The organism is Streptomyces sp. NPDC006309, from assembly GCF_040613095.1.
Taxonomy (GTDB): domain Bacteria; phylum Actinomycetota; class Actinomycetes; order Streptomycetales; family Streptomycetaceae; genus Streptomyces.
The window spans coordinates 1-57,482 of record NZ_JBEXRO010000007.1 but is presented as its reverse complement, the minus strand read 5'-3'; the positions used below and the strand labels follow the sequence as shown (position 1 = coordinate 57,482).

The 57,482-nt window shown below is 72.9% G+C and carries 45 protein-coding genes and 2 tRNA genes (1 of these 47 running past the window's edge); 17 read left to right on the top strand and 30 right to left on the bottom strand.

Features of this window, described 5'->3' with window-relative positions:
• Together ABZ117_RS12445 and ABZ117_RS12440 are read right to left on the bottom strand one after the other, a co-directional pair.
• Positions 1-282, bottom strand: partial view of an AMP-binding protein gene (locus ABZ117_RS12445; protein WP_356819947.1) — the start only. Its footprint begins 1,173 nt before the window's first position; only the first 282 of its 1,455 coding nucleotides appear in the window; it begins with the start codon at positions 280-282; its stop codon lies off the left edge, out of view.
• A 474-nt stretch (positions 283-756) separates the two neighbouring features.
• Positions 757-1,203: a MarR family transcriptional regulator gene (locus ABZ117_RS12440; protein ID WP_356819946.1), complete on the bottom strand. Its 447-nt coding sequence runs from the start codon at positions 1,201-1,203 to the stop codon at positions 757-759.
• Between the two features lie 134 nt (positions 1,204-1,337).
• Between ABZ117_RS12440 and ABZ117_RS12435 the strand changes: the two genes are divergently transcribed.
• From ABZ117_RS12435 to ABZ117_RS12415, 5 genes are all read left to right on the top strand, one after another.
• Positions 1,338-1,622: a hypothetical protein gene (locus tag ABZ117_RS12435; protein WP_356819944.1), complete on the top strand. Its 285-nt coding sequence runs from the start codon at positions 1,338-1,340 to the stop codon at positions 1,620-1,622.
• A 13-nt stretch (positions 1,623-1,635) separates the two neighbouring features.
• Complete coding sequence (locus ABZ117_RS12430; protein WP_356819942.1) at positions 1,636-2,124, top strand: nucleoside deaminase; 489 nt, start codon at positions 1,636-1,638, stop codon at positions 2,122-2,124.
• On the top strand, positions 2,121-2,783 hold the full coding sequence (locus ABZ117_RS12425) for a DsbA family oxidoreductase (RefSeq protein ID WP_356819940.1): 663 nt from the start codon (positions 2,121-2,123) through the stop codon (positions 2,781-2,783). The genes ABZ117_RS12430 and ABZ117_RS12425 overlap by 4 nt, the downstream gene beginning before the upstream one ends.
• 161 nt (positions 2,784-2,944) lie before the next feature.
• Positions 2,945-3,265: an SMR family transporter gene (locus ABZ117_RS12420; protein WP_121790555.1), complete on the top strand. Its 321-nt coding sequence runs from the start codon at positions 2,945-2,947 to the stop codon at positions 3,263-3,265.
• Between the two features lie 49 nt (positions 3,266-3,314).
• Entirely contained in the window at positions 3,315-3,740 is a 426-nt protein-coding gene (locus ABZ117_RS12415) for a multidrug efflux SMR transporter (protein WP_356819938.1), read from the top strand.
• Between the two features lie 969 nt (positions 3,741-4,709).
• Here the strand turns inward: ABZ117_RS12415 and ABZ117_RS12410 are convergent.
• Entirely contained in the window at positions 4,710-5,315 is a 606-nt protein-coding gene (locus tag ABZ117_RS12410; protein WP_356819936.1) for a helix-turn-helix domain-containing protein, read from the bottom strand.
• Between the two features lie 228 nt (positions 5,316-5,543).
• Between ABZ117_RS12410 and hisN the strand changes: the two genes are divergently transcribed.
• Together hisN and ABZ117_RS12400 are read left to right on the top strand one after the other, a co-directional pair.
• Entirely contained in the window at positions 5,544-6,344 is an 801-nt protein-coding gene (gene hisN / locus ABZ117_RS12405; RefSeq protein ID WP_356819934.1) for a histidinol-phosphatase, read from the top strand.
• Between the two features lie 174 nt (positions 6,345-6,518).
• On the top strand, positions 6,519-6,914 hold the full coding sequence (locus ABZ117_RS12400; RefSeq protein WP_356819932.1) for a CBS domain-containing protein: 396 nt from the start codon (positions 6,519-6,521) through the stop codon (positions 6,912-6,914).
• A 67-nt stretch (positions 6,915-6,981) separates the two neighbouring features.
• Here ABZ117_RS12400 and ABZ117_RS12395 read toward each other — a convergent pair whose 3' ends face one another.
• Positions 6,982-8,436, bottom strand: a complete 1,455-nt coding sequence (locus ABZ117_RS12395) for a catalase (RefSeq protein ID WP_356819930.1) — start codon at positions 8,434-8,436, stop codon at positions 6,982-6,984.
• 145 nt (positions 8,437-8,581) lie between these two features.
• On the opposite strand from ABZ117_RS12395, the gene ABZ117_RS12390 reads away from it, so the two are divergent.
• Complete coding sequence (locus tag ABZ117_RS12390) at positions 8,582-8,998, top strand: Fur family transcriptional regulator (protein WP_356819928.1); 417 nt, start codon at positions 8,582-8,584, stop codon at positions 8,996-8,998.
• Positions 8,999-9,130: 132 nt separating this feature from the next.
• Here ABZ117_RS12390 and ABZ117_RS12385 read toward each other — a convergent pair.
• From ABZ117_RS12385 to ABZ117_RS12370, 4 genes are all read right to left on the bottom strand, one after another.
• Positions 9,131-9,204 (bottom strand) — tRNA-Met (locus ABZ117_RS12385).
• 661 nt (positions 9,205-9,865) lie between these two features.
• Positions 9,866-11,677: a tetratricopeptide repeat protein gene (locus ABZ117_RS12380; RefSeq protein ID WP_356819926.1), complete on the bottom strand. Its 1,812-nt coding sequence runs from the start codon at positions 11,675-11,677 to the stop codon at positions 9,866-9,868.
• Positions 11,678-11,883: 206 nt separating this feature from the next.
• A tRNA-Met gene (locus ABZ117_RS12375) sits at positions 11,884-11,957 on the bottom strand.
• Between the two features lie 41 nt (positions 11,958-11,998).
• Complete coding sequence (locus tag ABZ117_RS12370) at positions 11,999-14,893, bottom strand: UPF0182 family protein (protein ID WP_356820222.1); 2,895 nt, start codon at positions 14,891-14,893, stop codon at positions 11,999-12,001.
• Positions 14,894-15,056: 163 nt separating this feature from the next.
• On the opposite strand from ABZ117_RS12370, the gene ABZ117_RS12365 reads away from it, so the two are divergent.
• Positions 15,057-15,599, top strand: a complete 543-nt coding sequence (locus tag ABZ117_RS12365) for a PPA1309 family protein (protein ID WP_356819925.1) — start codon at positions 15,057-15,059, stop codon at positions 15,597-15,599.
• Positions 15,600-15,665: 66 nt separating this feature from the next.
• On the opposite strand, the gene ABZ117_RS12360 is transcribed toward ABZ117_RS12365, so the two are convergent.
• From ABZ117_RS12360 to ABZ117_RS12345, 4 genes are all read right to left on the bottom strand, one after another.
• Positions 15,666-16,763, bottom strand: coding sequence for a PDZ domain-containing protein (locus tag ABZ117_RS12360; RefSeq protein ID WP_356819923.1), 1,098 nt, complete (start codon positions 16,761-16,763; stop codon positions 15,666-15,668).
• A gap of 50 nt (positions 16,764-16,813) precedes the next feature.
• Complete coding sequence (locus ABZ117_RS12355; RefSeq protein WP_356819922.1) at positions 16,814-16,987, bottom strand: hypothetical protein; 174 nt, start codon at positions 16,985-16,987, stop codon at positions 16,814-16,816.
• A gap of 147 nt (positions 16,988-17,134) precedes the next feature.
• Positions 17,135-17,596 (bottom strand): molybdenum cofactor biosynthesis protein MoaE, encoded by a 462-nt coding sequence (locus tag ABZ117_RS12350; RefSeq protein ID WP_356819920.1) that lies wholly within the window; start codon positions 17,594-17,596, stop codon positions 17,135-17,137.
• Positions 17,597-18,430: 834 nt separating this feature from the next.
• Positions 18,431-19,543 (bottom strand): SDR family oxidoreductase, encoded by a 1,113-nt coding sequence (locus tag ABZ117_RS12345; RefSeq protein WP_356819918.1) that lies wholly within the window; start codon positions 19,541-19,543, stop codon positions 18,431-18,433.
• Positions 19,544-19,735: 192 nt separating this feature from the next.
• Between ABZ117_RS12345 and ABZ117_RS12340 the strand changes: the two genes are divergently transcribed.
• Positions 19,736-21,205 carry a zinc-dependent metalloprotease gene (locus ABZ117_RS12340; RefSeq protein ID WP_356819916.1) on the top strand — a complete coding sequence of 490 codons (1,470 nt, stop codon included), beginning with the start codon at positions 19,736-19,738 and terminating at the stop codon, positions 21,203-21,205.
• Complete coding sequence (locus tag ABZ117_RS12335) at positions 21,202-21,723, top strand: NUDIX hydrolase (protein WP_356819914.1); 522 nt, start codon at positions 21,202-21,204, stop codon at positions 21,721-21,723. The genes ABZ117_RS12340 and ABZ117_RS12335 overlap by 4 nt, the downstream gene beginning before the upstream one ends.
• Positions 21,724-21,775: 52 nt before the next feature.
• Here ABZ117_RS12335 and ABZ117_RS12330 read toward each other — a convergent pair whose 3' ends face one another.
• The 4 genes from ABZ117_RS12330 to ABZ117_RS12315 form a co-directional block, all read right to left on the bottom strand.
• Positions 21,776-22,531: an AIM24 family protein gene (locus ABZ117_RS12330; protein ID WP_356819912.1), complete on the bottom strand. Its 756-nt coding sequence runs from the start codon at positions 22,529-22,531 to the stop codon at positions 21,776-21,778.
• Between the two features lie 19 nt (positions 22,532-22,550).
• Positions 22,551-23,231 carry an AIM24 family protein gene (locus tag ABZ117_RS12325; protein ID WP_356819910.1) on the bottom strand — a complete coding sequence of 227 codons (681 nt, stop codon included), beginning with the start codon at positions 23,229-23,231 and terminating at the stop codon, positions 22,551-22,553.
• An 11-nt stretch (positions 23,232-23,242) separates the two neighbouring features.
• Positions 23,243-24,919, bottom strand: a complete 1,677-nt coding sequence (locus tag ABZ117_RS12320; protein WP_356819909.1) for a TerD family protein — start codon at positions 24,917-24,919, stop codon at positions 23,243-23,245.
• Positions 24,920-25,054: 135 nt separating this feature from the next.
• On the bottom strand, positions 25,055-25,660 hold the full coding sequence (locus ABZ117_RS12315) for a M48 family metallopeptidase (RefSeq protein WP_356819907.1): 606 nt from the start codon (positions 25,658-25,660) through the stop codon (positions 25,055-25,057).
• Between the two features lie 322 nt (positions 25,661-25,982).
• On the opposite strand from ABZ117_RS12315, the gene ABZ117_RS12310 reads away from it, so the two are divergent.
• Both ABZ117_RS12310 and ABZ117_RS12305 read left to right on the top strand, forming a co-directional pair.
• On the top strand, positions 25,983-27,197 hold the full coding sequence (locus tag ABZ117_RS12310) for a TOMM precursor leader peptide-binding protein (protein WP_356819905.1): 1,215 nt from the start codon (positions 25,983-25,985) through the stop codon (positions 27,195-27,197).
• The gene (locus ABZ117_RS12305) at positions 27,190-28,560 is read left to right on the top strand and encodes an AarF/ABC1/UbiB kinase family protein (protein ID WP_356819903.1); all 1,371 of its coding nucleotides are present in this window, start codon (positions 27,190-27,192) and stop codon (positions 28,558-28,560) included. The genes ABZ117_RS12310 and ABZ117_RS12305 overlap by 8 nt, the downstream gene beginning before the upstream one ends.
• Positions 28,561-28,709: 149 nt before the next feature.
• On the opposite strand, the gene ABZ117_RS12300 is transcribed toward ABZ117_RS12305, so the two are convergent.
• The 5 genes from ABZ117_RS12300 to ABZ117_RS12280 all read right to left on the bottom strand — a co-directional run bounded on the left by ABZ117_RS12300 (position 28,710) and on the right by ABZ117_RS12280 (position 32,695).
• Positions 28,710-28,922 (bottom strand): hypothetical protein, encoded by a 213-nt coding sequence (locus tag ABZ117_RS12300; protein ID WP_356819902.1) that lies wholly within the window; start codon positions 28,920-28,922, stop codon positions 28,710-28,712.
• A gap of 138 nt (positions 28,923-29,060) precedes the next feature.
• Positions 29,061-29,384: a hypothetical protein gene (locus ABZ117_RS12295; RefSeq protein ID WP_356819900.1), complete on the bottom strand. Its 324-nt coding sequence runs from the start codon at positions 29,382-29,384 to the stop codon at positions 29,061-29,063.
• Complete coding sequence (locus ABZ117_RS12290) at positions 29,381-29,749, bottom strand: WhiB family transcriptional regulator (protein ID WP_250403421.1); 369 nt, start codon at positions 29,747-29,749, stop codon at positions 29,381-29,383. Before ABZ117_RS12290 ends, ABZ117_RS12295 begins: the two co-directional genes overlap by 4 nt.
• A 173-nt stretch (positions 29,750-29,922) precedes the next feature.
• A complete protein-coding gene (locus ABZ117_RS12285) occupies positions 29,923-30,246 on the bottom strand; it encodes a hypothetical protein (RefSeq protein WP_356819898.1) in 324 nt (107 codons plus the stop codon).
• A gap of 166 nt (positions 30,247-30,412) precedes the next feature.
• A complete protein-coding gene (locus ABZ117_RS12280) occupies positions 30,413-32,695 on the bottom strand; it encodes an ATP-dependent DNA helicase UvrD2 (RefSeq protein WP_356819896.1) in 2,283 nt (760 codons plus the stop codon).
• Positions 32,696-32,977: 282 nt separating this feature from the next.
• Between ABZ117_RS12280 and ABZ117_RS12275 the strand changes: the two genes are divergently transcribed.
• The gene (locus ABZ117_RS12275) at positions 32,978-33,220 is read left to right on the top strand and encodes a mycoredoxin (RefSeq protein WP_356819894.1); all 243 of its coding nucleotides are present in this window, start codon (positions 32,978-32,980) and stop codon (positions 33,218-33,220) included.
• A gap of 97 nt (positions 33,221-33,317) precedes the next feature.
• On the opposite strand, the gene nudC is transcribed toward ABZ117_RS12275, so the two are convergent.
• From nudC to ABZ117_RS12250, 5 genes are all read right to left on the bottom strand, one after another.
• Complete coding sequence (nudC, locus tag ABZ117_RS12270) at positions 33,318-34,262, bottom strand: NAD(+) diphosphatase (protein ID WP_356819892.1); 945 nt, start codon at positions 34,260-34,262, stop codon at positions 33,318-33,320.
• 157 nt (positions 34,263-34,419) lie between these two features.
• Positions 34,420-35,823: a dipeptidase gene (locus tag ABZ117_RS12265; protein ID WP_356819890.1), complete on the bottom strand. Its 1,404-nt coding sequence runs from the start codon at positions 35,821-35,823 to the stop codon at positions 34,420-34,422.
• Between the two features lie 52 nt (positions 35,824-35,875).
• Positions 35,876-39,532: an ATP-dependent DNA helicase gene (locus ABZ117_RS12260; protein WP_356819888.1), complete on the bottom strand. Its 3,657-nt coding sequence runs from the start codon at positions 39,530-39,532 to the stop codon at positions 35,876-35,878.
• Positions 39,533-39,644: 112 nt separating this feature from the next.
• Positions 39,645-43,277, bottom strand: a complete 3,633-nt coding sequence (locus tag ABZ117_RS12255) for a UvrD-helicase domain-containing protein (protein ID WP_356819887.1) — start codon at positions 43,275-43,277, stop codon at positions 39,645-39,647.
• Between the two features lie 257 nt (positions 43,278-43,534).
• On the bottom strand, positions 43,535-43,921 hold the full coding sequence (locus tag ABZ117_RS12250) for an MGMT family protein (RefSeq protein ID WP_356819885.1): 387 nt from the start codon (positions 43,919-43,921) through the stop codon (positions 43,535-43,537).
• 186 nt (positions 43,922-44,107) lie between these two features.
• Between ABZ117_RS12250 and ABZ117_RS12245 the strand changes: the two genes are divergently transcribed.
• The 3 genes from ABZ117_RS12245 (at position 44,108) to ABZ117_RS12235 (ending at position 50,605) form a co-directional block, all read left to right on the top strand.
• A complete protein-coding gene (locus tag ABZ117_RS12245; RefSeq protein ID WP_356819883.1) occupies positions 44,108-47,077 on the top strand; it encodes a lysylphosphatidylglycerol synthase domain-containing protein in 2,970 nt (989 codons plus the stop codon).
• 273 nt (positions 47,078-47,350) lie between these two features.
• On the top strand, positions 47,351-48,892 hold the full coding sequence (locus ABZ117_RS12240) for an alpha/beta hydrolase (RefSeq protein WP_356819881.1): 1,542 nt from the start codon (positions 47,351-47,353) through the stop codon (positions 48,890-48,892).
• A 153-nt stretch (positions 48,893-49,045) separates the two neighbouring features.
• Positions 49,046-50,605, top strand: coding sequence for an alpha/beta hydrolase (locus tag ABZ117_RS12235; protein WP_356819879.1), 1,560 nt, complete (start codon positions 49,046-49,048; stop codon positions 50,603-50,605).
• A 593-nt stretch (positions 50,606-51,198) separates the two neighbouring features.
• On the opposite strand, the gene moeZ is transcribed toward ABZ117_RS12235, so the two are convergent.
• The 4 genes from moeZ to ABZ117_RS12215 form a co-directional block, all read right to left on the bottom strand.
• Complete coding sequence (gene moeZ / locus ABZ117_RS12230; protein WP_356819877.1) at positions 51,199-52,377, bottom strand: adenylyltransferase/sulfurtransferase MoeZ; 1,179 nt, start codon at positions 52,375-52,377, stop codon at positions 51,199-51,201.
• Between the two features lie 149 nt (positions 52,378-52,526).
• Positions 52,527-53,489 carry an NAD-dependent epimerase/dehydratase gene (locus ABZ117_RS12225; protein WP_356819875.1) on the bottom strand — a complete coding sequence of 321 codons (963 nt, stop codon included), beginning with the start codon at positions 53,487-53,489 and terminating at the stop codon, positions 52,527-52,529.
• Between the two features lie 187 nt (positions 53,490-53,676).
• Complete coding sequence (locus ABZ117_RS12220) at positions 53,677-54,822, bottom strand: hypothetical protein (protein WP_356820220.1); 1,146 nt, start codon at positions 54,820-54,822, stop codon at positions 53,677-53,679.
• A gap of 701 nt (positions 54,823-55,523) precedes the next feature.
• Positions 55,524-57,281, bottom strand: coding sequence for a DUF3492 domain-containing protein (locus ABZ117_RS12215; protein ID WP_356819873.1), 1,758 nt, complete (start codon positions 57,279-57,281; stop codon positions 55,524-55,526).
• Positions 57,282-57,482 lie beyond the last annotated feature (201 nt).

The following is a 57,482-nucleotide window of genomic DNA, read 5'->3' as shown; positions in this document are numbered from 1 at the left end:
GCAGCGGGCTTGCGCGGCGATGGTCGCCCGGGCTTCGGCGCCCAGTCCGGGCGAGGGCGCCAGGACCGCGTAGCCGGCGCTGAAGGCGCCGATGAGCAGGGCGATCGTGGCGGGCGTCTTGTGGGCCGGTATGCACAGCGGCTGCCGGCGGTCGAGCCCGCCGGCCTCCAGGGCGCCGGAGAGTTCTTCGGCGAGGGCGGCCAGCCGGCGGTAGGTCACCCGCTGCTCGCCGTGGATCAGGGCCACCTGATCGGGTCGGAGCCGGACGTGCGCGGTCAGCACGTCGAGAAAGCTTGAAAGCGGCACAATTCCCCCTGTTCATGCACATGACAATGTGATCATGCTGGGGGAGGGTGATGGCGCATGAGTCGCGCCGACGAAACCGCGGAGCCCGGCATGTGTCTGCCCGGCCGGCCCCGCATCACTCCCCCGTGATCGAGCCGTGACCAACCGTACCGGCGGTGCATGCAGAGTCAAGCATATATCTAGGTCCGTACCCGTGATGCACATCACTCATCGGAAGCGGCCCGTCAGGTCGCCGCTTGCTTGATGAACTATGGGTTTCGAGTTCCTTTCAGGTCTTCCGCGCAAGCGTCGCGGAGCTTAAGGAAGGGCCCGCCGCACGGCGGCGGCCGTTCACTCTCGACCGCCCGGTCGGTGCCCGCGAACACGGAAGGAGCCGCCCCTCTCCGTAGGACGGCTCCCTCTGCCCGCCCCCCCCGGAGAGGGACGGCCGCACGTGCGGGCCGGCAGCGCTCAGAGACCGCTGCGCAGCGACTGGACCGTACCGGCCAGTTCGGGGTCGGCGCCGGCGGTGTTCAGCGCCGCACTGAGGACCTCGGCATAGGTGCCGCGCGCGTCGGCGTAACGCTGCCTGCCGTCGTCGGTGATGACGGCGTACACACCGCGTTTGTCGTCGGGACACAGGTCACGGAAGGCGAACCCGGCGGCGAAGAGCCGGCCCACCAGCCGGGTCACCGAGCTCTGCCCGAGCCCGACCTTCTCGGCGAGCTCCTGCATGCGCAGCTCGCTGTCCTTCGCCTGGACGAGACACTCCAGGGCGCGGTATTCGGAGAGTCCTATTCCGTGCTTGCGCTGCAGGGCCTGGGTCAGCTGGCGTTCCACATGCGCGTGCAGGGTGAGGACCCTGCCCCACATGGCCTGGTCGGACGAGGCGGCCGGCGTATAGGAGATCGTGGTCATGAGGCAGCTCCCTTTCAGGCGGCGCGTTGACAACAAGATACATGTTCATGCAAGCTTTCACCGCCCACCCGACTCTTGCATCGGATCTCCTGAAGTCCAAAAAGATGCACGTACAAACAAGTATTGGGGGCTTCATGCCCGATACCACCGCGCTTGCCGCCGCCGGCTCCCGTCCCGGGGGCCGCGCCCGGCCGCCGGGACCGCCGCCGCCCGGGGCCGCCCTGGAGCCCGCCGCCGGCGGGAACGCCGGTCCGCCGGCCCGCATGGCGGCCCCGCTCGCCGCGGCGGGCACGCCCGTGGCCGCCGCGACGAGCGGGGCCGCCGAGCGGAACATGCGGAAGGGGATCAGCGTTTTCCGGCCGATCTCCACCACCTCGGTCATCGGCGGCGCCGCGGGGCCCCGCCCGGCCACGGTCTGAGTCGGGAGCGACGATGTCCCATTACGAGATCTCACAGAGCGAGCTGACCGAGTACGCCCGCGAGGCGGTCCGCATCAGCCGCGAGCACGTCGCCAAGGGCGGCATCCCGTTCTCCGGCGTGGTGGTCAACGACGGCCGCGTCCTGGGCACCGGCTTCAACCGGGTGCGCGAGGACAACGACCCCACCGCGCACGCCGAGGTGGTGGCGCTGCGGGAGGCCGCCGCCAAGTACGGGCTGCACGCCACCGCCGGGGCCACGCTGTTCGCCTCCGGCGAGCCCTGCGCCCTGTGCTACATGGCCTCGCTGTACTTCAACGTCAGCCACATCGTCCACGTGGTGGACCGCAAGACGGCCGCGCGCTACGGCTTCGACTACTCGGGGTCGTACTCGATCTTCGCCCAGGACCCGGCCCAGTGGCCGGTCAAGGTCACCTCGCTGCCGGTCCCGGAGGGGACGGAGCCGTTCGAAGAATTCCTCGCCCTGAACCGGAGGCGGATGTGAACGACAACGAGACGCGAACCAGCACGGTCGCCATCAAGGTCTGGTCGGACTACGTCTGTCCGTTCTGCATGCTCGCCGAGGGCCCGCTGCACGAGGCCACCCGCGACCTGGACGTCGAGATCGAGTGGATGCCCTTCGAACTGCGGCCCCACCCCACCCCGACCCTGCGGCCGGAGGACGAGTACCTGCCGGCGATCTGGGCCCGCTCGGTCTACCCGATGGCCCGCCGGATGGGCGTGGACATCACCCTGCCCACCGTCTCGCCGCAGCCCTACACCCGGCTGGCGTTCGAGGGCTACCAGTACGCCGCCGAGCACGGCCGTGCCGCCGAGTACACCCCGCGCATGCTGCGCGCGTTCTTCCAGGAGAACCGGGACATCGGCCGGCTGGACGTCCTCACCGACATCGCCCGCGAACTGGGCCTGGACGGGGACGAATTCGCCCAGGCACTGACCGACGGCACCTACACCGCCGCCCACCAGGAGGCGCTGCGCACCGCCGCCGCCTACCGCGTCTCCGTCGCCCCCACCCTCGTCATCGGCGAACGCCACCGCATCGAGGGCGTCCCCTCCACGGCCCAGATCCGCAAGGCCGTGCTCGACATCCAGGCCGAACAGGCCGTCGCCCGCGGTGCCGCCTGCGGCATCGACGGATGCTGAGCACGCCGCCCCGCCCCGCCTCTCCGCCCACCGGCCGGCGTGTGCCCTGACACCCCGGCCCACCCGCTTCCCCGTGCCCGCGACCGCTCACCCGGTACGGCGCACCCCACGGCGCGCCGTCCCCGCCGCGCCGGTTTCGAACACGAACGAAGGGACCCGCCATGCAGTGGCTCTACCTGGCCATCGCCGACATCTTCGAGATCGCCGTCGCCATCGCGGCCGGCAAGGCCGAGGGCTTCAAGAACCGCAAGTGGACCATCGCGACCCTGGTCAGCGGTGCCATCGGAACGTACTTCCTCAGCAAGGCGCTGCTGACCTTCAACGTGGGTGTCGGCTACGCCATCTGGACCTCCGTCGCCGGTATCGGCATCACCCTGCTGGGCGCGCTGCTCTTCGGCCAGCGTCTGACCTGGCGCAAGGCGCTGGGCATCCTCGCGATCATCGTCGGCGTCGTCGGCCTCCAGCTCAGTGGCGCCGCCTGAGCCGCACGCCGCCGTCCGCCCCCTCCACTTCCCGAAAGGACCCACGCACATGTCCGACACCAGCCCCTCCTCCGCCAACTCCTGGCTGATGCTCCTCCTCGCCGGCGGGTTCGAGGTCGGCTACGCCCTCTCCGTGGGAGGCAGCCACGGCTTCACCCGCCTGACGTGGTCGCTGGTCGCCGTCGTGTTCTTCCTCCTGACGCTGTGGGCACTGAGCGCCGCGCTGCGCACCATCGACGTCGCTCTCGGCTACGCCGTCTGGGCCGGCATCGGCTCGGCGGGCGCGGCGCTGCTCGGCCCGGTCTTCTTCGACGAGACCCTCACCGCCACCCAGGCGATGTGGCTGGGCCTGATCATCGTCGGCGTGGTCTGGCTCAAGCTCGCCGACCGGCCGGAGGGCGGTGCCGAGCCCACCGCCGTGCCGCAGGGCGCCCAGGAGGTCCCGGCCGGCCCGCGCGAGACCCAGGGCGCCTGAACCCACCCCGCACCACCCGCGCCGGCGCCGCCGGCCCACGGCCCCGTGAACCCGGGCCGGGGGCCGGCGGCGTCGGCGTCGGCGTCGGCGTGGGGGCCGGGATCAGGTGCTCACGGGCGTGGGGGCCGGGCGGGGTCACGCGCGGGGTAGCGCAGGGGCCGGAGCGGGGTCGCGCAGGGACCGGAGCGGCGTCGCGCAGGGGCCGGCGGCCCAGGGTGCGGGTGGGGCAGCCAGAGTGCGGTCCGGCGTCGGCGGACCTACGAGGCCGCGCCGGGCACGGCGTGGGGGGCCGGCCGGGTGAACATCGCGACCCTTCCACCGGCAGGCGACCGGAGGTGCGGCTTCACGCCGGGGGCCCGTTCCGGCACGGGGCGGGGCGCCGAGCCGGGGAGCCACTCCGGCACGAGCCCCGGCACCACACCGGAAGCCCGTTCCGGCACCAGTTACGGCAACACGCCCGGGAAGCCCAGTCCGGTAAAGGCCCCGGCACGACACCCGCAACCCACTCCGGCACAGGACGGGGCATCGAGCTGGGGAGCAGCTCCGGCAGAAACCCCGGCATCACACCGAGAGTCCGCCCCCGCATCGGCTGCGGCAACACGCCCGGCAGAGTCCGACAAAGGCCCCGGCACCACACCCGCAACCCACTCCGGCACAGGACGCGGCATCGAGCTGAGGAGCAGCTCCGGCAGAAACCCCGGCACCACACCGAGAGCCCGCCCCCGCATCGGCTGCGGCAACACGCCCGGCAGGCCCAGTCCGGCACAGGCTCTGGCAGGCATCACACCCCGAAGCCCACCCCCAGCACCGGCCGGGGTATCACAGGCAGGAGCCAGTCCGGCACCGGCCGGGGCATCACAGCCAGGAGCCAGGTCCGGCACGGGCCGCGGCAACAGGCCCGGGAAGCCGCTCCGGCACGGGCCGCGGCAACGGGCCTGGGAAGCCGCTCCGGCACGGGCGCGACCGGTCTCACGCCAGATGCCGGGGCAGGACCGCCCGGACCAGCCCCGCGACACCGCCCTCCCCGGGCGGGGCCGCCACGCAGGACAGGGCCAGGCGCACCACCAGTTCACAGCAGCGGAGCAGTTCGGCGGTGTCGGCCGGGGAGGCGCCGGGACCGGCCAGCACGGTCACCGCGCGGTCCCGGACCATCCGCACGAAATCGGCGGGCGCCGGCAGCGGCCCGTCCGCCCGGCGCTGCGCCGGCACCGCGCTGGAGGAGGGGACGGGGACGAGCGGCGGGTCGGGCAGCCGCTCCGTCCAGCAGCCGGTGAGCACGGCCCGGACCAGGACGTTCTCCCGCGCCGCGACGGCCGTCCACTCGGCGGTGGCGGTGAGCCGGTCCCGCGGCTCGGCCGCACTGCCGAGCGCCCGCTCCACCCCGGCCAGATATCCGTCGGCCTCCCGCCGCACCAGCGCCCTGGCCAGCCCTTCCTTGCTGCCGAACTCGTTGTACAGGGTCTGCCGGGACACTCCGGCCGCCACGGCGACGTCGACCATCCGCACCGCGGACCACGGCCGGCGCGTGAGCGCCGTGTAAGCGGCGTCCAGCAGGGAATCCCGGGCAGCAGGCATCCTCGCCTCCCTGGGGCACAGCGACTCTGCCCAGATTTGACGCACCCGTACGCACTGTCAAGGGTTCACGACGACGGGGGGCGGGCTTCGGCCGTCGGGGCGCGCGGGCGGACGGCCAGCCGGCCGCCGGCGCGGGCGGGGCGCGCAGCCGGCTGTCACCCGTGCGCCGCACCCGGTCACCCGAGTCCTGGTAGCCCCTGTGCCCACCTGGCGGATACCGTTCCTCACATGCCGGACTACCTCGACGACCTCGGACTCGCCCACGTCCTCGCGGACGCGGCCGACGCCGCCACCACGTCCCGTTTCAAGGCTCTCGACCTCAAGGTGGAGACGAAGCCGGACATGACCCCGGTGAGCGAAGCCGACAAGGAGGCGGAGGAAGTGATCCGCAGCCGGCTCCAGCGCGCCCGCCCGAGAGACTCCGTTCTCGGCGAGGAGTACGGCGTCGAGGGCACCGGCCCCCGCCGCTGGGTGGTGGACCCGATCGACGGGACCAAGAACTACATCCGGGGCGTCCCGGTGTGGGCGACGCTCATCGCCCTGATGGAAGCGGGCGAGGACGGCTACGAGCCGGTCGTCGGCCTCGTCTCCGCCCCCGCCCTCGGCCGCCGCTGGTGGGCCGCGAAGGACCACGGCGCCTTCACCGGCCGCAGCCTCACCTCCGCGTCCCGTATCCACGTCTCCCGCGTCGGCGGGCTCGCGGACGCCTCGTTCGCCTACTCCTCGCTCACCGGCTGGGAGGAGCGGGGCCGCCTGGACGGCTTCCTGGACCTCAGCCGCCAGGTGTGGCGCACACGCGCGTACGGCGACTTCTGGCCGTACATGATGGTCGCCGAGGGCTCCGTCGACATCTGTGCCGAGCCGGAGCTGTCCCTGTGGGACATGGCCGCCACCGCGATCATCGTGACGGAGGCGGGCGGCACCTTCACCGGCCTCGACGGCCGTCCGGGCCCGCACAGCGGCAACGCGGCGGCGTCCAACGGACTGCTCCACGACGAGCTGCTGGGGTATCTCGCCGAGCGCGGCTGACACACGGGAAAAGCGCGCGCACGCCGTCGACAGGCGTCGCGCGCCCCCTTGTTGACCCTCCCTTTGCCTGGCACTCTGGGTCCACCCTCGCTTGTGAACTTGTGCAGCGACGCACGGGCGCCTCCGGCGCCGGGAGTGCACACAGGCAGGACATCCTCAGGAGGTGGCCCCTTCATGCTCGTCCGTGACGCCATGAGCACGGTGGTACTCACCCTCGGCCCCGCCCACACCCTCCGCCAGGCAGCAGCCCTGATGTCGGCGCGCCGCATAGGCGCGGCCGTGGTCCTCGACCCGGACGCCGGCGGCGTCGGCATCCTCACCGAACGCGACATCCTCAACTCCGTCGGCCTCGGCCAGGACCCGGACACCGAACGCATCCACGCCCACACCACCACCGACGTCGTCTTCGCCGCTCCGACCTGGACCCTGGAGGAGGCGGCCCGCGCCATGGCCCACGGCGGCTTCCGGCACCTGGTCGTCCTGGACCGCGGCGAGGTCGCCGGGATCGTCTCGGTCCGCGACATCATCCGCAGCTGGGCGCCGGCCCGCGAGCCCGCACCCGCCCTCTGAGCACGCGAAGCGGGCCGGACCCCGAGCACCGTGGGGTCCGGCCCGCCCGGCCGCGAAGGCGGCCGGCTCAGCCGCGCAGCGCCTGCACCGCGGCCTCCAGCCGCTTGCCGAAGTCGGCGTCGGCGTTGCGGAAGTTGCCGATCGCGCGGTCGGCGATGTCCTGGCGCGAGACCTGGGAGATCGCGCCGGCGAGGTTGGCGATCAGGCGCTCCTTCTCCTCCTCCGTCATCAGCCGGTAGAGGTTGCCGGCCTGCACGAAGTCGTTGTCCTCGGCGTGCACCGGCGTCGGGTGGTCACCGGTGCCGCCGGTGAAGCCGCCGTACGGCTGCCACAGCGCCCGGCCGGTCTGCTGCGGTCCACCGAAGCTGTTCGGCTCGTAGTTCTTCGCACCGCCGTGCCGGCCGTCGTACAGGTGGCCGTCGCGGGAGTTGGTGCGTGCCTCGGTGGCGTGCGGGCGGTTCACCGGCAGGTGGTCGGCGTTGATGCCGACGCGGTAGCGGTGGGCGTCGCCGTACGCGAACAGCCGGCCCTGGAGCATCTTGTCGGGCGAGGGGCCGATGCCCGGCACGAAGTGCGCCGGGGAGAAGACGGACTGCTCGACCTCGGCGAAGACGTTCCGCGGGTTGCGGTTCAGCTCCAGCTTGCCGATCTCGACGACCGGGTAGTCCGCGTGCGGCCACACCTTGGTCAGGTCGAACGGGTTGAAGCGGTAGGCCGCCGCGTCCGCCGCCGGCATGATCTGCACGCCCACGGTCCAGCTCGGGTACTCCCCGCGCTCGATCGCCTCACGCAGGTCGCGCTGATGGGAGTCGGGGTCCTTGCCGGCCAGGACGTCCGCCTCCTCGGCGGTCAGGCACTTGATGCCCTGGTCGGTCTTGAAGTGGTACTTGACCCAGAAGACCTCGCCGGCCTCGTTGTTCCACTGGAAGGTGTGCGAGCCGAAGCCGTCCATGTGACGGTACGACGCCGGGATGCCGCGGTCGCCGAACAGCCAGGTCACCTGGTGCGTGGACTCCGGCGAGAGGCTCCAGAAGTCCCAGACGTTGTCCGGTTCCGTGGAGCCGGTGTACGGGTCGCGCTTCTGGGTGTGGATGAAGTCGGGGAACTTGATCGCGTCCCTGATGAAGAACACCGGGGTGTTGTTGCCGACGAGGTCGTAGTTGCCCTCCTCGGTGTAGAACTTCAGCGAGAAGCCGCGCGGGTCGCGGACCGCGTCCGCCGCGCCGAGGTTGCCTGCCACGGTCGAGAAACGCAGGAAGACCTCGGTCTGCTTGCCGGCCTCGGAGAGGAATGCGGCGCGGGTGTACGGCGTGACGTCGGCGGTCACCGTGAAGGTGCCGTAGGCACCGGCACCGCGGGCGTGCACCACGCGCTCCGGGATGCGCTCCCGGTTGAAGTGCGCCAGCTTCTCCAGCAGCAGCTGGTCCTGGACGAGTACCGGCCCGCCGACGCCCGCCGTCTCGCTGTTCTGGTTGTCGGCGACCGGGGCACCGGCCTCCGTGGTGAGCGGTCCCTGCGTCACGTGCGCCTCCTGCGTCATCACTGACTCGTCCTGTCCTGTAGCCAAAGCCAAGCTCGATCCTACAATAGACTTTGTCTAAGTCAAACGTTGTTCCAAAGTCACACCTATTCCCGACCTGGTCCTGCTTCCTGTTAGGCTGGTAGCTATGAGCGACCTACTGGAACGGCTGCGTGGACGCGGATGGCGGATGACCGCGCAGCGGCGCGTGGTGGCCGAGGTCCTGAACGGCGAGCACGTCCACCTGACGGCCGACGAGGTCCATGCCCGGGCCGTCGCGAAGCTGCCCGAGATCTCCCGGGCGACCGTGTACAACACGCTGGGCGAGCTGGTCACCCTCGGTGAGGTGCTGGAAGTCACGACGGACAAGCGCGCCAAGCGGTACGACCCGAACGCGCACCAGCCGCACCATCACCTGGTCTGCGCCCGGTGCGGCTCGATCCGTGACGTGCATCCGACGGGCAACCCCCTCGCCGACCTCCCCGACTCCGAGCGCTTCGGCTTCACGGTGTCGGACGTAGAGGTGACGTACCGGGGCCTGTGCCCCAACTGCGTGATCGTCTGACGAGACGCCGGCCGAGAGCCCCGATGCCCTGACCCGGCACCGGGGCTCTTTTCCGTTGCCGGCTCTTTCGTTGGAGCCCGGGAAACACCGAGGGCCGGAACTCATCTCTGGATTCCGGCCCTCGGCCTTCAGTAGCGGGGACAGGATTTGAACCTGCGACCTCTGGGTTATGAGCCCAGCGAGCTACCGAGCTGCTCCACCCCGCGTCGGTAAACACGACACTACGCGACCCCACCCGCCCGATGCAAATCCCTTCCCACGCCCACCACACCCCGCTCACCAGCCACTCCCCCGGCAACGGCCCCGCCCATCCGCACGGCGCGGATCGCCTGCGGCGCCATGAGGTACGCCGATGCCGGTCCTCCGCCCCTGAGACGTGGCCCGCGCCTGCCGTACTCCGGCTCCCTCGGCCTCGCCCGTTGCGGCGTGACCGGTGCCGGCACGGCAGGCGACTCACGGCACAGCGGGCACCCGGTGTCGCGGCGCGCGATGCCGCAGGTGTTCGCGCCGCCGCGCCGGCACCCGCGAGCTGGGGATGCGATCGGCACCCGGTGGGAGACGGGCCGGGCGGCCCCACCCCGTAGGGGACCGGCCGGGCGGCGGCCCACGCCACCACCCCAGCACTCCCGCACCCGCCCGCGTGGGAGTGCGCGGCCGGCGCCCGTAGGGGACGGGCCGCCCGGCCCGCGCCACCACCCCGACGCCCGCCACCGGGCACCCGACAGGGGCGCACCAGGCACCCGACGTCCTTGCGCCCGACAACCGGGCACCCGGCACCGGCACCGGCACCGGCACCGGCACCCAGACTCCGCGCCCACCCCGCTGGTGGCCCCGTTCAGCGGCAGAAGGCACAGCCCGCGGTGTCGGTCAGGCGGAGAGTTCTTCCCGTAGCGCGTCCCGCAGTCGGCCCGCTCGTTCGGCGACCTCCGTCGGGCCCAGGGCCACGGCCCTGTCGGCCCACTTCTGGCCCTCCGCCAGCTCACCGCGACGCGCGTAGACAAGGGCCAGCCGAAGGGCCGCCCGTCCGTGCCCGGCGTTCGCGGCGCGGGCCCACCAGACCGCGGCCTCCGGCTCGCTGCCCTCCCGTGCCAGCAGCAGCCCCAGGTTGAACGCGCCGTTGCGCGACCCGGCCTCGGCCGCCGCCCGGTACCACCGCGCCGCCTCCACCACGTCGCCCCGCGCCGAGGCGAGCATGCCGACCCGCACCTGCGCCCGCCGGTGCCCCTGGGACGCGGCGCGCTCGTACCACTCCTCGCACTCGGTCTTCTCGTGCACGATCTCCCCCAGCTCGTGCGCGGGCTCCAGCGGCCGGCGCGCGTCGAGCAGAGCGGCCAGCCGGTACGCGCCCTCCGCGCTGCCGCCGCCCGCCGCGCAGCGCAGGTGCCGTTCGGCCTCCCGCTCGTCCCCCTCGCGCAGCCGGGCGATCCCGACCTGGAGCGCGGCCTCGGCGTGCCCGGCGGCTGCCGCCCGCTCGTACCAGCGCAGCGCCATCGCGTCCTCGTCGCGCCCGGCGTAGAGGATGCCGAGGTTGAACGCGGCGTCGACGCTGCCGGCCTCGGCGGCCTTGGAGAACCACGGCTCGGCACCGGTCGTGTCGCCGCCCCGCAGCAGCAGGATGGCGAGGGCGTTCGCGGCCTCCCGGTGCCCGGCGTAGGCGGCCCGCCGGTACCACTGCTCGGCCTGCGCGGTGCGCCCCTGCTCGGCGCAGAGCAGCCCCAGGTTGTACGCGCCGTTGTCGTCGCCGGCGTCCAGCGCGGCCCGGTACCAGCGCTCCGCGGTCTGGGTCTCGCCGCGCTCGGCGTGCAGCGCGCCGAGCGCGTTGGCGGCGTTGCCGTCGCCGTCCTGGGCGGCGCGCAGCCACCACACGGCCGCGCTCTCGGTGTCCCCCGCGTCGCGCAGCAGGAATCCGAGCGCGCAGGCGGCCTGCGGCTCGCCGTCCTTGGCGGAGGTCAGGTACCAGCGCCCGGCCTCCCTGAGTTCCCCGCGCTTCTCCAGGATGGCCCCGAGGTGCAGCGCGGCCCGCCGGTGGCCGCGCGCGGCGGCCTGCCGGTACCACTGCTCGGCCTCTGCGACAGCGTTGTCCGCGGGGGTCTCCTCACCGTGCCCGGCCGTGCGGTCCAGCGCGCGCGCCAGCCGGTAGGCGGCCTCCCGGTGCCCGCGTTCCGCGGCGGCGCGCATCCAGTGCTCGGCGCCGACGTCCCCGCGGTGCTCCAGCAGGTCGGCGAGCGCGTAGGCGCCGAGGACGTGGCCCTGCTCGGCGGACTGACGCAGCCAGTACTCGGCGGCCGGTTCGTCGCCGCGCTCGCGGTGGTGGCGGCCGAGGGCGTGCGCGGCGGCCGCGGAGCCGGCGACGGCGGCGATCCGCCACCAGCCGGCCGCCTCGTCGGCGTAACCGCGCTGGTGCAGCAGGACGCCCAGGTTGTTGGCGGCGGCACGGTCACCGGCCGCGGTGGCCGCACGCAGGTGGGGTTCGGCCGCGTCGAGGTCGCCGCGGCGCAGCAGCATGGCTCCGAGGACGCTCGACGCCTCGGCGTCGCCGCTCTGCGCGGCGAGCGCGAGGCGGGTCTCCTCGACGGCTTCCCCCATGTCGCCCAGCTCGTCGCGGACCGGTTCCGCACCGGAAGGCTGCACAAATCGCCCTGTCTCGAACAGAGTTCCCTTGTCCCCCATAACGTCCATCGTCGCACCACCCGCAACCTGGGTACACCCGGTATACCGCAACCCGTAAGGTCACTTCAGCGTTTTGTCGACATGCCCACAGGGAGACAAGTCAAACACATATCGCCCAACTCCCCACGGCGGCGCGGCGGTTTCTCTGCCCCCGTATCCGCGTTCGCACACCACGAAGGCCCGGATCCCTGATGGGATCCGGGCCTTCGATGCAGTAGCGGGGACAGGATTTGAACCTGCGACCTCTGGGTTATGAGCCCAGCGAGCTACCGAGCTGCTCCACCCCGCGCCGTTGCAGGTCAACCGTACCACGGCGCGGGGGGTGCCTGATCAGCCGCCGTTCTTCCGGCCGGTCCCGCCGGCCTTGGACTGGGCGTCCTCGGCCCGCTTCAGCGCGTCCTTCAGGTCCTTCTGCGCCGTGGCGTACGCGCCCCAGTCGGGGCCGTCCTTCAGCGCCCGCTGTCCGGCGTCGAAGGCCTTCTGGGCGTCCTGGAGCGCCTGCTTCACCGTCGGGTTGCCGGTGTCGGGCGGGTTGGTGGTGCCGGTGTCCGGTGGCCTGGTCGCCGAACTCTTCGTACCGAAGACCTTGTCGAGCGCCCCTTCGAGCGTGTTCTCGAACGCGGTCCTGCCCTCGTAGGTGACCAACACCTTGCGCAGCAGCGGGTACTTCAGCCCGCCACCGCGTACGTAGACGGGCTCCACGTAGAGCAGGCCGCCGTCCAGCGGCACGGTCAGCAGGTTGCCGTACTCGATGTCGGAGTCGCCGCCCTTGAGGAGTTTGATCGCGGCGGCGATGTCCTGCTCGGAGTTGAACTGACTCTGTACCTGTTTGGGGCCGTCGACGGTCGTACTGGTCGGCAGTTTCAGCAGTCTGATCTTGCCGTACTCGCTGCTGCCCGCCTCCGCGTCGACCGACATGAACGCACTGAGGTTGTACCGGCCGTTGGGCGTGAACGTCGTGGACAGCGAGAACGCCTGCCCGGTCTGGTCGGGCATCTTCATGCTCAGGTAGTACGGCGGCACCGCGTTGCCCGACTTGTTGGTCGGGTCGTCCGGCACCTGCCACACCTCGCTGCCGGTGAGGAAGGTCTGCGCGTCCGTCACGTGGTATCGGGTGAGCAGCTCGCGCTGGACCTTGAACAGGTCCTGCGGGTAGCGCAGATGGTCCAGCAGGTCCGGGGAGATGGCGTTCTTCGGCTTCACCGTGCCGGGGAAGGCCTTCATCCAGGTCTTCAGCACGGGGTCCTTGGTGTCCCACTCGTACAGCTTGACGTCGCCGGTGTACGCGTCGACGGTCGCCTTCACCGAGTTGCGGATGTAGTTGACCTGGTTCTGCTGGGCCACCACCGCGCGCGAGTTGTTCGTCGCCGTCAGCGAGTCGGCCGTGGTGTCACCGAGGGTCGTACGGGAGGCGTACGGGTAGCCGTTCGTGGTGGTGTACGCGTCGACGATCCACTGGATGCGGTGGTTGACGACCGCCGGGTAGGCATCGCCGTCGATGGTCAGCCAGGGGGCGACCGCCTCCACGCGCTCCTTGGGGGTGCGGTTGTACAGGATCCGCGAGCCCTTGCCGATCGCGCCCGAGTAGAGGATCTGCGGCTCGTTGAACGCCACCGCGTACGCCGCCCGGTTGACCGGGTTGTCGAGGCTGACGCCGCTGCCGCCCCGGTAACTGGTGGTCTTCTCACCGTTGTTGTCGGAGTAGTCGATCTCCTTCTGGGGACCGCCGACGATGGAGTAGGTGGTGGTCTTCTCGCCGTAGTAGACCCGCTGCTGGTACGCGCCGAGGTCGCCCCGGGACGGCAGGTCGTACTCGGTGAAGACCGGTTCGCCGTTCGGGTTCGCCTCGGTGCCCTTGGCGGCGACCACGCCGAAGCCGTGCGTGTAGCGGAAGTGGTCGTTGATCCAGTTGTTCTTCGGGATGCCGCTGAGGTTCAGCTCGCGCAGACCGAGGACGGTGTCTTGGTCCTTGCCGTTCTTGCCGTCCTTGGCGGGATACCGGTCGACGTCCAGGTTGGTCGGGAACCCGTAGTAGTTCTTCATCTGCTGGAGGACCTGGAACGTCGGCGAGACGATGTTCGGGTCCACGATGCGGATGCTGGCCGCGTTGTTGGCGTCGTCGCGCAGCTTGGTCCTGTCCTGCACGGTGGATTTGCCCGGGTACTCGGTGACCTGGGTGTCGTCGATGTCGTAGGCCTGGCGGGTCGCCTTCAGGTTCTTCTGGACGTACGGCGCCTCCTTGGCCTGCTCGTTCGGCTGGACCTGGAACTTCTGCACGATCGCCGGGTACAGCCCGCCGATCAGGATCGCCGACAGGACCATCAGGCCGAAGCCGATGACCGGCAGCTGCCAGGTGCGCCGCCACAGGGTGGCGAAGAACAGCAGCGCGCAGATGACGGCGATGCAGAACAGGATCGTCTTCGCCGGCAGGTAGGCGTTGGCGTCGACGTAGCGCAGGCCCGTCCAGTTGTCCGTCGCCTTGAAGTCGCTGGACTTGACGGCGAGGCCGTACCGGTCGAGCCAGTAGGCGACCGCCTTCAGCGCCACGAAGATGCCGAGCAGCACCGACAGGTGCCCGGTCGCGGCGGCGGTGGCCCGCGCGCCGGGGCTGGTGACCCGCAGCCCGCCGTACAGGTAGTGGGTCAGCGCGGCGGCGATCAGGCACAGGACGGCCGCGGCGAAGCCGAAGCCCAGCAGGAAGCGGAACCAGGGCAGGTCGAAGGCGTAGAAGGAGACGTCGAGGTGGAACTGCGGGTCCTTCTGGTGGAAGGGCACGCCGTTGACCCACATCAGCCAGGTCCGCCACTGGCCCGCCGCCGACGCGCCGGCGATCAGCCCGACGAGTGCGGTGACCGCGAGCAGCAGCCACTTCTTGTACGGCGCGATGCCCATCCGGTAGCGGTCCAGGCTCTGCTGCTCCATGGACATGGCGCTCAGCGGGGGCCGCAGCCGGTGCGCGAGCCAGATGTTGACCCCGACCGCGACCGCCATCAGCAGGCCGAAGACGAAGAACAGCCCGATCTTGGTCCACAGGGTGGTGGTGAACACGGACGAGTAGTGCACCGACCGGTACCACAGCCAGTCCGTCCAGAAGCCCGCGAACATGGTGAACGCCATGCCGAGGACGGCAAGGACGCCCAGGGTCATGAGCAGGGTCCGGACACGCCGGGACGGGCGGCCCGCTCTCATCCGCGGTCCCGTCGGGCCTCCGCCGCGGTCCGGCATCTGGAAAGCCAAGGTGCGCACCTCGAAGTCGCTGTCGATCCGTCAGGCCCCCGTGTTCGCGGGCCCGCCGTGGCCCCCCGTGATCGTGGGCCCACACCTATGCAACTTACTCACGGTTTACTCGGTTCCCGATTCCGGTCGGGAACGAGGCAGGATTGTGACCATGTCCAACACTCCCATGGCAGCGAGCCCGCTCACCCGGGCCGTACTCGAGATCGACGAGTACGCCTCCGGCCTCGGCTGGGACCAGCCCGCCCGCCTCTTCGCCCTCGTCGACACCGCACGGCTGCGGGTTCAGGAACCCTCGCTCGCGGCCCAGCTGGGCCTCCAGGACGAGCCCGAGACCACCGGTCTCACCCCGATCGAGCAGGACGAGATCCCGTCCGGCAAGCCGCTGGACGAGTTCCTCGGCACCATCGCCTGGCCCGACGCCGTCGTCGGCTGCGCGCTCACGGTGGAGCGCCTGATGCTGCCGCCGTCCGCAGAGGCCCAGGTTCCGTCCGGCCTGGACGAGGCGGGGCTGACCAGGTGGGTGGCCCAGCACCCGGAGCGCCAGGAGGTGCGGATGACGGTGGCGGTGCTGCGCGACGGCAGCCGCGAGTCGGCGCTCCGGCTGCGCGAGAAGGACACCCCGACGGAGGTCCTCACCGGCCCCGCCCTGGTGCCGGGCCTGGCGGAGGCCCTGGCGGCGACGTTCGCGGACTGACGTCCCGTACGGCGAGGGGGGCACCCGTGTGCTCACGGGGTGCCCCCTTGCGCGTACCGGGCCGGCTCAGCCCTTGGCGGTGCACGTGGGCAGCGCGGCGGTGTGCTTGCCGCGGATGTCCTTCAGCGCCTCCAGCGCGTCCCCGATCGTTCTGACCTTGACCAGGGTGAGCCCGCTCGGGGTGTCCTTGGCGGCTGCCGCGCAGTTGTCTGCGGGCGTCAGGAAGTACCGCGCGCCCCTGCTGCGCGCGCCGACGGTCTTCATCTCGACGCCGCCGATCGGGCCGACCGTGCCGTTGTCGTCGATGGTGCCGGTGCCGGCGACGAACGTGCCGCCGGTGAGGCTGCCCGGGGTGAGCTTGTCGTAGATCCCGAGGGCGAACATCAGGCCGGCGCTCGGGCCGCCCACGTCGGCGAGCTTGATGTCGATGGTGAACGGGAAGGTGTGGTCGGTCCCGGCGGAGATCCCGACGATGGCACGCTTGGCCCGGCCGTCGGCGGACGTCGCGGTCGTGAGGGTGACGTCCCGCGTCCCGCTCGCCGTCCTGTGCGCCTTCTCCGCGGCGGCCTGCTCCTTGGCCGGGACGACGGTGAAGACGACGTCCTGACCGGGCTTGTGCTTGGTCACGAGCTTGGCGACGTCGGCCGGCTGCTTCACCTTCGTGCCGTCGACGGCCTTGATCACGTCACCGGCGTGCAGCCTGCCCTGCGCCGGGGAGTCCTTGACGACGGTGGAGACGATCACCCAGGACCTCACCGGGATGCCCAGCTTCTTCAGGGCGGCCACCTTGGCGCTCTCCTGGGACTGGCTGAACTCCTCGGCGTTCTCCTGGGTCGACTGCTCCTCCGTCTTGCCGTCCGGGTAGAGCGTGTCGTGCGGGACGATCTTGCTGTCGCGCGACAGCCAGCCGTGGACGGCCTCCACCAGGTTCATCCGGAAGTCGGCGCTGGTGACCCGGACGGTGGTCATGTTCAGGTGACCGTCCGTCGGATAGGTCGTGTGCCCGGCGATCTGTAGCACCGGCTCGCCGTCGTGCTCTCCGAGCGTGTTCACGGTCGGGCCGGGGGACATCTCCGCGTACGGCACGGGGATGAGCACTCCCGCGCACAGGAGCGCGATCAGCATCAGGGTGGAGGCGAGCATCGTCGCGGTGCGGCGTGGCATGTCACGACAGTACGGGACAGCTCTGTCAGCGCACTGTCAGGGCACCCCCGTCAGGCTTCGCCCGCGCCCGTGTGGGACCGCTCCATCGCCTCGCGGAACCGGGCGTATCCGTCCAGCTCAGGCCCGTCACTGCGCGCCTTGCGCGTCCGATTGGCCCAACTGCCCCACAGGCCGCCGCCGACCGCGGCCACCAGCGGGATCAGCAGCCAGACAAGCACCGCCATGCCGACCTCCGTACCCATGAGCGTCCGCAACTGACTGATCAGCAGATTAACCGTCCGCAGGGACAACGCTCACGCCAGGGTGCCGGTTACGCAACCGGACGGGCCGGACGTGACGGCGATCGGGGGAACGCCGCCGCCGAACGGGGGTCAGCAGGCGCCGACCCACTCCTCGGTGCCGTCCGAGAAACTCTGGTGCTTCCAGATCGGCACCTCGTGCTTGAGGTCGTCGATCAGTTGCCGGCAGGCGTCGAAGGCCTCCGCGCGGTGCGGGCAGGCCACGGCGACGACGACGGCGAGGTCCCCGACCCTGAGGTCGCCCACCCGGTGGACGGCGGCCAGCGCCCGCACGGGGTGGCCGGCGACGACCTTCTCGGCGATCCGCCGCATCTCGGCCTCGGCGCTGGGATGGCACGAGTAGCCGAGGGCGTCCACGTCGGCGCCCCCGTCGTGGTTGCGCACGGTGCCCACGAACAGCGCGATGCCCCCGGCCGCGTCGTCCCCGACGGCCCGGAACACCTCGTCCACACAGAGCGCGGTCTCCCGGATGCCGATCAGCCTGATGGGGTCCGGGGCGGCCTGCTCACCGGGGTGGTCGTTCGTGTGCGCCATGGCCCCATCGTGCCGCACCCGCCCGGCATCGGGGAATACGAGGTTCACCCGTCACACGCGCGTGCCACCTTGGATGCTCCTACAGCCACGCCGCGGCATGGCTGTAGGGCGCGTCCGGGTTCGGGTCCGGGTCCGGGTCCGGGTTCGGGTCCGGGTCCGGGTCCGGGTCCGGGTCCGGGTCCGAGAGACGGCAGCAGCCCGGCACGGGCCAGCGGCCAGGGGGTGGCAGCCGGGCCGGCAGGGGTGAGACCCCGGAAGACAGCAGCCCGGGCCCGCAGGGGCGAGACCCCGGAAGACAGCAGCCCGGCCCACACCGGCCGAGCCCAGGAGACGAGTGCCGGCCGGACAGCAACCGGGTCCGGTCAGCGGCAGCGGCAGCCGGGCGGGCAGGACGGGGCCCAGGAGGCGAGTGCGGGCGGGCCCGCGGGGCTCACGGGGCGGAGCCCGGCGGCGGGGGTCCCCAGGGCCGGGCCCCGGGGCTCACACCCGGCGCCGGGCCTTCCGGGCCCGCCGTACGACAACAGCCACCGCGGTCGGCACAGGGTCGGGCCCAGGAGGCGAGTGCGGGGGCGCACGCGGAGCTCACGGGGCGCGGAGCCCGTCGACCGGTGCCCTGGGGCTCACACCCGGCGCCGGAGTCCGCCGTACGACAACAGCCGCCGCGGCCGGCACCGGCCGGGCCCGGAACACGGCAAGCGGCCGGCACCGGCCTGCCCCAGGACTCGGGCGCCAAGCGCCCACGCGGGGCTCACGGGGCGGAGCCCGTCGGCCGGAGTCCCAGGTCAGGCGCCCCGGGGCTCAGGCCCGCCCCCGGGGCTCAGGCCCCCCCGGGGCTCACACCCGGCGCCGGGCCTTCCGGGCACGCCGTACGACAGCCGCCGCGCCGAGCAGGGCCACCGTCGCCCCCGCGGCGCCCGCCGCCGTCGCGTCCTTGCGTCCCAGCCGCCGTCCGGCCACCGTGTGCCGCCCGGACACCTCCTCCAGGAGCTGCGCGAGCACCTCCTCGTTGGTCCACTTCGGGCGCCACCCGGCGTCGTGCAGCCGGCTCCCGCTGACCACCCAGGGGTACATCGTGTAGGCCAGGTCCCCCGCCGGGGACGGGGTGAGCCCGATCCGGTGCAGCCGGGCCGCCGCGCCGAGCGCGACCGCCGACGGCAGCTCCATCCGCCGGATCCCGCTCAGCTCCTCGACCTCCTCCTGCTCCAGCCACCCGTCGCAGCCGACGGCCAGCTCCCCGTCGACCTTCTCCAGGACGGCGTACTCCAGAGCACTGCACAGGTCCTCGACATGGCAGAACTGCCACGCGGGCCGCGACCCGGCGACGACGAGCAGCCGTGGCGACTCGAAGTACCTGGTCAGCGCGGTGTCGGTCCCGCCGACGAGGACGGCCGGCCGTACCACGGTGACGTTCAGTCCCGGGTGCGCGCGCGGAGCCCGCCGGGCCAGCCGTTCGATCTCCAGCAGGTCCCCGACCCCGGTCGCCTCCGCGGTGGCCCGCAGCTCGGCGTCCTCCGACAGCGGCAGCTCGTTGTCCGGCAGCGCGCCGTAGACCATCGCCGAGGTGCACAGCACCACCCGGTGCACCCCGGCCGCCGCGGCGGCGGTCAGGACGGTCTGCGTCCCCCGGACGTTGTAAGCCGTGCGCGCCGCCGAATCGGTCTCCAGATCGATGTCGAGCGCGAGGTGGACGACCACGTCGGCGCCCCGCAGCTTGTCCGCGATCGCGGGGTCGCGCACGTCGAGGATGTGCCACTGCGCGTCGGCGCACTCACCGCGCCGCTCGTCGATGGCGAGGACCTGTCTGACCTCCCCGGACGCGGCGAGCCGCTCGGTGAGCAGGGCGCCGACCCCGTCGGCGGCGCCGGTCACCGCGACGACGGGCCCGCGCGCGGCGGGAGGGGTTGAGGGGTTTCGCGCTGCGCGAACCTGCGGATCTGGGGAACTCACCGGGCGTCTCCAGCGGTTGTCTTCAGTACGGGCGCGACTGACGCGTACGTACCAGGTGCATCCATCCTGCCGCAGGCCTTCCGTGGGCCAAGCACCGAGGCCCGATCGGGTCCGGGTGTCTACGCTGGGTGGTGTTGTCGGGCAGCCGCGCCGCCGGAGCGAAACCGGTGGCCTTACCAGCCGAGGAATCCTGTGAGTGACACCCCATTCGGTTTCGGCCTTCCGCCGGAGGAGCCGGAGGACGGCGACGAGGGCAAGAAGAAGGACCAGCAGAGCGGTGGTGGGCAGGGACCGGGCAGTCCGTTCGGTTTCGGCGACCTGCCCGGAGCCGGGGGCTTCGGCGGCCCGGGCGCCGACAATCCGCTCGCGGCCATGTTCGGTTCCCTGAACCCCACCGACCTGGGCGCGGCCTTCCAGCAGCTGGGCCAGATGCTCTCGTACGAGGGCGGTCCGGTGAACTGGGACATGGCCAAGCAGATCGCCCGCCAGACGGTCTCCCAGGGCACGCCGGACGGCACGAAGGACGCCAGCATCGGCCCGGCCGAGCGCCGGGCGGTCGAGGAGGCCGTCCGCCTGGCCGACCTGTGGCTGGACGACGCCACGTCCCTGCCGTCGGGTTCCGCCTCGGCGGTGGCCTGGTCGCGCGCGGAGTGGGTCGAGGCGACCCTGCCCGCCTGGAAGGAGCTGGTGGACCCGGTCGCCGAGCGCGTCGGCGCGGCCATGGGCGACGTCCTGCCGGAGGAGATGCAGGCCATGGCGGGCCCGCTGATCGGCATGATGCGCTCGATGGGCGGCGCCATGTTCGGCACGCAGATCGGGCAGGCCGTCGGCGTGCTCGCGGGCGAGGTCGTCGGTTCGACCGACATCGGCCTGCCGCTGGGCCCGTCCGGGCGGGCCGCCCTGCTCCCGGCGAACGTGGAGGCGTTCGGCAAGGATTTGGGCGTGCCGCAGGAGGAGGTACGGCTGTACCTGGCTCTGCGGGAGGCCGCCCACCAGCGTCTCTTCGCGCACGTGCCGTGGCTGCGTTCGCACCTGTTCGGCGCGGTCGACGGCTACGCGCGCGGCATCAAGGTCGACACGGCGAAGCTGGAGGACGTGGTCGGCCAGTTCGACCCGCAGAACCCCGAGCAGTTGCAGGACGCGCTCCAGCAGGGCATGTTCCAGCCCGAGGACACGCCCGAGCAGAAGGCCGCGCTGGCCCGTCTGGAGACCGCGCTGGCGCTCGTGGAGGGCTGGGTGGACGCGGTGGTCCACGCGGCCGCGAAACCGCGTCTGTCGTCCGCCGACGCCCTGCGCGAGACGCTGCGCCGCCGCCGTGCCACCGGTGGGCCGGCGGAGCAGACGTTCGCGACGCTGATCGGCCTGGAGCTGCGCCCGCGCCGGCTGCGGGACGCCTCGCGCCTGTGGGCCTCGCTCACGGACGCCCGCGGGGTCGACGGCCGGGACGGCCTGTGGGCCCACCCGGACATGCTGCCGACCGCGACCGACCTGGACGACCCGGACGGGTTCGTGCACCGCGAGCAGCTGGACTTCTCCGAGCTGGACAAAATGCTCGGCGAGGCCGCGCACGGCTCGGCGGGCGGCCCCGACCTGCGCAAGAAGGACGGCGACGCGAAGGCCGACGGCAAGGACGACGAGGGCAAGGGCGACGACGCCGAGTGAGCCTGTACGACGACGCGGTCCTCGTCCTGAAGGGGTACGAGGGCCAGCCCGAGCTGCGCCAGGCCTACCTGGACCACCTGGCGGCGCATCCGGACGGCATGTGGAAGGCCTGCCACGCGGGCCACATCACGGCCAGCGCCCTGGTGGTCGACCCCCAGCACGACCGGGTGCTGCTCACCCTGCACCGCAAACTGCGGATGTGGCTCCAGATGGGCGGCCACTGCGAACCGGGTGACGCCACGCTGCGGGAGGCGGCCCTGCGGGAGGCGGCCGAGGAGTCCGGCATCGCCGGGCTGACGCCGCTGCCCGGCGGCCCGGTGCGCCTGGACCGGCATCCGATCCCCGCGCCGTGCCACTGGCACTTCGACGTCCAGTACGCGGTGCTGGCCCCGCCCGGCGCGGTGCACGAGATCAGCGACGAGTCGCTCGACCTGCGCTGGTACGCCTACGACGAGGTGGCGGGCGTGGCGGACGAGTCGGTCGTGCGCCTGCTGGACGCCGTCCGCGCCAGGCTCTGACGGCGGTGCGGGGGTGACCGCCGTGACGGTCACCCCCCGCGCCCGCCGTGACTCAGCTCCAGACGTTCCCCTGGTTCTGGCCGCGCGCCCCCTGCTGCCCCATGCCGAACTGCGCGGCGAGGCCCTGTCCGATCTGGGCGTTCTGCGGCGGCAGCAGCTCGCTGGGCTGGACGAGCGCGAACCCGGACCCCATGAAGCTCAGCTCCCAGCCCTCACCCGTGCTGCCGCGCCGGCGCCACACCCCGGAGGAGTGCGTCTGGGCCTGCATCTGCACGCGCAGCCCGGTCGACCAGGCCACGATCGCGTCGGCGTCACAGTTGACGTACGTGTCGGGTGTGACCCGCATCAGCAGCGGCGCCCCCGACGTCATCAGGGCCACCTTGCCGCGCCCGGTGATGTTGAGCTGGTACTTCCCGGAGCCGGAGATGCCGTAGAGGCTGTCGACGGCGATGACCTCGTGGTGCAGCGAGGAGTCCATGGCGAGGACGTAGGAGCTGTCGACGGTCAGTCCGTCCTGGTCCACGTCCATGATGTGCACGTGCTGGGCGAGGTTGGCCAGGTAGACGGTGCCCTGCCCGTGGCAGCGCATCAGGTCCAGGCCCTCGCCGGTGTAGGCACGCGCGCGTGCCTGGCCGTTGGCGCGGTACTCGGCGTCGAACTCGACCAGGCCCTGGTAGGCGACCATGGTCCCCTTGCGGGCGAGGAGGTCGTCGTGACCCTCCAGGGTGATGCGGAGCATCTGGGTGTTCTGGAGGCTCCAGCGTTCCCGCGTCTGGGAATCGTTGTGCGCGAAAAGCGGACTCTGCATGGCGTTCTCTGACTCCCCCTCAGCCCCGGAACCGAAGCCGGTCGGTGCTGTCCTCGCTGGGCTGGACGACGACGATGCCCTGGCCGGAGAAGGCCATCTGATAGGCCTCACCGCTGCCCCGGCCGATCAGCGACTGCGCCTTGAAGCTGCGCTTGCCCTTCACCTTCAGGTTCGGTGACCAGGCGACGAGCGCGTCCGGGTCGACGTACGTCTCGTCCTCGCCGCCACCGCAGTCGACGACGACCGGCTTGCCCCGGGAGGTCAGCGCGACCCAGCCCTGCCCGGAGATCCTGGTGTTCCACAGGCCCTGTCCGGCGAACTTGGCGAGCCCCTTCACGCGCTCGACACCCCAGGTGAGGTGCGCGTCGAAGGCGAGGAGGTTGGTGGCGTTGACGGAGATGCCGTCGCCGTCGAGGTTGATCACGACCACGTCGGCGCCGTAGTCGGCGAGATAGAGCAGGCCGTCACCGGAGCACTTCATCAGCGGCGCGCCCTCGCCGGTGACCCAGTCGCGGGCGATCTGGCGGACGGCCGGCGGGTTGGGCTCGTACTGGACGAAGCCCTCGTAGGCGACCATCGACCCCACGCGCGCGAGGAGGTCGTTCCCGGTCTGGAGGGCGACCTTCAGCATGTGACTGCCGTGGTTCTCCATGCGGGCGGTGACGGGTGCGGGGGCGAAGCCCGCGAGCGGCTGGTTCATGACGGGCTCCCTCAGACCTCGTACGGCTGGACGACGATGAAGTTGCCGGGCGCGCCCCGGAACTGGAGGTTGACGCTCTCGCCGGTGTCACCCGGGTAGGCGTTGCGGCGCATCCGGACCTGGCTGGAGACGATCACCTGGGAGGCGGCCGACCAGGCCACGACGGCGTTGCAGTCGGCGAAGGTGGTCGGCGTGACCGGCAGCACCACGGGCGTGCCGTGTGTCTTGACGACGATCGTGCCGGTGCCCTGGAACTGCATCGTGAAGAGCGCACCGCCCGGGATGCCGTGACCCTCGACGCGGCGGACCTCGTACTGGAGGCTCTCGTCGAAGGCGAGGACGTTCTCGGCCGACACGCAGATGGCGTCGCCCTGTAGTTCGACGGGGTGCAGATGGGTGGCGTTGTCGGCGAGGAACACCTGGCCCTGGCCGGTGCAGCGCATCAGCTGCATCTCCTGGCCGGTGGCGTTGCCGACGATCCGCCCGGCGAAACCGGCGCCCTTGTAGCTGAAGTCGACCTTGCCCTGGTAGAGCACCATGCTGCCCTGCCGGGCCAGCACGGGCTGGCCGCCGATGCCGAGGTCGACGCGGATCAGCTTCTTGTTCTGCTGCGTCCAGCGTTGCCCGGTCGGCGTCTCCTTGAAGGCCTGGAGCGCGGCCGTCACCCCCGCGCCGCCCTGGGGCGCGCCCTGCGGCACTTGGTAGGGGGCGGCCTGCTGGCCGGGGACCTGGCCGTAGCCGGGCGGCTGGGGCGGGGCCGGCCGGCCGCCGTAGCCCGGGGGCAGCGGCGCGCCGGGCCCGCCGCCGTACGACGGCTGCTGGGGCGGCCGGCCGTAGGGCGCGGGGGCCGGCGGCGGCACGGTGCCGGCCGTGGGCGGGGTCATCGGGGCGATGACCGTCGGCGCGCCGTGCATGGTCGGGGCGGGGGGCGGGGTGTGGCCGGGCGGCGGGGCGAAACCCTGCGGGGCGGGTGCCGGGGCGGCCCCGAAGACCGGTGCGGGCGCCTGGGCGGGGGCGGGGGCACCGAACGCGGGCGGGGCCGTGGCCTGGGCGGGGGCGGGGGCGCCGAACGCGGGCGGGGCCGTGGCCTGGGCGGGCGGCGCGAAGCCGGGGGTCGCGCCGGGCTGCGGCTGCTGCGGGGCGGCGGGGGTCTCCACCTCCTCCGCCACCTCGCCGCCGAAGTTCTTCAGCAGCGCCTCCAGACCGCCGTCGAAACCCTGCCCGACGGCGGCGAAGCGCCATCCGTCCTTGAAGTAGAAGTCACCGAGCATCACGGCCCGCTCGGTGGAGAACTCCGCGCCGCTGAAGGAGTACCGCGCGACCTCCTCGCCGCCCGCCACGATCCGCAGATAACCGGGCGCGACCTGCGACATCTGCCCGGCACCGTCGATGGTCGCGGTGAAGGACAGCCTCCGGATGTGCGCGGGGACACGGTCGAGCGTGATCCGGAACGACTCCGTGTCGCCCGCCTGGGCGCCCAGCAGCTGGACGGACTCCTCCGGGGACTTCGGCTGGTTGAAGAAGACGAAGTACCGGTCGTCCGTAAGACGCTCGTCGGCGTCCAGGCCGAAGCAGCTGATGTCGAAGGTCAGTCCGGGGGCGGAGATCTGCACGCCTACGTACAGATCCGTGCCCGCCGTGAGGTCACTGATCCTGGCCTTGTGGCCGCGTTGGAAGTCCCTGGCCATGCGTTACGACCGTCCCCCATCCCGAATGTGAGTGCGTCGCGCCAGGCTAACGGCAAAGACCGACAACGGCTCCGGGCGGCCGTCGTCGGTACGAACCCGGTACACAACCGCGCCCGCCCGCTCGCACGCCCGGGCTCAGGCCTCCCGCTCGTCCCGCGCGCCGGGCACGTGCGGCAGCCGCCCGGCGGCGACCACCCCTTCCAGGTAGCCGCGGGCCCGCTCGGTGCGCGGATAGGCCTCCAGCAGCCGCCAGAAGTCGGGCCCGTGACCGGGGACCAGCAGGTGCGCCAGCTCGTGGCAGAGCACGTAGTCGACGACGTAGTCGGGCATCCCCTGCAAGCGGTGCGAGAGCCGGATGCTGCCCTCGGCCGGGGTGCACGAGCCCCAGCGCGTGTTCTGGTTGGTGACCCAGCGCACGGAGGCCGGCCGGGCGCGGCCGGCGAAGTACTGGGCCGACAGCCGCTCCGCGCGCTCGCCCAGCTCGGCGTCGCCCAGCACGCGCCTGCTCTCCTGAGCAGCGAGTTTGTCCAGCATGACACTCACCCAGCGCTGCTCCTCCGCCTTGGACATCCGGGCGGGGATCAGCACGATGGTGCGATCGCCCTCGCGGTACGCGGAGACGGTCCGGCGGCGCCGGGCACTTCTGCGGACCTCGATCGCGCTCGCCCCCGAGCCACCGGGCGGCGGGCTCGTCGTGCTGCGCGGTGGCGTTCCGGCGCTGTGCAGGGGGTCGGCGGACACGCCCCGACGTTACCCGGTACGCGGGGGCAAAGTCCCGGCTCCGGGACCGTTCCCTGCCGATCCCCCACCATGTGTTTGATTCGTACGACCGGTCCGCCGGTCCGGCCCGCCCCGGACCGGCCGACTGCCGAAGGTCCGGCATGTCCCCGTCCCACCGGCATGCTCCTGATTCGTACGACGAACTCCCCAGCCTGTGGACAACCGTCGGCGCCCGGCGCCCGGGGCCGGGCATGCTGGCAGACCTCGGCGGAGCGCGACCGGCTCCGCCGGCAGGACGGACGTCCCGGAGGCCCGGGGTGTCACAACGGGAACGGGGGCCGGCATGCATCCGGTGATGAAGCCCGCGCTGCGGCGCGGCTGGCGTGATCTCAACACGGTGCAGTTCGGGATGACCCCGGCGCACGCGCTGACGCTGGGCCCGGTGGCCACGGCGACGGGCAGCTTCCTGGAACTGCTCGACGGCACCCGGGGCCTGCCCCTGCTGCGCGAGGAGGGCCGCCGCATGGACGTGCCGGACGGCCATGTCGACGCTCTGGTGGAGCGGCTGACCCGCGCGGGCCTCGTCGACGACGCGCGCGGCGGCGGGCCGGACGCGGACGCCCTGCGGGAGAGGACGGACGTCCTGGAGCGCCTGCGGCCCGACCTCGCCTCGTTGTCGCTGACCACACCCGAACCGGGCGGCGCGATGGCCCGTCTCGCCGCCCGGCGGGCCCGGCGGGTGCAGGTGCGGGGCGCCGGCCGGGTCGGCGCGCTACTGGCGTCGGTGCTGTCGGGTGCCGGCGTCGGCGAGGTCGACGTACGGGACGTGGGACGCGTGGAGCCGTGGGACGTGGCGCCGGGCGGGCTGCCCGCCGAGGCGCTCGGCACCCGCCGGGACGCGGCGGCGCGCGCTGCCGTCCGCCGCGCGGCACCGGACCGTCCACCGCGCCGCGCCCCCTCCCCCGGGCCCGGCGCCGAGGAGCCCGGTCTCTCCCTGGTGATCCTCGCGCCCCGGGACGACGTCGCCGTGCACGCACCGGACCCGTTCACCGCCGAACCCCTCATGGACTCCGGCACCCCTCATCTGTACGCCGGTGTCGTGGAGGGCACGGGCGTCGTCGGCCCGCTCGTGCTGCCCGGCGAGTCGGGCTGCGCCCGCTGTCTGCACGAGGACCGCACGGACCGGGACCCGGTCTGGCCCCGGCTCATCGCCCAGTGGCGCTCCGGCAGGGCCCGCCGGATCGGGGCCTGCGACCTGGCCCTGGCCACGACCGTCGCCGGTCTCGCCGCGGCACACGCCCTGGCCTTCCTCGACGGGGAGTCGCCGTCCAGCGCGGGAGCCCGCTGGGAGGTCTCCGTACCCGGCCTGAACTGGCACGCCCGGCCGGTCCGGCCGCATCCGGCATGCGGTTGCGGAGCCGCGGAGAGGGCAAAAAGGGAGGACTCATCAACCATGGAGGCGCCACGCGCGACAATGGCGGTGCAACGGCCGTCGACGGAGCGCCGACGCGTGGCAGGCGCGGCGCGGCCGACTGGGACCTGGAGGGCGCATGTCTGATCTTCCCCGCAAGGCGGTCACCCGGACCGCCAAGCTCGCCGCGCTCCCGCTCGGCTTCGCCGGCCGGGCGACCTGGGGGCTGGGCAAGCGGATCGTGGGCGAGTCCGCGGAGATCGTCGGCCGTGAACTGCAACAGCGGACGGCGGACCAGCTCTTCAAGGTCCTCGGCGAGCTGAAGGGCGGCGCCATGAAGTTCGGGCAGGCCATGTCCGTCTTCGAGTCGGCGCTGCCCGAGGAGATCGCCGGCCCCTACCGCGCGGCCCTCACCAAGCTCCAGGAGGCCGCGCCGCCGATGCCGATCCGCACGGTGCACGCGGTGCTCCAGGAGCGGCTGGGCCCGGACTGGCGCGACCTGTTCGAGGAGTTCGAGGACAAGCCGGCCGCCGCGGCCTCCATCGGGCAGGTGCACCGGGCGGTGTGGCACGACGGCCGCGAGGTCGCGGTCAAGGTGCAGTACCCCGGCGCCGGCGAGGCTCTGCTGTCCGACCTGGGGCAACTGAGCCGCTTCGCCCGGCTGCTGGGCCCACTCATCCCGGGCATGGACATCAAACCGCTGATCGCGGAGCTGCGGGACCGCGTCTCCGAGGAACTGGACTACGGGCTGGAGGCCCAGGCCCAGACCGCGCACGCCGAGGAGTTCGCGGACGACCCGGACGTGGTGGTCCCGGCGGTCGTGCACCAGTGCGAGCAGGTCCTGGTGACCGAGTGGATCGACGGCATCCCGCTGTCGGAGATCATCACGGACGGCACCCCGGAGCAGCGCGACCGGGCCGGCCAGCTCCTGGCCCGCTTCCTGTTCTCCGGTCCGGCCCGCACCGGCCTGCTGCACGCCGACCCGCACCCCGGCAACTTCCGGCTGCTGCCCGGCGGCCCCGCCGGTGAGGACGACTGGCGCCTCGGGGTCCTGGACTTCGGCACGGTCGACCGGCTCTCCGGCGGTCTGCCGCTGCCGATCGGCGTCTCGTTGCGGTTCACGCTGGACGGCGACGCCGAGTCGGTCTACGAACTCCTGCGCTCGGAAGGGTTCGTGAAGGAGACCATAGAGCTGGACCCCGACGCCGTCCTCGACTACCTGCTGCCGATCATCGAACCGGCCCGGGTCGATGCGTTCACCTTCACCCGCTCGTGGATGCGCAGCCAGGCCGCGCGCATCGCCGACCCGCGCTCCCCGGCCTACCAGCTCGGCAAGCAGCTCAACCTGCCGCCGGCGTATCTGCTGATACACCGGGTGACGCTCAGCACGATCGGCGTGCTGTGCCAGCTGGGCGCCACGGTCCGGCTGCGGCAGGAGCTGGAGGAGTGGCTTCCGGGCTTCGTGGCCGACGACCCGGCCGGGGAGGAGAAGCCGGCAGCGGGTGCGTGAGCCCGGACCTCACCGGCCCGGCACGAACGGTCCCGCCCCCCTGACCCCGCGCTGACGCCTCGCGGCACGGGCCTGAGCCTGGGGCGACGGGTGTGGTCGGTCTCGTCGGCGCCGGCACGCTCGCTCCCGTACGGCTCCCGCACGCCCGGTCACCACCAGGCCGAGTCCAGCCGCCCCTCGATGGCCCGCAGGTTCTCGCGGGAGCAGGCGTCGCAGAAGTACTGCCGGTCGCCGTTCTCCACGGAGCAGGTCCAGGTGGCCGGCTGCGGGCCGTCGGACGGGACGCCGCAGCGGGCGCACACGAGGATGGCGCGCTCCGCGATGGAGCCACCCTGATCACTTGCTCCGGGAAGACTCGTCACCCGGCGACGATAACCCCGCGCCCGGGGGCACGCCGTGCGGAGCGCACCGCGGGGGCCGGTCCGTTCGGCCGGACCGGCCCCCGCGGGAAGGTTTCGCCTCCCCGGTCCGGGAGGCCACCGCTTGTGGAATTGTGGTCGTTACTGCATGACGGCCATGGCGAGCGCGCGGCGGGCGCGCATCGAGGCGCGCTCGGCCCGGCGCTGCATCCGCCGGGCGGTGGCCAGGCGCACGGCCCGGCGTTCTTGTGCGGCGTCATGGAGCCGCTCGTGCATATGCGCACGAGCCAGGGCTTCTTGCATGAGTTGCATCTCACGGTTCCTGTTCTGGCGCGCTTCGGTTGCGCCGGTGGTGGTGAAGTCTGGGGTCGCGGAGCCTGTGTGCTCGCTGGTGGACGGCTTCATCGGGGCCTGCTTCTTGGGGTCGTGCGTGAGGGGGCGGTCGATCGTTCCTGCGATGTTCATGCTGTGACCGGGTTCTTCCGCGGGCGGCCACGCGGCCGCTTCCGGGCGACGACGACACCCTGGACGAACAGCTCCCCACCCCAGACGCCCCAGGGCTCGCGCCGCTCCTTGGCGCCGGCGAGGCAGGCCTCCATCAGCGGGCAGGTGCGGCAGAGGGACTTGGCGTACTCGACGTCGGCCGGCGACTCGGCGAAGAAGACCTCCGGGTCGTAGGAACGGCAGGGAACGGGTACGCCGAGGTTCTCGATGGCGTCGTCGAGCGCGGTGAGCGCGGTGAGGGGGATCAAGGTGGAGTCCTCCGTGAGGCCGGGCGGGGGGATCGTGCGCGAAGGCGGTACGGACGGGGCGTGCGCTTCGAGTTGCACGGTGGGTTTTCCTCGTCTTGTCGGTCCGGCCTGTTGACCGGGTGTCGGCTGGGTACCGGGTTCTTCCTTGTCCCGAGGCCCCTTCGCTCCGTCCTCCCCGTTCGGGGCAAACAGAAGGGCCGCGGATCCCGGATGGGGTTCCGCGGCCCTGAAGGCGCCGGCCTGATCGATGATCAGGCTGGATCACTCCAGGGTTCTGGCCCACGGAAGGCCCACATCAGGTGGTACTGCTTCGTCTGCTTCCGGAATCCGGCACCGGCCGCCGCAAAGGCATAGGCATGCGCCTGTGCCGTTACCGCTTCCAGTGCCTTGGTCGGTCGCTCATTGCGCTCACGGACGGGAAGCCCGGTGAGGGCAGAGGAGGACGCCGGGCGCGCGGCACGGATGCCGGACAGACCGGTGCCCTGGTTCGAGGCGCCGAGCATGCACGTGGAGACGGTCGAGCGATCGGTCAGTTTGGCCGCGCTGACGGTGGTGCTGATGTTGATGCTGATCACTGGACTCGCCTCCTCTCGGCGTCTCTGGGACTGGGGTGAAACCCAGCCCGTTCGGGTGTGCAAGTACAACACGGAACCAGTGCCTTCGAGAAGGCCGCTGCTTCCGTGCCTAGAACCTATGGGGATTGCCGGGGCATGTGCAAACTATTTTTCCGACGAGTTCTCATCACTCGCCCAGTCCACCTTCGCCGGGCTCCTGGCCTGCGCAGATGGCCAAAACATCGGCCCCGTAGCTGCGCAGCTTGCGGCTGAGGACGCCGGGGATGCGGGACAGCTCGGCGGAGCTCTTCGGGCATGCCTCGGCGATGGCCATCAGGGTCCGGTCGGTGAAGACGCAGAAGTCCGGCTGACCACTGCGCCCGGCCTGGACGGCACGCCACTCCCGCAGCCGCTGGTAGAGCCCTTCGTCCATGTCCGAGGGGCAGTCCTCGCAGCGCATCAGCTTCATCTCGCCCGCGTCGGTGAGTGTCCGGCCGCAGACCCGGCAGCGCGCGGGGGTGCGCTGGGCGCGGCGCCGGACCGGGGCGGCGCCGCCCACGGCCCCACGCTCGACGCCACCGCCCGCACCGGTGCCGGCGGGGCCGACGGTGGGAGTGGTGCCGGGGCGCAGTCCGTCGAGGAAGCGGCTCGGTCTGCGATGGGGGCGTCCACCGGGTGAGCGGGACAGCGACCAGGAGACGTGGAGCCGCTCCCGCGCGCGGGTGACGCCGACGTAGAGGAGGCGGCGTTCCTCCTCGATCTGCTCGTCGGTCCTGGCGTAGGTGATGGGGAGCATGCCCTCGGCGACGCCGACCAGGAAGACGACGTCCCACTCCAGGCCCTTGGCGGCGTGCAGGGAGGCGAGGGTGACGCCCTGGACGGTGGGGGCGTGCTGGGCGTTCGCCCGCTCGTCCAGTTCCGTGACGAAGTCGGCGAGGGCGGCGCCCGGTCTGGCGGCGGCGAGGTCGTGGGCGAGGCCGACCAGGGCGGCCAGGGATTCCCAGCGTTCCCTGACGGCGCCGGAGCCGGCCGGGGGTTCGCTGGTCCAGCCCTCGCCGGAGAGGACGGCGCGCACCTGGGAGGGCAGGTCCACGACGTCGTCGAGGAGGGAGTCGTTGCCGCCGAAGCGGGCCGCGCCGCGCAGGGCGATGCCGGCCTTGCGCACCTCGGGCCGGTCGAAGAAACGCTCGGCGCCGCGCAACTGGTAAGGGACGCCGGCGTCGGCGAGAGCCTGCTCGTAGGTCTCGGACTGGGAGTTCGTGCGGAACAGGACGGCGATCTCGGCGGCCGGGACGCCCGCGTCGATCAGCTCGCGGATACGGCGGGCGGCACCCTCGGCCTCGGCGGGCTCGTCCGTGTACTCGGTGTGGACGGGCTCGGGTCCCGGGGGGCGCTGGGAGACGAGTTCCAGCCGGTGGTCGGCGGCGCGACCACGGGCCTGGGCGAGCAGGCCGTTGGCGAGACGGACCACCTGGGGCGTGGAGCGGTAGTCACGGACCAGTTTCACGACGGTGGCACCGGGGTGCCGGGCGCGGAAGTCGAGGAGGTGGTCGGGCGTTGCACCCGTGAACGAGTAGATCGTCTGGCTGGCGTCGCCGACGACGCACAGGTTGTCGCGGTCGCCGAGCCACAGATCCAGCAGCCGCTGCTGGAGGGGGCTGACGTCCTGGTACTCGTCCACGACGAAGTGCTGGTACTGGTCGCGGACCTGTTCGGCGATGTCGCGCCGGTCCTGGAGGACGGCGACCGTCAGCAGCAGGACGTCCTCGAAGTCGATCAGTGAGCGGTCGCGTTTGACGTCCTCGTAGGCCGCGTAGAGGTGGGCGATCTCGGCGGGGTCGCGGGGGGTCTCGCGGCCGGCCTTGGCAGCCGCGTACGGATAGTCGGCGGGAACGGTCTGGGTGACCTTCGACCATTCGATCTCGGCGGTCACGTCCCGCAGCTCGTTCCGGTCGAGCCGGGTGCCCAGGGCGGCGGCCGCGTCGGCGACGAGCTGGACCTTTCGGTCGACGAGCCGGGGCAGGGAGCCACCGATCGCTTTCGGCCAGAAGTACTGGAGCTGACGCAGGGCGGCGGAGTGGAAGGTGCGGGCCTGGACCCCCTGGGCGCCGAGCTGGCGCAGCCGTCCGCGCATCTCCCCGGCGGCGCGGTTGGTGAAGGTGACGGCGAGCACGCTGGACGGGGCCAGGATGCCGGCGCGCACCCCGTAGGCGATGCGGTGGGTGATCGCGCGGGTCTTGCCCGTGCCCGCTCCGGCCAGCACGCACACCGGACCGTGCAGGGCGGTGGCGACCTCGCGCTGCTCGGGGTCGAGCCCTTCGAGCACCGCGTCGGCCGAGTCCGGTACCTGCGGGATGAGGGTGGAGTGCGTTGCTGCTGTCACACCGCCATGCTGCCAGGTCGCCCGGGACGGCTGTGCCGGTTGTCCACAGGCGGGGGCACGCGGTCGTACTAATGCGGCACGCGTCATGAGAGGCGTCCCGGGGCGGTGGGCCTGGCAGTCGGCATGACCCGGGACACGGTGGGCTCCGCGGCCGGCGCGGCCGGGTGTGGCGGGCCTCACGACCGGTCGTGGACGCGCGACGGGCGGGGCGGCAGACGACGGAAGCGGCCCTTGGGTTCTGTGCCGGGGCCCACGGGTTCTGTTGCTTGTATCCGTGCGGAGGCGGGCGTACCCGGGCGGGAATGGGGGCCCGGGCCGGTGCGTTGTACGTCCGACGACGTTTTCCGAGCTGCCTGAGGAGCGCGAGACATGCAGGGCACTGTGACGATGTACAGCACGACGTGGTGCGGCTACTGCCGGCGGCTGAAGAGCCAGATGGACCGCGAAGGCATCGCGTACAGCGAGATCAACATCGAGCAGGACCCCGAGTCCGCCGCGTTCGTGGAGAAGGCGAACGGCGGTAACCAGACGGTTCCGACCGTGCTGTTCGCGGACGGCAGCACACTGACGAACCCGTCGCTGGCTCAGGTGAAGCAGAAGCTCGCCGCGTGACGTTCCGCGCGCCCGCGCGGTGACACGCCGGACAGGGCGGCCCCGATCACTCCGGGGCCGCCCTGTCCTGTGTCGTCCCGCACCGGGGTGGCGCGGCTCAGAAGAAACCGCGCGTCGGCAGGGGCTTGCCGTACCACAACTCGATCAGGCGGGCCGCGATGGAGATGCCGTAGGGCGGCAGCACCTCGCCGGACTCGAAGGCCGCGTGCAGCTCCTCGCGGGAGAACCAGCGCGCCTCGTGGATCTCGTCCCCGTCCACCTCGATCTCGGTGGACGTGGCTCGGGCCATGAAGCCGAGCATCAGGCTCGACGGGAACGGCCAGGGCTGGCTGGCGACGTACTCGACCGGACCGACGGTGATGCCGGCCTCCTCGGACACCTCGCGGCGCACCGCCTGCTCGATCGACTCTCCCGGCTCGACGAAGCCGGCGAGCGTGGAGAAGCGGCCCTCGGGCCAGTGGACCTGGCGGCCGAGCAGGATGCGGTCGTCCTCGTCGGTCACGGCCATGATCACGGCCGGGTCGGTGCGCGGGTAGTGCTCGGCACCGCAGGCCTGGCAGCGCCGGATGTGGCCGGCGGCGGCGATGACCGTGCGCTCACCGCAGCGGGAGCAGAAACGGTGGGTGCGCTGCCAGTTCTCCAGGCCGACCGCGTGCACCATGAGCCCGGCGTCCCGCGGCGACAGCAGCAGGCCGGCCTCGCGCAGGCCCGCGGGGCGCGCGGACTGGTCGATGCGGCCGGGCAGCGCGTCCTTCTGGAGGGCGAAGTAACTGACGCCCTCCTCGTCGATGCCCAGGAAGTAGCGGTGCGCCTCGGTGAGCGGCGCCTCGAAGGAGGGCGTCATGACGAGTTCGGTCCGGCCGTCCGGGGCTTCGTCGATGAGCACCTGGCCGCCGGAGACCACGAAACACCGGGTCGTGGGGTGGCTCCACGCCGCCGCGAGCCAGGCCTCGTCCAGCCGGTGGTGGGCGGCGCGGTCGATGCCGCTCGGGGCGGTCAGCGAGATGGGTCGGTCGGCTGTGTGGTCGGTCCAGGTGGTCACGGGTGGTTCCACTCCCCCAGAGCAGCGGTTCGTTCGGCGGGCGGTTCGGCGGGACGTAGGGCGGAGGGCACCGGGCCGGGCGTAGGCGGGGCAGGGCGGGCGGGCGGTTCTTCCAGTGTGCCCCGCGCGCGGTGCCCTGCCGTACGGCCCCGGCCGGTCAGGGTGCGGGGCGCCAGTTCTCGGCCAGGTCACCCCACAGGTAGGCGCTGGTCTCGACGCCTTTGAGGAGGAGGTCCAGCTCCACCTTCTCGTTGGGGGCGTGCCAGCCGTCGGAGGGGACGGAGATGCCCAGGAAGAGCACGGGGGCACCGAGGACTTCCTGGAGGTCGGCGGCGGGCCCGGAGCCGCCCTCGCGGGTGAAGCGGACCGGCTGCTGGAAGGCGCGGCCCATGGCGCGGGCCAGGGAGCGCAGCGCGGGGTGGTCGAGCGGGGTCAGGCACGGGCGCGTGGCCGAACCGAAGTCGATCTCGCACCGGACGCCGGCGGGCACCTGTTCGGCGGCCCAGTCCCGGACGGCCTTCTCGATGTGGCCGGGTTCCTGGCCGGCGACCAGCCGGAACGACAGCTTCACCATGGCCGTCGACGGGATGATCGTCTTGCTGCCGGGCCCCTGGTAGCCGCCGCCGATGCCGTTGACCTCCGCGGTCGGGCGGGCCCAGATGCGTTCCAGGGTGGTGTGACCGGCCTCGCCGTGGGCGGCGTGGGACCTGGCGGTGCGCAGCCAGCGCCCCTCGTCGAAGGGCAGCTCGGCGAAGAGCTCGCGCTCGCGGTCGGTCAGCTCCACCATGCCGTCGTAGAAGCCGGGTATCGCCACGCGCGCGTGCTCGTCGTGAAGGGCGGCGACCAGGCGGGCGGCGGCGGTGGCCGGGTTGGGCACGGCACCGCCGAAGGAGCCGGAGTGGATGTCCTGGTCGGGTCCGTACAGCCGGATCTCGCACTCGGCGAGGCCGCGCATGCCGGTGCAGACGGTCGGGGTGTCCTCGGACCACATGCCGGTGTCGGAGACGATCACGGCGTCGGCGGCGAGCCGCCCGGCCCGCTCCTCCACCAGGGCCCGGAAGTGCGGGGAGCCCGACTCCTCCTCACCTTCGACGAGCAGCTTGAGGTGGACGGCGGGGGCGGTGCGGCCGGTGGCGGCGAGGTGGGCGCGGACACCGAGTGTGTGGAAGAACACCTGGCCCTTGTCGTCGGCCGCCCCGCGCGCGTACAGGCGGTTTCCGCGGACGACCGGCTCGAAGGGGTCGCTGTCCCAGCCGTCCTCGCGGGCGGCGGGCTGCACGTCGTGGTGGCCGTAGACGAGGACCGTGGGTGCTTCCGGGTCGTCCGAGGGCCACTCGGCGAAGACGGCCGGGGCGCCCGGGGTCTGCCAGACCTCGACGGTCGGGAAGCCCGTCTCCACAAGTTTGCCGGCGAGCCAGTCGGCGCTGAGCCGTACGTCGGGCGCGTGATCGGGCTGGGCCGACACGGAGGGGATGCGCAGCCATGCGGTGAGGTCGTCGAGGAAGGCGGCGCGCTGCTGCTCGATGTACGCGCGGACGGCGCTGTCCGGGGTCTGGCTCATGCTCACGAGCCTATCCGCCCGCAACGACATCGTCGGCGGGGGTTCGTCACACTCAGCTCGCCTCCGGTGTGCTCTCCGTCTCCCCGGTGAGCAGGCGCTCCAGCGCGGCCCGGTCCGGCAGTCCCTCGGGGCGTACGACCTCGCCGCCGCGCACGTACAGGAAGGCGGCCGTGACGGACTCGGGCGGCACGCCCTGCTGCTCGGCCCAGGCGAGCCGGTAGACGGCGAGCTGGAGCGGGTCGGCGGTACGGGTGCGGCTGGTCTTCCAGTCCACGATCTCGTACGTCGTCCCCTCGCCGTCGTCGTTCCTGTAGACGGCGTCGATGCGGCCCCGTACGACACGGCCGGCCAGGGTGAGCTGGAAGGGGGCCTCGACCCGGTAGGGGGTGCGCCGGGCGTACTCGGTGCGCTCGAAGGCCTCCTTCAGTTCTTCCAGGTCGCGTTCGTCGGCGATCTCGGCGTCACTGCCGGGCAGCTCCTCCGGTTCCAGCAGGGGGAGGGTCAGCTCCTCGAAGCGGGCTTCCACCCAGGCGTGGAACCGGGTGCCCCGGCGCGCGGCCGGTTGCGGGGGGCGCGGCATGGGGCGCGCGAGTTCCTGTGCGAGCCCGTCCGGGTCCTCGGCGAGCCGCAGCAGCTGGGTCGCGGTGAGCGTGGCGGGCAGGGGGACGTCCGTGACGGCCTGCCGGGCGCGCAGAAGCTCGCCGGTGAGGGCGTCCAGATCGCGGTCCCAGGAGGCGATGGTGCGGGCCTCCTCGGGCGTGAGCGACGCGGCGCGCGGTGACCGGCGGGGGCGGGGCTGGTTCTGCGGGGCGGATGCCTGGTGGGGGACCGTCGGCCGCTCGGCGTTCCAGGAGTTCCGGCCGGCACCGGCCGGGAGCGCCTGGCCGGGGACGTGTTCGCCCGGGACGGCTTCGTCGTACGGGAGGTCCGGGCCGTGGAGGGGGTCGTCCTCGACGGGGAGGGCCGCATCGGCCAGGGCGTCCTCGTACGACTCGTCGTACGGCTCTTCGTCGTAGGGCTCGTCGTCGTAGGGCCCCCGGCCGTACCGCTCTTCGTCGGACGGGTCGTGGGCACCGGGTTCCGCGCCGTACGGGTCAACGGGTTCCTCGCCGTACGGGTCGGGCGGGGGCGCGGGCCAGTCCGGGTCCTCGGCGCCGGCGGGGTCGTGGCGGGCCGGCGGGCGGCTCGCGGGTTCGGCGGCGAGGGTGTCCAGGTGGGCCAGCACGGTCTCGGCGGCGGCGCGGCGGCGGGCCAGGGCGCCGGCGTCGAGCGGGAGCGGCCACACCTGGTCTGCGGTGGCCGTGTGCAGGGCCGGGTTCTCCTCGTCCTCGGCGGGCTCGTCCGCCCACGCCTCGATCTCGCCGTGTCCGGCGGCGCAGTGGTCGTACAGGGCCTGGAGGAAGTCGGACGGGCCGCGCGGCTTCTTCTGGCTGGGGCCCCACCAGTGGCCGGAACCGAGCAGGAGGGAGCGGGGGCGCGTGAAGGTGACGTAGCCGAGGCGGAGTTCCTCGGTGTGCTGGTGGTCCTTCATGGCCTCGTGGAAGGCCTTCATGCCCCGGGAGTCCCAGGAGTCGATGTCGGGCAGGGTGTCGCGGTCGCCGCGCAGGGCGTGCGGGAGCACCTTGGCCTGGGCGGTCCACTTCTCGCGGCCCTGGGCGCTGGGGAAGGTGCCGGTCACCAGTCCGGGGACGGCCACGACGTCCCACTCCAGGCCCTTGGACTTGTGCGCGGTGAGCACCTTGACGGTGTTCTCGCCGCCGGGCAGGGCGTTGTCCAGGCCCTTCTCGTACTGGGCCGCGGTGCGCAGGAAGCCCAGGAAGGCGAGGAGCGTTGCCTCGCCGTCGCTCGCGGCGAAGGAGGCGGCGGTGTCCAGGAAGTTGGACAGGGTCTCGCGGCGGCGGGCGGCCAGCGCGTGCGGGGACGCGGACAGCTCCACCTCCAGGCCGGTGACGGCCAGCACCCGGTGCAGGACGTCCATCAGCGGGTCGGACAGCGAGCGGCGCAGGTCGCGCAGTTCCGTGGCCAGCCGGGCGAAGCGCACGCGCGCGTCCGGCGAGAACGGCAGCCCGTCGTCGGCGCCCTCGCCGAAGGCACCGGCCGCCGGTGTCTCGAGGAAGGTGTCCAGGGCGTCCGCGAGCGATATCACCTCGGCCGGGTCGATGCCCTCCACGGCGGCGGCGAGCCGGCGGTCGGGGTCGTCGGTGCCGTCCACGCGCGCGTGGGCGACCAGCAGGCGGGCCCGGCGACCCAGCAGGGCGAGGTCGCGGGGGCCGATGCGCCAGCGCGGGCCGGTCAGCAGGCGCACCAGGGAGGCGTTGGCGCCGGGGTCCTGGAGGACCTCGCAGACGGCGACGAGGTCGGCGATCTCGGGCAGGTGCAGCAGCCCGGACAGCCCGACCACCTCGACGGGGATGTCACGGGCGACGAGGGCGCCCTGGATCTCGGCGAAGTCGGTCGCGGTGCGGCACAGCACGGCGATCTCGCCGGGGGGCGTGCCGGTGCGGACGAGGTGGGCGAGGGAGTCGGCGATCCAGTCGATCTCCTCGGCGTGCGTGGGCAGCAGGGCGCAGCGGACCGTGCCGTCGTACTCGGCGCCCGGGGCCGGGCGGAGTGCCTCCACGCCCGCGTGCAGGGCGCGCAGCGGCTCGGCGAGGCCGTTGGCGAGGTCGAGGAGGCGCCCGCCGCTGCGGCGGTTCTCGCTGAGCGCCTGCCGGGTGGCGGGCCGCCCGTCGGCGTGGGAGAAGTGTTCGGGGAAGTCGTCCAGGTTGGCGACGGAGGCGCCGCGCCAGCCGTAGATGGCCTGGCAGGGGTCGCCGACCGCGGTCACCGGGTGGCCGGTGCCGCCGCCGAAGAGGCCCGCCAGCAGGACGCGCTGGGCGACGGAGGTGTCCTGGTACTCGTCCAGGAGCACGACACGGAACTCCTCACGCAGCAGGCGGCCCACTTCGGGGATGCCGGCGAGGCGGGCCGACAGGGCGATCTGGTCACCGAAGTCGAGCAGGTCACGCTCGCGCTTGGCGGCCCGGTACCGCCGGACGAGGTCGGCGAGTTCCCGGCGGGCCGCGGCCGTCTCGGGGACCTTGCGCAGGTCGGCGTTGGTGAGCTTGGCGCCGTCCAGGGTGCGCAGCAGATCCGCGTCCCAGGCGCGCGCCCTCTCCGGGTCTACGAGGTGTTCGGCGAGTTCGGAGTCGAGGGTGAGCAGATCGCTGACCAGGTCGGCGAAGGAACGGGTCAGCGCCGGGTAGGGGCCGGGGGCCTCGCGCAGCACGCGCGCGGCGAGCTGGTAGCGGGTGGCGTCGGCGAGGAGGCGGGAGGTGGGTTCCAGACCGATGCGCAGGCCGTGGTCGGTGAGCAGACGGCCGGCGAAGGCGTGGTACGTCGAGATGACCGGCTCGCCCGGCGGGTTGTCCGGGTCGATGACGTCCGGGTCGGTGACGCCGGCCGCGATCAGCGCCTTGCGGACGCGTTCGGCCAGCTCACCGGCGGCCTTGTTGGTGAAGGTCAGGCCGAGGACCTGTTCGGGGGCGACCTGGCCGGTGCCTACCAGCCAGACCACGCGGGCCGCCATCACGGTGGTCTTGCCGGACCCGGCGCCGGCCACGATCACCTGCGGGGCGGGCGGCGCGGTGATGCAGGCCACCTGCTCCGGGGTGAACGGGATGCCGAGGAGCTGCTTGAGCTGCTCGGGGTCGGTGATACGGGCTGGCATGTCGAAAGAGGCTAGCGGCGGCCACTGACAGTCGCGGACGAATCGACCGCCGGAGGCAGGAAAGGGCAGGTCAGCACGGAGGGTGCGGTACGTCACCCCCGCCGACCGCGTCTCACTCCACCACGTGGCGTCCCTCGGGACGGGCGCTGCACGAGGCGCGGAAGGCGCAGTGCGTGCAGTGCTGGCCGGCGCTCGGTGTGAACCGCTCGTCGAGGACCTTTCCGGCGGCGGTGGCCAGCAGCTCGCCGACCCACTCCCCCGTCAGCGGCTCCTGGCCCTGCACCCGGGGCAGGCCGTCGCCCCCGTCCCGCTTGGCGGCGCCCTGCCTGAGGTGGACCAGTTCCGCGCCACCCGGTTCGGGGCGCGCGCCGCCGAAGGCCGCGTCGACGGCGCCTTCGCGGACGGCGAGCTGGTAGACGGCGAGCTGCGGGTGGTGCTCCACCTCGCGCGCGGTGGGTGCCTGCTTGCCGGTCTTGAAGTCGACCACGTAGGCCCGGCCGTCGCCGTCGGTCTCGACGCGGTCCATCTGGCCGCGGATGCGGACCTCGTAGTCGCCCGCTCCGAGGGTGACGTCGAAGTCCTGCTCGCTGGCCACGGCGGTGCGGCCGGCGCGGGCCAGCACGTGCCAGTTCAGGAAGCGTTCGAGCGCCACACGCGCGTTGTCCTTCTCCTGCTGCGACTTCCAGGGCGCGTCGAAGGCGAGTGCGTTCCACACGGAGTCCAGGCGCTCCATGAGGACGTCGAGGTCGGCCGGAGTGCGCCCGGAGGCGACCTCGTCGGCGAGGACGTGGACGACGTTGCCGAAGCCCTGCGCGGTGGTCGCGGGCGCGTCGGCCTTGACCTCGCGGCCCAGGAACCACTGGAGCGCGCAGGTGTTGGCGAGCTGATCGAGAGCGCTGCCGGAGAGCGCGACGGGCTGGTCGCGGTCGCGCAGCGGCACCTTGCTCTCGGTCGGCTCGAACATGCCCCACCAGCGGTAGGGGTGCGCGGACGGCACCAGCGGGCGGCCGTCCTCGTCGGCGAGCGCCGCCAGCCGGGCCAGCCGGCGGGCGGCGGCCTCCCGCAGCGTGGCGGACGCGCGCGGGTCGACCGTGGTGGCGCGCAGCTCGGCGACGAGCGCGGCGACGGACAGCGGGCGCCGGGGGCGGCCGGTGACGTCCTTGGGCTCGACGCCCAGCTCGGTCAGGAACCGGGAGGGCTGGTCACCGTCGTCGGCCGGTGCGTTCACCGCGGTGACGACGAGCCGTTCACGCGCGCGCGTGGCGGCGACGTAGAACAGACGGCGCTCCTCGGCGAGGAGCGCGCCCGGGGTGAGCGGCTCGGCGAGTCCGTCGCGGCCGATGCGGTCGGCCTCCAGCAGCGAGCCGCGGCGGCGCAGGTCAGGCCACAGGCCCTCCTGGACGCCGGCGACGACGACCAGCCGCCACTCCAGGCCCTTGGAGCGGTGCGCGGTCATCAGGCGGACGGCGTCGGGGCGTACCGCACGGCGGGTGAGCGTGTCGGCGGCGATGTCCTCGGCCTCGATCTCCGCCAGGAAGTTCAGGGCGCCACGGCCGCCGGTGCGCTCCTCCGCGCGCGCGGCGGTGGCGAACAGCGCGCACACGGCGTCCAGGTCCCGGTCGGCGTTGCGGCCGGCCGCGCCGCCGCGCCGGGCGGCCCGCTCCAGCCGCGCGGGCCACGGCGTGCCCTCCCACAGGTCCCACAGCGCGTCCTCGGCCGTACCGCCGCCCGCGAGGCGCTCGCGGGCCTTGCGGAGCAGCGCGCCGAGGCGCTGCGCACCGCGGGCGTACGCCGGGTCGTGCACCGCCAGGCGCTCGGGCTCGGCGAGCGCCCGCGTGAGCAGCTCGTCGGACGGCGGCGGCAGCGGATTGCCGGCGGCCCGTTCCTCCTCGCGCAGGGCGCGCCCGAGGCGGCGCAGGTCGGCGGCGTCCATGCCGGCGAGGGGGGAGGCGAGCAGGGTGAGGGCGGTCTCGGTGTCGAGCCAGCAGGTGTCCGGGGCCGGTGCCGGTGTCTCGTGGGCGGCCGTGCGCCCGGCGGACGGCTCACGGTCGTCGTCGCCCGGCTCCACCGACGGCTCGGCCGCCGCGGCGGGCTGCTCCTCCGGGAGCGGCGTGGCGGGATACTCCGGGACCGGTGCGGTGGCCTCTGCGTCCGCGACGGGGTAGGCCGGCACCGGGGCGGGTGCGGTGGACTCTGCGTGTGCGAAGGGCTCGGCGGGCACGGTCGGCTCCTGCGCCGCGATCGGCTCGGCCGGCTCGGCCGGCACGGCCGGCACGGTCGGCTCCTCCGCCACTACCGGCTCGGCGGGCTGGTCCGCGGCCGGTGCGGTGGGCTCGTCCTCGCGGCGTCGTGCTTCCGCCGTGGCGACCGCGCGCAGGGCCGTGAGCAGTGGTGCCACCGCCGGCTCGTGCCGCAGGGGCAGGTCGTCGCCGTCGATGTCCAGCGGGACGCCGGCCGAGGTGAGGGCGCGGCGCAGGGTCGGCAGGGAGCGGGATCCGGCACGTACCAGGACGGCCATGTCGCTCCAGGGGACGCCGTCCTCCAGGTGCGCGCGGCGCAGGATGTCCGCGATGTTGTCCAGTTCGGTGCCGGGTGTCGGGTACGTGTAGACCTCGACCCGGCCGCCGTCCCGTACGGCGGCCGGTTCCCGGTGGGCGCGGACCTTGTCGGCGGGCAGCCGGGTCAGCGGCATCCGCTGGGTGATCAGGCGGGTGGCGGCCAGCAGCGCGGTGCCGGAGCGGCGGGAGGTGCGCAGCACCTCGACGGGGGCGGGGCGGCCGTCCGCGCGCGCGAAGGCGGCCGGGAAGTCGAGGATGCCGTTCACGTCGGCGCCCCGGAAGGCGTAGATCGACTGGTCGGGATCGCCGAAGGCGACCAGGGTGCGCCCGCCGCCGGCCAGGGCGTGCAGGAGCCGGACCTGGGCGGGATCGGTGTCCTGGTACTCGTCCACGTACACGGCGTCGTACTGGGCGGCGAGCCGTGCGGCGGCGTCGGGGCGGTGGGCGAGCAGGACGGCGCGGTGGACCAGTTCCGCGTAGTCGAGCACGCCCTGGAGGTCGAGTGTGTCGAGGTAGTCGGCGAGGAACGCGGCCGCCGCGCGCCAGTCGGGGCGGCCGGTGCGGCGTGCGAAGGCGTCCAGCGCGTCCGGGCCGAGGCCCAGCTCGCGGCTGCGGGCGAGGACGGCACGGACCTCGTCGGCGAAGCCGCGCGTGGTCAGGCAGGCGCGCAGTTCGTCGGGCCAGCGCACATGGGCCAGCCCGAGCCGCTCCAGCTCGGGCTGCCCGGCGAGCAGCTCGCGGACGGTGACGTCCTGCTCGGGTCCGGAGAGCAGGCGCAGCGGCTCGGTGAACCGGCCGCTGTCCTGGTGCGCGCGGACCAGCGCGTAGCAGTACGAGTGGAACGTGGTCGCCCTGGGCGCGCGGGCCGCGCCCATGCGCAGGGCCATGCGGTCGCGCAGGTCGACGGCGGCCTTGCGGCTGAACGTCAGCACGAGGATCCGCTCGGGGTCGGCGCCACGGGCGATCCGCGCGGCCACGGACTCGACCAGGGTGGTGGTCTTGCCGGTGCCGGGGCCGGCGAGGACGAGCAGCGGTCCGCTCCGGTGGTCAACCACGGCGCGCTGCGCCGCGTCCAGACGAGGGGGAGCCACGGTGGCCGGGGGCGTACGCACCAGCCGGTAAGCGCCACGGTTCCCCTGCCGCACCGGGGGGTGCGGCAGGTGCCTGGTGGAGGAAGAGGAGCTCACGTGATCGGCCGGTCCTGGTGGTTGTGCTGGTGGGCGCGCGGTCACGCGTGCGTGGCGGTGGCCGCGGGGTGAGGGGGACACGTGCTGCCGACGCTATGCCGCCGCTCCGGACGGAAGCAGAACTTCCGGTTCTTCCCTCGCGGCGCTCGGGCCACGTGCGTCCCTCACCCCACGAACGTACGGCATGCCACCGACGTCCCCCCTGTCACCCGTACGGGCCACAGGTCCTCCGTGCCGGCAGCCGATGGCGGAAGCTGTCAGATGTGACCCTCCGCGTCCACGCCGCCGTCCCACCGGGCCCGCCGCATGTCGAGCCTCGGCACATGGCCCGCCGCGCTCCTGCCCGCCTGCTTCAGCGGCGTGCTCTCCGCGCGGTAGTGCGCGAGCGCGCGCAGCTCGTGGCCGGGCAGCAGCACGCCGTCGGATCGTACGACGCGCCACCACGGGACGGCGCCTCCGTAGAGGGCCATCACCCGGCCGACCTGGCGCGGGCCGCCCTCCTCGAGCCACTCGGCGACATCGCCGTACGTCATGACCCGGCCGGGCGGGATCCGCTCGGCGACCGCGAGAACCCGCTCGGCGTACTCCGGCAGCGCGTCCGCGTACTCCTCGCGGGTCTCGTCGGCCGGGCTCTGCTCGCTCATTCGTCCCATCCTGCCGCACTCCCCGGGCGTCCCGGCGCGGTCCGCGACGAGCGCTCCTCTCGCCCCGGCGCGGTCCTTCGGGCAGACTGTGCGCCCGCGCACGCGCACCCTGATGCCCGTGTGTGCCGGTGGGGCATGCCACCATCGTGCGGGCGGTGACTGGTGATACGAGACCAAGAAGAGACCATGAAGGAGCAGGGCGTGCACCCCGAAGGAGTGGCGGGCACCCCTGACGCCTCCGCGCGCCCCGACGCCGCTCGGGCGGACGAGGGCGGCACCGACGCGCGGCAGGAAGACAGCGGCCCGCACACGGACGACGGCACGCGCGCGGGCGGATACGGGGCCGGCGGCCCCGACGACACCGCACACGCGGGCGGATCCGCGGCCGAAGCAGCCGGCGACGACGCCGTACGGGCGCGGCAGGACGGCGCCGAAGCCCACGAGGGCGACGGCACGCGCGCGCGGGAGAGCGACGAAGGCACCGGTGCGGACAGCGGCGCCCATGGAGCCCACGCCCCCGACGAGGCGCCCGGCGACCACCGCGCGTGCGCCGACGACGACCCGCACGCCGAGCAGGTGGAGGGCGACGAACCGCTGCTCCCCGCGCGCGTGCACCGCCCCTCCGACCTCGTACGGCTCCTGGTGGGCGTGCTGGCCATCGCGGTGCTCCTCTCCATCGCCGCGTTCGCCCACGGCACCACCTCGGGCCTCGAACAGGACATCAACAAGGGCACCGGGCAGGCCCCTGACCTGCTCATCAAGATCGCGGGCCTGGGGTCCAGCATCGCGATCCTCCTCGTGCCGGTCGCCTTCGCCATCGAACGGCTGATCAAACGGGACGGCCTGCGCATCGCCGACGGCGTCCTCGCCGCCGTCCTCGCCCACGGAGTGACCCTCGCCACCGACCTGTGGGTCGCCCGGGCCGCCCCGAACTCGATCCAGGACGCGCTGACGCAGCCCTCGCCGGGTGACATCCACGCCCTGACCGACCCGGTGCACGGCTATCTGGCACCCGTCATCGCCTACATGACGGCCGTCGGCATGTCCCGCAGACCCCGATGGCGCGCGGTGCTGTGGATCGTGCTGACGCTGGACGCGTTCTCGATGCTGGTCACCGGCTACACGACGCCCTTCTCGATCATCCTCACGGTGCTGATCGGCTGGACCATCGCCTACGGCACCCTGTACGCGGTCGGCTCCCCCAACGTCCGCCCCACCGGGCAGACGCTGATGGCGGGCCTCGCGCACGTCGGCTTCCATCCCGTCTCCGCGGCGCGCGAGGAGGCCGTGGAGACGGAGAACGGCGACCGGGGCCGGCGCTACTTCGTCACCCTGGAGGACGGCCCGCCGCTGGACGTCACGGTCGTCGACCGGGAGCAGCAGGCGCAGGGCTTCTTCTACCGCGCGTGGCGCAATCTGACCCTGCGCGGCTTCGCCACCCGTTCCAGCCTCCAGTCGCTGCGCCAGGCACTGGAGCAGGAGGCGCTGCTGGCGTACGCGGCGATCGCGGCGGGCGCCAACGCGCCCAAGCTGATCGCCACCTCCGAACTCGGCCCCGACGCGGTCATGCTCGTCTACGAGCACACCGGTGGGCGCACGCTGGACTCGCTGGCCGACGAGGACATCACCGACGACCTGCTGCGCAACACCTGGCAGCAGGTGCAGGCGCTCCAGTCGCGCCGCATCGCGCACCGCCGGCTGGCCGGTGACGCCATCCTGGTGGATCGTTCCGGCAGGGTGATCCTCACCGAGCTGCGCGGCGGCGAGATCGCGGCCGGCGAGCTGCTGCTGCGCATGGACGTCGCCCAGCTGGTCACCACGCTCGGCCTGCGGGTCGGCGCCCGGCGGGCGGTGGCCTCGGCCGTCGGGGTGCTCGGCCCGGACGCGGTCGCCGACTGTCTGCCGATGCTGCAACCGATCGCACTGACGCGCTCCACGCGCGCGACGCTGCGCCGGCTGGCGCGCGAGCGGGCACAGCGCGAACGCGAGGCGGTGCTCGAGGCCTCCCGGCAGAGCAAGCCGGCCCGCCCGGAGGAGACGCCCGAGACGACGGCGCCCGCCCTGGAGAAGCCCGACAAGAAGACCGTCCGCGCCGAGCAGCGCGCGGAGAAGCGGGCCATCGACGAAGCCCTCGACGAGGCCCGCGAGGAGGATCTGCTCACCCAGATCCGGCACCAGGTGCTGCTCATCAGGCCCCAGGCGCCCGTGGAGCCGGCCCGGCTGGAGCGGGTCAAACCACGCACGCTGATCAGTTTCATCGCCGGTGCGATCGGCGCGTACTACCTGCTGACGCAGCTCACCCACATCCAGTTCGGCACGCTGTTCGCGCAGGCCCAGTGGGGCTGGGTGGCCGCCGCGGTGCTCTTCTCGGCGCTCAGTTACGTCGCCGCCGCGATGGCGCTGCTGGGCTTCGTACCGGAACGGGTGCCGTTCCCGCGGACGGTGGCGGCGCAGGTCGCCGGATCGTTCGTGAAGATCGTCGCGCCGGCGGCAGTCGGCGGTGTGGCCCTCAACACGCGCTTCCTGCAACGCGCCGGTGTGCGGCCGGGACTCGCGGTCGCGAGCGTCGGCGCCTCCCAGCTGTTCGGGCTCGGCTGTCACATCCTGATGCTGCTGTCCTTCGGCTATCTGACCGGCACCGAGAAGACGCCGTCGCTGTCGCCGTCCCGCACGGTCATCGCGGGCCTGCTGACCGTGGCCGTCCTGGTCCTCGTGGTCACCTCGGTGCCGTTCCTGCGGAAGTTCGTCGTCACGCGCGTGAGGTCGCTGTTCGCCGGCGTCGTGCCCCGCATGCTCGACGTGCTCCAGCGGCCCCAGAAGCTCGTCACCGGCATCGGCGGCATGCTCCTGCTGACCGCCTGCTTCGTGATGTGCCTGGACGCCTCGATCCGGGCCTTCGGTGACGGCTCGGTGTCGCTGAGCATCGCCAGCGTCGCCGTCGTCTTCCTCGCCGGCAACGCCCTCGGTTCGGCGGCGCCCACCCCCGGCGGCGTCGGCGCGGTCGAGGCGACGCTGACCGTCGGCCTGATCGCCGTGGGCCTGCCCAAGGAGGTCGCCGCGCCGGCCGTCCTGCTGTTCCGGCTGCTGACCCTGTGGCTGCCGGTGCTGCCGGGCTGGTTCGCCTTCGGCCATCTCAGCCGCAAGGGAGCCCTCTAGGCCGTGTCGCCAAACTCCCGCCTGCTCCACGACGCCATGCACGCACTCTCGCCGCACCGGGCCCCGACCCGAGTACGTCCAGTACGAGAGTCAGGACCCGGCACGCCGCGAGCACGCACCTGACGCCGCAGAGCCCGCCCTTCGGGCGAACGGCGGGAGTTCGACGACACGACCTAGGGCCCCTGCCGGGTGGCTGCCGCCGCCCCCGCGGTGCGGTACCCCGGACGGCCCGCGCCCCGCGCGCCCCGGCGTGCGCGCCTCCAGGATGGGGTTATGGCGAACCCCTTCCGGCTGCGCGCCGGCGCCCTGACCACCGCCGTGCTGCTCTCCGCCGTACTGGCCGGATGCGGCGGCCACGCCGAGGACGGGGATCTCACGGCGCAGAAGCTGGACTGGAAGGACTGTCCGGCCCCGTCGGAGGCGGAGGGCGGCGGCAGCGCTCCCTCCCCGCTGCCGAACGGCACCGCGTGGCAGTGCGCCACCATGAAGGCGCCCCTGGACTGGGGCCGGCCCAAGGGCGACACGATCGGCATCGCCCTGATCCGGGCCCGGGCCAGTGGCCCCGCGAGCAGCCGGATCGGCTCGCTCGTCTTCAACTTCGGCGGCCCGGGCGGCAGCGGCGTGACCGCGCTGCCGTCGTTCGGCGAGGACTACACCGCCCTGCGCACCCGCTACGACCTGGTCAGTTTCGATCCACGCGGGGTCGGCCTCAGCGCGCCGGTGGAGTGCGAGAGCGACGCCCAGCTGGACGCGTACTTCCAGCAGGACGCGACCCCGGACGACAGCGCCGAACGTGCCCAGTTGCTGAAGCGGACGCAGCAGTTCAACGCGGCCTGCGAGAAGAACTCCAAAAAGATCCTGCCGCATGTGCGCACCACCGACGCCGCCCGTGACATGGAGCTGATGCGCCAGGTCCTGGGCGACCGCAAGCTGTACTACTTCGGCATCTCCTACGGCACCGAACTCGGCGGCGTCTACGCCCACCTGTACCCGGGGAACGTCGGCCGGGCCGTCCTCGACGGTGTCGTGGACCCCACCCAGAACCCCGAGCAGAGCGCGCTCGGCCAGGCCCGCGGTTTCCAGCTCGCCCTCGACAACTTCGCGAAGGACTGCACCTCCAAGACCACGGAATGCCCGGTCGGGGACACCGAGCAGGGGGTGAAGGACCGCATGGCGAAGCTGCTGGCCGACCTGGAGAAGAAGCCGATCCCCGGGATCCTCCCGCGCCGGCTGACCCAGACCGCCGCCACCAACGGCATCGCGCAGTCCCTGTACTCGAAGGACTTCTGGGAGTACCTCACCGAGGGGCTGGAGGAGGCGTACGACGGCGACGGCAGGACCCTCATGCTGCTGTCCGACCTCATGAACGGCCGCAGCGAGAACGGCGAGTACAGCAACATCACCGCGGCGAACATCGCCATCAACTGCTCCGACGAGAAACCGCGGTACACCACGGAGTACGTCCAGCGGAAGCTGCCCGAGTTCCAGGCCGCCTCCCCGCTGTTCGGGCACTACCTGGCCTGGAGCATGGTCGGCTGCACCGACTGGGCGGTGCCGGGGGCCGCCGACCATCCCGACGTCAGCGCACCCGGTTCGGCACCGATCCTCGTCGTCGGCAACACCGGTGACCCGGCCACCCCGTACGAGGGCGCGAAGAAGATGGTCGACGCGCTCGGCAAGGGCGTGGCCGTCGAGCTGACGTACAAGGGCCAGGGGCACGGCGCCTACGACAGCAAGAACCGGTGCGTGCAGAGCGCGGTGAACGGCTACCTGCTGGACGGCAAGGTGCCGAAGACCGGCACGGTCTGCTCCTGACGGGACCGGTCGTGCCCTGACATGGCCAGTCAGCCCCACAAATCCGCAGGTCAGAGGGTTATCCACAGGCCGTCATGTGCCGGGCCGGGGACGCCTACCATGGCCTGAACGCCCGGCGCGGCACGACGCGGAGGGCCTGTGAGGGGGGTAAGCATGAGGCGATTTCTGCGCGGGACCGCCGCGGTGGCCGCGGCACTGCTGCTGGCCGGCTGCGGCGGCTCGTCCGGCGGGGGCGGAAGCGGTGACGAGGGCAAGGGATCCGGTTCGCCGGCGCCCCCGGCGTCGCCGTCCTCCGCGTCTGTCTCCCCGGTGGACCTTCCCTCCTCACTCACCGCGCAGCACCTGGACTGGCGACGCTGCAAGGCCAGCGGGAGTTCCGCCGCGCCCGGCGACGACTGGCGGTGCGCGACGCTCAGGGCGCCGCTGGACTGGTCGAAACCGGGCGGCGAGACGATCGGCCTCGCCCTGATCCGCGCGCGGGCGACCGGCCGTGACCGCATCGGCTCGATGCTGTTCAACTTCGGCGGCCCGGGCGGCTCGGGAGTCTCGACGATGCCGTACTACTCGGCGACCGTCTCCGCACTCCACGAACGGTACGACCTGGTGAGCTGGGACCCGCGCGGGGTCGGCGCGAGCGAGGGCGTCCGCTGCCGCGACGACCGGGCGATCGAGGCCGCCGAGGCCGTGGACACCACACCGGACGGCCCGGCCGAGGAGAAGGCGTACTTCCGGGACGCCGCCGCCTTCGGCAAGGGCTGCCGGAAGGCCGCCGGCTCGCTGCTGGCCCATGTGTCCACCACCGACAGCGCCCGCGACATGGACCTGATGCGCCAGGTCCTGGGCGACCGGAAGATGCACTACTTCGGCATCTCCTACGGCACCGAACTCGGCGGCGTCTACGCCCACCTGTTCCCGAAGCGGGTGGGACGGCTGGTGCTCGACGCCGTGGTCGACCCGGCCGCCGACACGGTGGGCCACGCGCAGAACCAGGCCCGCGGCTTCCAGCGGGCACTGGACGACTATCTGAAGTCCACCGGCCAGGACCCGGCGCTGGGTTCGAGGAGGATCGCGGACCTGCTGAAGCGGCTGGACGCGAAGCCGTTGCCGACGTCGTCCGGGCGAAAGCTGACCCAGACGCTCGCGACCACCGGGATCATCCTGCCGCTGTACAGCGAGTCGAGCTGGCCCCGGCTGACCAGTGCACTGAAGTCGGCGGAGACGGGCGACGGTTCGCAGCTGCTCGCGCTCGCCGACGCGTACGACGACCGTGACTCCTCGGGCCACTACGGCACGACGTCCCACTCCCAGCGGGTCATATCGTGCCTGGACGACCGCCAACGGCCGACGCTCGCGGGAACCAGGCAGCGACTGGCGGAGTTCGAGCGCATCTCCCCGGTGTTCGGAGACTTCCTCGGATGGGACACGGCCGGCTGGTGCCACCACTGGCCGGTGCCGGGCCAGTTCGACACGCCGGAGGTGAGCGCACCCGGCGCGGCGCCGATCCTGCTGGTCGGCAACACCGGCGACCCGGCGACCCCCTACGAGGGCGCCCGCAGGATGGCCGACGAACTGGGCAGGGGCGTGGGCGTCGAACTGACCTGGAAGGGCGAGGGCCACGGGGCGTACGGCAACGGCAGCGACTGCGTCGACTCGACGGTCGACGCCTACCTGCTGTACGGCACGGTGCCGAAGGACGGCAAGGTGTGCTCCTGACGGCACAACTTCCCTACCGGCGGTTCCCCTTGCCGGCTTCGGAGAAGCCGCTGAGTCCCATCACGAGCCGGCGGGGCCGGCAAGTGGCGTGCGAGGGAACGGAGGGGGACGATCGAAGTGCGGGTCACCATCTCACAACCCGCACATTCGGAGATCCACACATCACCGCGGGCGGCAACCATGAACATGGCAAAATGCGGCTTCAGGAGATGCTTCGGCGTTCTCGCTCCGCTCCTCCTCGCCTCACTGGCGCTCTCACCGGCCGTTGCGGAGGCCGGCGTTGCCACGCGATCGGCACCATCCACGGCAGTCGCGGACGCGTCGAGTCCGACCTCGAGACAGAACGATGCGCGGCAGGAGTATCGGCGAGGCTACCGAGCGGGGTACGACGACGGGTCGGGGGACTACAGCTGCTACCTGCACGTGCCCCCGGTCCATGGCACACACGCCTTCAGGGCGGGCTACCGGGCCGGGTACGCGGCCGGGTGGAGAAACCACCACTGCGTCGCCTGACCACTCCGGGGGCGGACCGCCCACGGCGCCTGAACCGGTCAGGGCCGTGGGCCTGTTTCCTCGTCGGTCGGCCCGGCCGATCAGTAGACGGGCTTGTCCGGTTCGATCTGGTTGACCCAGCCGATGACGCCGCCGCCGACGTGGACCGCGTCGGCGAAGCCCGCGGACTTCAGGACCGCCAGGACTTCCGCACTGCGGACACCCGTCTTGCAGTGCAGGACGATTTTCCGGTCCTGCGGGAGACTCCCGAGGGCGGTGCCCATCAGGAACTCGTTCTTCGGGATCAGCTTGGCGCCGGGGATGGAGACGATCTCGTACTCGTTCGGCTCGCGGACGTCGATGATCTCGATGTTCTCGCCCTCGTCGATCCACTCCTTGAGCTGCTTCGGAGTGATCGTCGAGCCGGCGGCGGCCTGCTGGGCCTCTTCGGAGACGACGCCGCAGAAGGCCTCGTAGTCGATGAGTTCGGTGACGGTCGGGTTCTCGCCGCAGACCGCGCAGTCGGGGTCCTTGCGGACCTTGACCTGGCGGTACTGCATCTCCAGGGCGTCGTAGATCATCAGTCGGCCGACCAGCGGCTCACCGATGCCGGCGAGGAGCTTGATCGCCTCGTTGACCTGGATGGAGCCGATGGACGCGCACAGCACGCCCAGGACGCCGCCCTCGGCGCAGGACGGGACCATGCCGGGGGGCGGGGGCTCCGGGTAGAGGCAGCGGTAGCAGGGTCCGTGCTCCGACCAGAAGACGGACGCCTGACCGTCGAAACGGTAGATGGAACCCCAGACGTACGGCTTGTTCAGCAGCACGCACGCGTCGTTGACCAGGTAGCGGGTCGCGAAGTTGTCGGTGCCGTCGACGATCAGGTCGTACTGGCTGAAGATCTCCATCACGTTGTCGGCTTCGAGCCGCTCCTCGTGAAGGACGACGTTCACGTACGGATTGATGCCCTTGACACTGTCGCGCGCGGACTTGGCCTTGGAGCGGCCGATGTCGGCCTGGCTGTGGATGATCTGACGCTGGAGGTTCGACTCGTCGACCTCGTCGAACTCCACGATGCCGAGGGTGCCCACGCCCGCGGCGGCCAGGTACATCAGCGCCGGCGAGCCCAGGCCGCCGGCGCCGACACAGAGCACCTTGGCGTTCTTCAGCCGCTTCTGCCCGTCCATGCCCACGTCGGGGATGATCAGGTGGCGGGAGTACCTGCGGACCTCGTCTACGGTGAGCTCAGTAGCTGGCTCGACCAGGGGTGGCAGCGACACGGGGGCTCCGTTGATCGGTCAATCACTACGGTTGTTCTCCCCGTAACACTGCCACGGCCTTCTTCATTCCGAGACACCCGTTCCGAACGGCGAGACGAAGTCGTCCCAGTAGCCGGGCACCGTCCGCGCCCCGGCGTACCGGTGCCCCCTCAGATGCGGCAGGCCGCCTCCATCCAGATGTCGGCCAGGGATTCCTCGAGGGCGATGCGGGGCCGCCAGCCGAGCCGGTCGCGCGCGGTGCGCACATCCGCCTGCTGCCAGGTGCCGCAGCCGTCCGGGTACGGGTACGCCATCGGGGCCGTGTGGTCGGGCTCCGCGCGCGGGTGGCCGATGGTGCCGCGCAGCAGGGGCCCGGGCGGGACGTCGAGTTCGTGGAGGGCACCGCCGTACCCGGCCACGCGCGCGAGGACGGCGGCGGCGTCCCTGAGTCGGACGGCGCGGCCGGAGCCGATGTTGATCACACCTTGCGCGGCGGAGAGCGAGGCGGCGTGCACGGCCCGGGCGACGTCACGGACGTCGATGAAGTCGCGCTGTACGCCGAGACCGCCGAGTTTGAGTTCGCCGTCGCCGGACTGCATCGCCCGGCGCATCGCCTCGGCGAGCCGACCGAGCGGGGAACCGGCCGGGGTACCGGGACCGGCCGGCGAGAAGACGCGCAGGACGACGGCGTCCAGGCCGGAGCCGAGGACCAGTTCGGTCGCGGCGAGCTTGCTGACGCCGTACGGGCCGCCGGGGCGCGGTACGGCGTCCTCGGCCGTGGAGGAGCCGGGCTGGCTCGGGCCGTACTCCGCGCCGCACCCGACCTGCACCAGCCGGGCACCGCAGCCGCTGCGCCGCAAGGCCTCGCAGACGGTGGCCACGGCGACGGTGTTGTGCCGGGTGAGTTCGCGGGCGCCGCCGCGGGTGGCGCCCGCGCAGTTGACGACGACCCCGGGGTGGACCGCGTCCAGGAAGCGGGTGAGGGCGCCCGGACTGCCGGTGGCGAGGTCGAAGCGGACGTCGGCGTCGTCGCCGCGGCCGAGTGCGGTGAGCTGGACGGCCGGGTCGGCGAGCAGACGGTCGGCGACGAAGCGGCCGATGAATCCGTTGGCTCCGATCAGCAGGATCCTCATCGGGCGGCTCCCGGGGTGTGCGCGCCGGCGGTACCGGCTGTTTCGGGGGTCCCTGCGGCTGCTCCGGCCGCTCCGGCGGTTCCGGTGGGGCCGGACGCTCCGGGTCGGGAGGTGGTCATCTGGTGTTCTCCTTCAGAGGGGTGATGCGGGTGCCTCCGGCGGTGGGTCGGACCGGTGGGCAGAAGAGTCACTCGGCTGCTCCCGTGGGCGCGTGGGCCGATGCCTGGGTGAGGGTGCGGCCGGCGTGCAGCAGCAGGGCCAGGGCCGCGGTGCCGCAGGCGAGGACCGGTACGGCGGCCTCCCCCGCGGCGCCGACGAGGGTTCGTACGGGGGCCGCGAGAGGGGCGCAGCCGGGCAGCCGGGCGGCCAGCGGCAGTGCCAGGGCCGCCGCTTGTGTCGCCGCCGCGGTGCCGAGCGCGAGCACGGGAGCGTGCCGGTGGCGGTGCACGGTGAGCAGGCGGCCCAGCAGGAGCAGGGCGCCCAGGGTGAGGGCCTGCGGGCGGGCCGCGGGTTCGCGCAGGACCGTGGCGCACAGCTGGAGCAGACCGGTGAGAGCGCCCAGGAACAGGGCGAACGTGCCGAGCAGCAGCGGTTTGGCGGCGGCCGTGAAGTCCCCGAGGCTCCGGCTGCCGGCCAGCCTGCGGCGGGCGCCGGCGGTGAGGAGGTGGGCGCACCAGGCCGCGGGGGCGCAGGCCAGCAGGAGGGCGAGGACGGGGGCGGTGGCCGCCGTGGGCCAGGGAGCGTCTCCGGTGACGGCGGGCGGGACGCCCGGGCCGCCCGTCATGACGCGGTGGAGGAGCCCGTCGCCGACCAGGGCGTACGCGAGCAGCCACAGGGTCCACGCCCGCGCGGCGTACGCGGATCGCCGTGCACGCGTGCCGGGCGGATCGGCGAGCGGACCGTTACGCAGTGCCGCGCGCGTGGCGAGGGCCACGGCGAGGATGCCCCCGAGGGCGACCAGTGGGCGGGGGTGCCCGTGGGTGAGGCGCAGCCCGGCCACGGTGGCCGCGCCGAGTGTCCCGGGCAGGAGGCTGAGCAGGGCCCAGCTCGCACGGGCGCGGGGTACGGGCAGGGACCCGGGTGCCGGGTGGGGTTCGCCGGTGCGCGGCACTCGCGCGTACAGCTCCTCGGCGAGCGAGAAGACGTCGCGGTGCCGGAAGCGGGCGGCGGTCCGGTCGGTCACGCCGTGCGCCTCCAGTCCGGCGGCGATCTCCAACGGGTCCACGGCCCGCTCACACAGCTCGCGGTGCTGGTGCAGCAGGACTTTCACCGGGTCGACCGGTCCGCGCCGAGCCGGAGGCGCAGGTCTCCGGCTCGGCGCCGGGTCCGTCACGGCGCGGGGGCCGGCCACCCGTTCGCGGGCACCGCCCACCGCGTCCACCGCTTCCACCGCGTCGCGGGCACCGCCCACCGCGTCCACCGCGTCCACCGCTTCCACGGGCCCGGGCGCCACGCCGCCGGTACCGTCCGCCGCATCCCGGGACCCCGGTGGGGCCGGAACGGACCTCGGCGGCTGTGTGGTGGGATCGGCCGGCGAACCAGGGTTGAGTCGGTGTGCCCCGAGTGACCCCATCGCCCCGACGGGATCGGCCGACGGCCAGGGAGCGGGCCCGGGATCCGCGACGGGGCCGACCGTCGCTCCGACGCCGCTCAGGGCTGAGTCGCTGATGAGGCCGGCAGACGTACCGGAGCCGCTTCGGCCAGGTCCTTCGAAAGGATCGGCCGGTGATCGTGGGCCGGCCGATCCGGCCGGTCCGTTCGTCAGCCACTCTCCCGACCGCGCGTCCCACGGATCGGCTCCGCCGGGCGCTCCCGGACGGTCCGCCCCGGTCCGCTCCCCTCCGCTCCAGGCGTCCTCCACCGCGGCGGTGTGCCCAACGGTGGATCCCGGTCCGCCCCGCTCACCCGCCCGTCCACGCGGCGAACCGGAGTCCACGCCCCCTGCCCCGCCCCGACCTCCGCCGCCAGGCGTGCCCGGCTGCTTGGTGACGCCCGGCGTCGGCCCGGTCCCCGGGGGCCGGCTGTCCACGTCGTTCATCGCACTCCCTCGGGGGTCGCCGGCCGTGTCGCCCGTACGGGAGCGGCCGTGGCCCAGCCGGGCAGGGCGCGGGGCGCGGGGGCGGTCCAGTGGCCGGGGAGGCGGGACTCGGCGGGGGTGGCGAACGGCAGCGGGGCGCCGGCCTTGTCGAGGACGACCCGGCGGACCGGGTTGTGCGAGACGATCTCCAGGTAAATGCCGTGAAATGCCGCGGTGTTCTGCTCGACGGTGAACAGTTCGAGTGCGCGGGCGCGTGCGGCGGCGCCGAGGCGCGCACGGCGCTCGGGGTCCCGCAGCAGCCCGACGCACGCCTCGGCGAGCGCCCTGGGGTTGCGCGGGGGTACGACGAGTCCCGTGCCGCCGATGACCTCCACGACCGCGCCCACATCCGTGGACACTGTGGCCCGGCCGCAGAACATCGCCTCGACGAGGCTGACCGGGAAGCCCTCCACGACGCTGGAGAGGACGACGACCGCGCCGGCCGCGTACGCGTCGGCCGGGGTGGGTGCCTCGGGGCCGCCGATCTCCTGGAAGGAGACGGGGTTGTCACCGACGGCGTGCACACCGTCGGCCTCGTCCGGGAAGAGCTGCGCGGCGAGCGCCCGGCAGTGCCCGAGGTAGGCCGCTCCGTGGACACCCAGGGGCGCGCCGAGGATGCGCAGGCGGGCCCCGGGTCTCTCCCTGCGGACCTCGGCGAAGGCGTGCAGCAGCGAGACGAGGTCCTTGGCGGGTTCGACGCGCCCGACCCAGACCAGGGTGTGCGGATCGGCGCGGTCCGGGGACTCGCCGGCCTCCGTGAAGCGGGCGGCCTCCATGCCCGGGTACACCGTGCGGATGCGGGCGCTGTCGGCGCCGCACCGCTCCTGCCAGCGGCGGGCGTGCGCGTTGCCCGGGGTGAGGAGTGCCGCCGCGCGGTACACCTCGGCGGCGAGCCGGCCGTGGAAGGCGGCGAGCAGGGCGCGTACGGCGAGGGCGGCGGTGCCGGGGCCCGCGCCCAGGTAGTGCGAGCGCAGTCGGACGCCGTACTCGGTGACGAGCAGCGGTACGCCGGAGAAGTGCCGGGCGAGCAGCCCGGCGAGGGCGGCGGGGCCGCCGGTGGTGGCGTGACAGAGGTCGGCCGCGCCGAGGCCATCGTCGTCGTACCAGTCGAGGGAGAGGGGGCGCAGGGCGCGTTCGAGGTGGGCGGTGACGGTGAGCAGCTCGGGTACGCGCGCCTCGCGCGCCGTGCGCAGTGCCCCCGGTGCGCGGCAGGCGTGTTCCAGGGCGCGTACGGCGGTGTCGGAGCGCAGGGCGCCGACGAGCCCGCCTTCCTCGCGGGCGAGTTCGGCGAGCCCGTACAGCCCGCTGCGGAAACGGTCCGCCAGCTCGTCGCAGACGCCGTCGGTACCGGTGGCGGGAGCCCCGCCGGACACCGTGTCCGCCGGAACACCGGACGCGCTGCCGGGGCCGGTGCCGACGGCCCCGGCGGACACCGCCCCCACCAGCTCGCCGTAGCACTCGGTGAAGCGCCGGCGCGCGCGCCGTCCGTACGCGACCCCGTCGGGCTCGGCCGTCCGCAGCGGTGCCGTACGCACCCGGCTGATCTGCGGGGGGAGCGGGACGGGGTGCTCGTCCCGCTGCTGGGACCGGCCGGGGCCGAGCGTGTAGACGTCGAACTCGTGCTGCCCGAGTCCGCGCACGAGCCGGTCGCACCAGAGCCCGGCGTCACCGCTCACATACGGATAGCCACCCTCCGTAAGCAGTCCTACGCGCATGTGTGCACCCCCGATCTCCCGTCTGGGGAGCCGCCGTTGTCCCGGCGGCTCGCGGCGGGACGAACGTAAGCGGACAAGGCGGTGGTGCGACGGACGGTTGTCCGTCCAGATGGTTGCGGGCACTGCGGCCACCGTGCACGGCCTTGGCGTCGAGCAGCGCGCCGACCTGCCGGGGGGCGTTGGGCAGCCTGCGGTAGGGAT

Bases quoted from the DNA above. Each gene is read 5' to 3' on its own strand.
- ABZ117_RS12350 (WP_356819920.1), bottom strand. From the start codon at position 17,596: ATGGCGCACACGAACGACCACCCCGGTGAGCAGGCCGCCCCGGACCCC.
- ABZ117_RS12430 (WP_356819942.1), top strand. From the start codon at position 1,636: ATGTCCCATTACGAGATCTCACAGAGCGAGCTGACCGAGTACGCCCGC.
- ABZ117_RS12435 (WP_356819944.1), top strand. From the start codon at position 1,338: ATGCCCGATACCACCGCGCTTGCCGCCGCCGGCTCCCGTCCCGGGGGC.
- ABZ117_RS12295 (WP_356819900.1), bottom strand. From the start codon at position 29,384: ATGAACATCGCAGGAACGATCGACCGCCCCCTCACGCACGACCCCAAG.
- ABZ117_RS12380 (WP_356819926.1), bottom strand. From the start codon at position 11,677: ATGGACGTTATGGGGGACAAGGGAACTCTGTTCGAGACAGGGCGATTT.
- ABZ117_RS12365 (WP_356819925.1), top strand. From the start codon at position 15,057: ATGTCCAACACTCCCATGGCAGCGAGCCCGCTCACCCGGGCCGTACTC.
- ABZ117_RS12275 (WP_356819894.1), top strand. From the start codon at position 32,978: ATGCAGGGCACTGTGACGATGTACAGCACGACGTGGTGCGGCTACTGC.
- ABZ117_RS12265 (WP_356819890.1), bottom strand. From the start codon at position 35,823: ATGAGCCAGACCCCGGACAGCGCCGTCCGCGCGTACATCGAGCAGCAG.
- ABZ117_RS12370 (WP_356820222.1), bottom strand. From the start codon at position 14,893: ATGCCGGACCGCGGCGGAGGCCCGACGGGACCGCGGATGAGAGCGGGC.
- ABZ117_RS12390 (WP_356819928.1), top strand. From the start codon at position 8,582: ATGAGCGACCTACTGGAACGGCTGCGTGGACGCGGATGGCGGATGACC.
- ABZ117_RS12360 (WP_356819923.1), bottom strand. From the start codon at position 16,763: ATGCCACGCCGCACCGCGACGATGCTCGCCTCCACCCTGATGCTGATC.
- ABZ117_RS12250 (WP_356819885.1), bottom strand. From the start codon at position 43,921: ATGAGCGAGCAGAGCCCGGCCGACGAGACCCGCGAGGAGTACGCGGAC.
- ABZ117_RS12440 (WP_356819946.1), bottom strand. From the start codon at position 1,203: ATGACCACGATCTCCTATACGCCGGCCGCCTCGTCCGACCAGGCCATG.
- ABZ117_RS12245 (WP_356819883.1), top strand. From the start codon at position 44,108: ATGAAGGAGCAGGGCGTGCACCCCGAAGGAGTGGCGGGCACCCCTGAC.
- ABZ117_RS12420 (WP_121790555.1), top strand. From the start codon at position 2,945: ATGCAGTGGCTCTACCTGGCCATCGCCGACATCTTCGAGATCGCCGTC.
- ABZ117_RS12410 (WP_356819936.1), bottom strand. From the start codon at position 5,315: ATGCCTGCTGCCCGGGATTCCCTGCTGGACGCCGCTTACACGGCGCTC.
- ABZ117_RS12305 (WP_356819903.1), top strand. From the start codon at position 27,190: ATGTCTGATCTTCCCCGCAAGGCGGTCACCCGGACCGCCAAGCTCGCC.
- ABZ117_RS12240 (WP_356819881.1), top strand. From the start codon at position 47,351: ATGGCGAACCCCTTCCGGCTGCGCGCCGGCGCCCTGACCACCGCCGTG.
- ABZ117_RS12325 (WP_356819910.1), bottom strand. From the start codon at position 23,231: ATGAACCAGCCGCTCGCGGGCTTCGCCCCCGCACCCGTCACCGCCCGC.
- ABZ117_RS12280 (WP_356819896.1), bottom strand. From the start codon at position 32,695: ATGACGCGTGCCGCATTAGTACGACCGCGTGCCCCCGCCTGTGGACAA.
- ABZ117_RS12415 (WP_356819938.1), top strand. From the start codon at position 3,315: ATGTCCGACACCAGCCCCTCCTCCGCCAACTCCTGGCTGATGCTCCTC.
- ABZ117_RS12310 (WP_356819905.1), top strand. From the start codon at position 25,983: ATGCATCCGGTGATGAAGCCCGCGCTGCGGCGCGGCTGGCGTGATCTC.
- ABZ117_RS12320 (WP_356819909.1), bottom strand. From the start codon at position 24,919: ATGGCCAGGGACTTCCAACGCGGCCACAAGGCCAGGATCAGTGACCTC.
- ABZ117_RS12235 (WP_356819879.1), top strand. From the start codon at position 49,046: ATGAGGCGATTTCTGCGCGGGACCGCCGCGGTGGCCGCGGCACTGCTG.
- hisN (WP_356819934.1), top strand. From the start codon at position 5,544: ATGCCGGACTACCTCGACGACCTCGGACTCGCCCACGTCCTCGCGGAC.
- ABZ117_RS12215 (WP_356819873.1), bottom strand. From the start codon at position 57,281: ATGCGCGTAGGACTGCTTACGGAGGGTGGCTATCCGTATGTGAGCGGT.
- ABZ117_RS12225 (WP_356819875.1), bottom strand. From the start codon at position 53,489: ATGAGGATCCTGCTGATCGGAGCCAACGGATTCATCGGCCGCTTCGTC.
- ABZ117_RS12400 (WP_356819932.1), top strand. From the start codon at position 6,519: ATGCTCGTCCGTGACGCCATGAGCACGGTGGTACTCACCCTCGGCCCC.
- ABZ117_RS12330 (WP_356819912.1), bottom strand. From the start codon at position 22,531: ATGCAGAGTCCGCTTTTCGCGCACAACGATTCCCAGACGCGGGAACGC.
- ABZ117_RS12355 (WP_356819922.1), bottom strand. From the start codon at position 16,987: ATGGCGGTGCTTGTCTGGCTGCTGATCCCGCTGGTGGCCGCGGTCGGC.
- ABZ117_RS12260 (WP_356819888.1), bottom strand. From the start codon at position 39,532: ATGCCAGCCCGTATCACCGACCCCGAGCAGCTCAAGCAGCTCCTCGGC.